This is a genomic window from Shinella sp. CPCC 101442, assembly GCF_024704725.1.
Taxonomy (GTDB): domain Bacteria; phylum Pseudomonadota; class Alphaproteobacteria; order Rhizobiales; family Rhizobiaceae; genus Shinella.
In genome coordinates, this window is the sequence record NZ_JALIQS010000004.1 from 649,106 (window position 1) to 705,612 (window position 56,507).

At 62.5% G+C, this 56,507-nt stretch carries 59 protein-coding genes (2 of these 59 running past the window's edge); 49 read left to right on the forward strand and 10 right to left on the reverse strand.

Going from position 1 to position 56,507, the window contains the following annotated elements:
- From MUO32_RS18480 to visR, 13 genes are all read left to right on the forward strand, one after another.
- A protein-coding gene (locus MUO32_RS18480) for a globin-coupled sensor protein (protein ID WP_257949831.1) crosses the window boundary here: on the forward strand, positions 1–893 show its 3' portion. The gene continues 706 nt to the left of window position 1, outside the view; the window shows 893 of its 1,599 coding nt (coding positions 707–1,599); its start codon lies beyond the left edge, outside the window; the stop codon is at positions 891–893.
- Positions 894–1,052: 159 nt separating this feature from the next.
- Positions 1,053–1,352 carry an STAS domain-containing protein gene (locus MUO32_RS18485; protein ID WP_257949832.1) on the forward strand — a complete coding sequence of 100 codons (300 nt, stop codon included), beginning with the start codon at positions 1,053–1,055 and terminating at the stop codon, positions 1,350–1,352.
- A complete protein-coding gene (gene cheY1, locus MUO32_RS18490; protein ID WP_117368143.1) occupies positions 1,349–1,714 on the forward strand; it encodes a chemotaxis response regulator CheY1 in 366 nt (121 codons plus the stop codon). The genes MUO32_RS18485 and cheY1 overlap by 4 nt, the downstream gene beginning before the upstream one ends.
- A 23-nt stretch (positions 1,715–1,737) precedes the next feature.
- Positions 1,738–4,020 (forward strand): chemotaxis protein CheA, encoded by a 2,283-nt coding sequence (locus MUO32_RS18495; protein WP_257949833.1) that lies wholly within the window; start codon positions 1,738–1,740, stop codon positions 4,018–4,020.
- 6 nt (positions 4,021–4,026) lie between these two features.
- Positions 4,027–4,491, forward strand: a complete 465-nt coding sequence (locus MUO32_RS18500; protein WP_257949834.1) for a chemotaxis protein CheW — start codon at positions 4,027–4,029, stop codon at positions 4,489–4,491.
- Positions 4,488–5,393, forward strand: coding sequence for a protein-glutamate O-methyltransferase CheR (gene cheR / locus MUO32_RS18505; protein ID WP_257949835.1), 906 nt, complete (start codon positions 4,488–4,490; stop codon positions 5,391–5,393). Before MUO32_RS18500 ends, cheR begins: the two co-directional genes overlap by 4 nt.
- Entirely contained in the window at positions 5,390–6,445 is a 1,056-nt protein-coding gene (cheB, locus tag MUO32_RS18510) for a protein-glutamate O-methylesterase CheB (RefSeq protein ID WP_257949836.1), read from the forward strand. Before cheR ends, cheB begins: the two co-directional genes overlap by 4 nt.
- Positions 6,445–6,834 carry a response regulator gene (locus MUO32_RS18515; RefSeq protein WP_069059978.1) on the forward strand — a complete coding sequence of 130 codons (390 nt, stop codon included), beginning with the start codon at positions 6,445–6,447 and terminating at the stop codon, positions 6,832–6,834. The genes cheB and MUO32_RS18515 overlap by 1 nt, the downstream gene beginning before the upstream one ends.
- Positions 6,831–7,385: a chemoreceptor glutamine deamidase CheD gene (gene cheD / locus MUO32_RS18520; RefSeq protein ID WP_257949837.1), complete on the forward strand. Its 555-nt coding sequence runs from the start codon at positions 6,831–6,833 to the stop codon at positions 7,383–7,385. The genes MUO32_RS18515 and cheD overlap by 4 nt, the downstream gene beginning before the upstream one ends.
- 89 nt (positions 7,386–7,474) lie before the next feature.
- A complete protein-coding gene (locus MUO32_RS18525) occupies positions 7,475–7,864 on the forward strand; it encodes a hypothetical protein (RefSeq protein ID WP_257949838.1) in 390 nt (129 codons plus the stop codon).
- 267 nt (positions 7,865–8,131) lie between these two features.
- A complete protein-coding gene (fliF, locus tag MUO32_RS18530) occupies positions 8,132–9,829 on the forward strand; it encodes a flagellar basal-body MS-ring/collar protein FliF (protein WP_257949839.1) in 1,698 nt (565 codons plus the stop codon).
- Between the two features lie 572 nt (positions 9,830–10,401).
- Positions 10,402–11,145, forward strand: a complete 744-nt coding sequence (gene visN, locus MUO32_RS18535) for a transcriptional regulator VisN (protein WP_257949840.1) — start codon at positions 10,402–10,404, stop codon at positions 11,143–11,145.
- Positions 11,146–11,155: 10 nt separating this feature from the next.
- Positions 11,156–11,899, forward strand: coding sequence for a transcriptional regulator VisR (gene visR / locus MUO32_RS18540; RefSeq protein WP_257949841.1), 744 nt, complete (start codon positions 11,156–11,158; stop codon positions 11,897–11,899).
- Positions 11,900–11,955: 56 nt separating this feature from the next.
- Here visR and MUO32_RS18545 read toward each other — a convergent pair whose 3' ends face one another.
- From MUO32_RS18545 to motA, 6 genes are all read right to left on the reverse strand, one after another.
- Positions 11,956–12,402, reverse strand: a complete 447-nt coding sequence (locus MUO32_RS18545) for a hypothetical protein (RefSeq protein ID WP_257949842.1) — start codon at positions 12,400–12,402, stop codon at positions 11,956–11,958.
- Between the two features lie 5 nt (positions 12,403–12,407).
- Positions 12,408–13,487, reverse strand: coding sequence for a flagellar biosynthesis protein FlhB (flhB, locus tag MUO32_RS18550; protein WP_257949843.1), 1,080 nt, complete (start codon positions 13,485–13,487; stop codon positions 12,408–12,410).
- A gap of 112 nt (positions 13,488–13,599) precedes the next feature.
- Entirely contained in the window at positions 13,600–14,637 is a 1,038-nt protein-coding gene (gene fliG, locus MUO32_RS18555) for a flagellar motor switch protein FliG (protein ID WP_257949844.1), read from the reverse strand.
- Positions 14,638–14,667: 30 nt separating this feature from the next.
- Complete coding sequence (gene fliN, locus MUO32_RS18560) at positions 14,668–15,255, reverse strand: flagellar motor switch protein FliN (RefSeq protein WP_257949845.1); 588 nt, start codon at positions 15,253–15,255, stop codon at positions 14,668–14,670.
- A gap of 62 nt (positions 15,256–15,317) precedes the next feature.
- A complete protein-coding gene (locus MUO32_RS18565; RefSeq protein ID WP_257949846.1) occupies positions 15,318–16,262 on the reverse strand; it encodes a FliM/FliN family flagellar motor switch protein in 945 nt (314 codons plus the stop codon).
- Positions 16,263–16,265: 3 nt separating this feature from the next.
- On the reverse strand, positions 16,266–17,144 hold the full coding sequence (motA, locus tag MUO32_RS18570; protein WP_257949847.1) for a flagellar motor stator protein MotA: 879 nt from the start codon (positions 17,142–17,144) through the stop codon (positions 16,266–16,268).
- Between the two features lie 172 nt (positions 17,145–17,316).
- On the opposite strand from motA, the gene MUO32_RS18575 reads away from it, so the two are divergent.
- The 16 genes from MUO32_RS18575 to MUO32_RS18650 all read left to right on the forward strand — a co-directional run bounded on the left by MUO32_RS18575 (position 17,317) and on the right by MUO32_RS18650 (position 29,441).
- Positions 17,317–18,096, forward strand: a complete 780-nt coding sequence (locus MUO32_RS18575; protein ID WP_257949848.1) for a DUF1217 domain-containing protein — start codon at positions 17,317–17,319, stop codon at positions 18,094–18,096.
- A 1-nt stretch (position 18,097) separates the two neighbouring features.
- Positions 18,098–18,823, forward strand: a complete 726-nt coding sequence (gene flgF, locus MUO32_RS18580; RefSeq protein ID WP_257949849.1) for a flagellar basal-body rod protein FlgF — start codon at positions 18,098–18,100, stop codon at positions 18,821–18,823.
- A gap of 54 nt (positions 18,824–18,877) precedes the next feature.
- On the forward strand, positions 18,878–20,233 hold the full coding sequence (fliI, locus tag MUO32_RS18585; RefSeq protein WP_257949976.1) for a flagellar protein export ATPase FliI: 1,356 nt from the start codon (positions 18,878–18,880) through the stop codon (positions 20,231–20,233).
- Positions 20,230–20,793 (forward strand): flagellar protein, encoded by a 564-nt coding sequence (locus MUO32_RS18590; RefSeq protein ID WP_257949850.1) that lies wholly within the window; start codon positions 20,230–20,232, stop codon positions 20,791–20,793. The genes fliI and MUO32_RS18590 overlap by 4 nt, the downstream gene beginning before the upstream one ends.
- A gap of 197 nt (positions 20,794–20,990) precedes the next feature.
- Positions 20,991–21,371, forward strand: coding sequence for a flagellar basal body rod protein FlgB (flgB, locus tag MUO32_RS18595; protein ID WP_244761542.1), 381 nt, complete (start codon positions 20,991–20,993; stop codon positions 21,369–21,371).
- 3 nt (positions 21,372–21,374) lie between these two features.
- Positions 21,375–21,794 (forward strand): flagellar basal body rod protein FlgC, encoded by a 420-nt coding sequence (gene flgC / locus MUO32_RS18600; protein WP_257949851.1) that lies wholly within the window; start codon positions 21,375–21,377, stop codon positions 21,792–21,794.
- On the forward strand, positions 21,791–22,120 hold the full coding sequence (locus MUO32_RS18605; RefSeq protein WP_257949852.1) for a flagellar hook-basal body complex protein FliE: 330 nt from the start codon (positions 21,791–21,793) through the stop codon (positions 22,118–22,120). Before flgC ends, MUO32_RS18605 begins: the two co-directional genes overlap by 4 nt.
- A 9-nt stretch (positions 22,121–22,129) precedes the next feature.
- Positions 22,130–22,918, forward strand: coding sequence for a flagellar basal-body rod protein FlgG (flgG, locus tag MUO32_RS18610; RefSeq protein WP_257949853.1), 789 nt, complete (start codon positions 22,130–22,132; stop codon positions 22,916–22,918).
- A 23-nt stretch (positions 22,919–22,941) separates the two neighbouring features.
- Entirely contained in the window at positions 22,942–23,451 is a 510-nt protein-coding gene (gene flgA, locus MUO32_RS18615) for a flagellar basal body P-ring formation chaperone FlgA (protein WP_257949854.1), read from the forward strand.
- Positions 23,451–24,563, forward strand: a complete 1,113-nt coding sequence (locus MUO32_RS18620; RefSeq protein ID WP_257949977.1) for a flagellar basal body P-ring protein FlgI — start codon at positions 23,451–23,453, stop codon at positions 24,561–24,563. Before flgA ends, MUO32_RS18620 begins: the two co-directional genes overlap by 1 nt.
- Positions 24,560–25,090, forward strand: a complete 531-nt coding sequence (locus tag MUO32_RS18625) for a MotE family protein (RefSeq protein WP_374708679.1) — start codon at positions 24,560–24,562, stop codon at positions 25,088–25,090. The genes MUO32_RS18620 and MUO32_RS18625 overlap by 4 nt, the downstream gene beginning before the upstream one ends.
- A complete protein-coding gene (flgH, locus tag MUO32_RS18630) occupies positions 25,087–25,797 on the forward strand; it encodes a flagellar basal body L-ring protein FlgH (protein WP_257949855.1) in 711 nt (236 codons plus the stop codon). The genes MUO32_RS18625 and flgH overlap by 4 nt, the downstream gene beginning before the upstream one ends.
- A gap of 33 nt (positions 25,798–25,830) precedes the next feature.
- A complete protein-coding gene (locus MUO32_RS18635) occupies positions 25,831–26,355 on the forward strand; it encodes a flagellar basal body-associated FliL family protein (protein ID WP_257949856.1) in 525 nt (174 codons plus the stop codon).
- A complete protein-coding gene (fliP, locus tag MUO32_RS18640; RefSeq protein WP_257949857.1) occupies positions 26,352–27,098 on the forward strand; it encodes a flagellar type III secretion system pore protein FliP in 747 nt (248 codons plus the stop codon). The genes MUO32_RS18635 and fliP overlap by 4 nt, the downstream gene beginning before the upstream one ends.
- 236 nt (positions 27,099–27,334) lie before the next feature.
- Positions 27,335–28,219 carry a flagellin gene (locus MUO32_RS18645; protein WP_257949858.1) on the forward strand — a complete coding sequence of 295 codons (885 nt, stop codon included), beginning with the start codon at positions 27,335–27,337 and terminating at the stop codon, positions 28,217–28,219.
- Between the two features lie 256 nt (positions 28,220–28,475).
- Positions 28,476–29,441: a flagellin gene (locus MUO32_RS18650; RefSeq protein WP_257949859.1), complete on the forward strand. Its 966-nt coding sequence runs from the start codon at positions 28,476–28,478 to the stop codon at positions 29,439–29,441.
- Positions 29,442–29,580: 139 nt separating this feature from the next.
- On the opposite strand, the gene glf is transcribed toward MUO32_RS18650, so the two are convergent.
- The 4 genes from glf to MUO32_RS18670 form a co-directional block, all read right to left on the reverse strand.
- Entirely contained in the window at positions 29,581–30,738 is a 1,158-nt protein-coding gene (gene glf / locus MUO32_RS18655) for a UDP-galactopyranose mutase (protein ID WP_257949860.1), read from the reverse strand.
- A gap of 37 nt (positions 30,739–30,775) precedes the next feature.
- Complete coding sequence (locus tag MUO32_RS18660) at positions 30,776–32,062, reverse strand: hypothetical protein (RefSeq protein WP_257949861.1); 1,287 nt, start codon at positions 32,060–32,062, stop codon at positions 30,776–30,778.
- Positions 32,063–32,116: 54 nt separating this feature from the next.
- Positions 32,117–34,162 (reverse strand): glycosyl transferase, encoded by a 2,046-nt coding sequence (locus tag MUO32_RS18665; protein WP_257949862.1) that lies wholly within the window; start codon positions 34,160–34,162, stop codon positions 32,117–32,119.
- Positions 34,163–34,352: 190 nt separating this feature from the next.
- Positions 34,353–37,784: an S-layer family protein gene (locus tag MUO32_RS18670; RefSeq protein ID WP_257949863.1), complete on the reverse strand. Its 3,432-nt coding sequence runs from the start codon at positions 37,782–37,784 to the stop codon at positions 34,353–34,355.
- Between the two features lie 712 nt (positions 37,785–38,496).
- On the opposite strand from MUO32_RS18670, the gene MUO32_RS18675 reads away from it, so the two are divergent.
- The 20 genes from MUO32_RS18675 to MUO32_RS18770 form a co-directional block, all read left to right on the forward strand.
- Positions 38,497–39,465, forward strand: coding sequence for a flagellin (locus MUO32_RS18675; protein ID WP_257949864.1), 969 nt, complete (start codon positions 38,497–38,499; stop codon positions 39,463–39,465).
- Positions 39,466–39,779: 314 nt separating this feature from the next.
- Positions 39,780–40,436, forward strand: coding sequence for a hypothetical protein (locus tag MUO32_RS18680; protein ID WP_257949865.1), 657 nt, complete (start codon positions 39,780–39,782; stop codon positions 40,434–40,436).
- Positions 40,433–41,635, forward strand: a complete 1,203-nt coding sequence (locus MUO32_RS18685) for a MotB family protein (RefSeq protein WP_257949866.1) — start codon at positions 40,433–40,435, stop codon at positions 41,633–41,635. Before MUO32_RS18680 ends, MUO32_RS18685 begins: the two co-directional genes overlap by 4 nt.
- A 3-nt stretch (positions 41,636–41,638) precedes the next feature.
- A complete protein-coding gene (motC, locus tag MUO32_RS18690) occupies positions 41,639–42,970 on the forward strand; it encodes a chemotaxis protein MotC (protein ID WP_257949867.1) in 1,332 nt (443 codons plus the stop codon).
- Positions 42,967–44,649 (forward strand): flagellar hook-length control protein FliK, encoded by a 1,683-nt coding sequence (locus MUO32_RS18695; protein WP_257949868.1) that lies wholly within the window; start codon positions 42,967–42,969, stop codon positions 44,647–44,649. Before motC ends, MUO32_RS18695 begins: the two co-directional genes overlap by 4 nt.
- The gene (locus tag MUO32_RS18700) at positions 44,573–45,151 is read left to right on the forward strand and encodes a transglycosylase SLT domain-containing protein (RefSeq protein WP_257949869.1); all 579 of its coding nucleotides are present in this window, start codon (positions 44,573–44,575) and stop codon (positions 45,149–45,151) included. The genes MUO32_RS18695 and MUO32_RS18700 overlap by 77 nt, the downstream gene beginning before the upstream one ends.
- 280 nt (positions 45,152–45,431) lie before the next feature.
- A complete protein-coding gene (gene rem / locus MUO32_RS18705; protein WP_257949870.1) occupies positions 45,432–46,106 on the forward strand; it encodes a transcriptional activator Rem in 675 nt (224 codons plus the stop codon).
- 111 nt (positions 46,107–46,217) lie between these two features.
- Positions 46,218–47,417, forward strand: coding sequence for a flagellar hook protein FlgE (locus MUO32_RS18710; RefSeq protein WP_257949871.1), 1,200 nt, complete (start codon positions 46,218–46,220; stop codon positions 47,415–47,417).
- Positions 47,418–47,462: 45 nt separating this feature from the next.
- A complete protein-coding gene (flgK, locus tag MUO32_RS18715) occupies positions 47,463–48,908 on the forward strand; it encodes a flagellar hook-associated protein FlgK (protein WP_257949872.1) in 1,446 nt (481 codons plus the stop codon).
- Positions 48,909–48,911: 3 nt separating this feature from the next.
- Positions 48,912–49,967 carry a flagellar hook-associated family protein gene (locus MUO32_RS18720; protein WP_257949873.1) on the forward strand — a complete coding sequence of 352 codons (1,056 nt, stop codon included), beginning with the start codon at positions 48,912–48,914 and terminating at the stop codon, positions 49,965–49,967.
- Between the two features lie 38 nt (positions 49,968–50,005).
- A complete protein-coding gene (gene flaF / locus MUO32_RS18725) occupies positions 50,006–50,359 on the forward strand; it encodes a flagellar biosynthesis regulator FlaF (protein ID WP_257949874.1) in 354 nt (117 codons plus the stop codon).
- Entirely contained in the window at positions 50,356–50,802 is a 447-nt protein-coding gene (gene flbT / locus MUO32_RS18730) for a flagellar biosynthesis repressor FlbT (RefSeq protein ID WP_257949875.1), read from the forward strand. Before flaF ends, flbT begins: the two co-directional genes overlap by 4 nt.
- Complete coding sequence (gene flgD / locus MUO32_RS18735; RefSeq protein WP_257949876.1) at positions 50,796–51,224, forward strand: flagellar hook assembly protein FlgD; 429 nt, start codon at positions 50,796–50,798, stop codon at positions 51,222–51,224. Before flbT ends, flgD begins: the two co-directional genes overlap by 7 nt.
- Positions 51,221–51,487, forward strand: a complete 267-nt coding sequence (gene fliQ, locus MUO32_RS18740) for a flagellar biosynthesis protein FliQ (protein ID WP_257949877.1) — start codon at positions 51,221–51,223, stop codon at positions 51,485–51,487. Before flgD ends, fliQ begins: the two co-directional genes overlap by 4 nt.
- A gap of 140 nt (positions 51,488–51,627) precedes the next feature.
- Entirely contained in the window at positions 51,628–53,715 is a 2,088-nt protein-coding gene (gene flhA / locus MUO32_RS18745; RefSeq protein ID WP_257949878.1) for a flagellar biosynthesis protein FlhA, read from the forward strand.
- Complete coding sequence (gene fliR / locus MUO32_RS18750) at positions 53,712–54,464, forward strand: flagellar biosynthetic protein FliR (RefSeq protein WP_257949879.1); 753 nt, start codon at positions 53,712–53,714, stop codon at positions 54,462–54,464. The genes flhA and fliR overlap by 4 nt, the downstream gene beginning before the upstream one ends.
- A 3-nt stretch (positions 54,465–54,467) precedes the next feature.
- A complete protein-coding gene (locus MUO32_RS18755; RefSeq protein WP_257949880.1) occupies positions 54,468–54,866 on the forward strand; it encodes a hypothetical protein in 399 nt (132 codons plus the stop codon).
- Between the two features lie 276 nt (positions 54,867–55,142).
- Complete coding sequence (locus MUO32_RS18760; protein WP_257949881.1) at positions 55,143–55,697, forward strand: rod-binding protein; 555 nt, start codon at positions 55,143–55,145, stop codon at positions 55,695–55,697.
- Positions 55,698–55,712: 15 nt separating this feature from the next.
- The gene (locus MUO32_RS18765; RefSeq protein WP_257949882.1) at positions 55,713–56,081 is read left to right on the forward strand and encodes a hypothetical protein; all 369 of its coding nucleotides are present in this window, start codon (positions 55,713–55,715) and stop codon (positions 56,079–56,081) included.
- Positions 56,078–56,507 carry the 5' portion of a hypothetical protein gene (locus MUO32_RS18770; RefSeq protein ID WP_257949883.1) on the forward strand. The gene runs 101 nt beyond the window's last position, so the window shows 430 of its 531 coding nt (coding positions 1–430); its start codon is at positions 56,078–56,080; the stop codon falls past the right edge of the window. Before MUO32_RS18765 ends, MUO32_RS18770 begins: the two co-directional genes overlap by 4 nt.

Genomic DNA, 56,507 nt, shown 5'->3' on the forward strand with positions numbered 1-56,507 from the left:
TCCAGAAGCATCTCGCGTCTGCCGCCGACCGTGCGAACGAAAGCGACCGCCTCGTCGGTACGCTTGCATCGGGTGCAGGTGCGCTTTCTGCCCGCTCCGCCGAGCAGTCGGCAAGCCTCATTGAAACCGCCAATGCTTTGGGCGCCATCGTCGGGCGCGTGCGCCAGACGCTCGACGAGACGCGCAAGGCCCAGACGGCGGCGCTCGCGACGCAGGATTCGGTGACCCGGAGCGGCAACATCGTCGGCGAAGCCATGTCGGCGATGGCCGATATCGAGGCGTCGGCAGAAAAGATCGGCCAGATCATCGGCGTGATCGACGAGATCGCCTTCCAGACCAACCTTCTGGCGCTCAATGCCGGCATCGAGGCGGCGCGTGCCGGCGACAGCGGTCGCGGCTTTGCGGTCGTCGCGCAGGAAGTGCGGGCCCTTGCCCAGCGCTCCGCCGATGCGGCGCGCGAGATCAAGCAGCTCGTCACCAGCACCAAGTCGCAGGTCGAGACCGGCGTCGAGCACGTCCATCGCACGCAGGATGCCATCGGCAACATCGTGCGCCAGGTCGAGGGTATCAACGACGCCATCACCGGCATCGTGCGCGAAAGCGCCGTCGATGCCGAAGGCCTGGATGGCGTCACCGCCGATATCGGCCGCACCGGCCGCGCGCTCGAAGCGGATGCTTCCGATGCGAACCGCATCGGCGCGTCGGGCCAGGACCTCCATACGGTCATCCTGGAACTCGGCCGCACGATCCGGGAATTCCGTGTTTCGGCGCAGCGCGACGTTCGCCCGGTCCGCGCCGCCCCGGTGGCGCCGCGCGCCGCCGGGGAGCCTGTGGCGGCCGACGCCTCTCCCCTCGATTTCCTGACGGCGCGTGCCGCCGGCTTTGGAGGTTGAGATGGAAAAGCAGCAACCCAGACACTGGTTCTCGACGGCGCGCAGCCAGATTTCGGAAGAAGGCCTGCCGCCCGCGCCGAACGGTGGAACGATGACCTCAGACAGACGCAGCCCCAGAAACTGGCTCACGAGTCACTGGCTCACACAAGGAACCCGGTAATGGCGAGCAAGAAAGCCGCTCAGAAAAGTTTAAGCCTTGCCCCCGTCCTCGATCTCAACGAGGCGACGGCGCTGCACAAGCAGCTCATGGGTCTCAAGGGCAATCCGCTCGTCATCGACGCCTCGGCGGTCGAGCGGGTCGGCGCGCTCTGTGCCCAGGTCCTGATGGCCGGCGCCAAGAGCTGGGAGGAGGACAGGCAGTCCTTCACCTTCGGCAAGGTCTCCGATCCTTTCATGAAGACAATGCAACTTATCGGCGTGAACATTGATCACTTGCTGGCACAGGAGATTCGGCAATGAAGAAAAAAGTTTTGACCGTGGATGATTCTCGGACGATCCGGAACATGCTTCTCGTGACCCTCAACAATGCGGGCTTCGAGACCATTCAGGCGGAAGACGGCGTCGAGGGCCTCGAAGTTCTCGAGAACGCCAATCCCGACGTCATCGTCACCGACATCAACATGCCGCGCCTCGACGGCTTCGGCTTCATCGAAGGCGTGCGCCGCAACGAGAAGTTCCGGGCGATCCCGATCCTCGTTCTGACCACCGAGAGCGATGCCGAAAAGAAGAACCGCGCCCGTCAGGCCGGTGCGACGGGCTGGATCGTAAAACCCTTCGACCCGACCAAGCTGATCGACGCAATCGAGCGCGTTACCGCCTAATCCCTCAGCCAGGATTACTCCCGATGGATATGAACGAAATCAAAGAGATCTTTTTCCAGGAATGCGAGGAGCAGCTCGCCGAACTGGAATCCGGTCTCTTGAAGCTGAATGACGGGGATCGCGACCCGGAAACGGTCAACGCCGTGTTTCGTGCCGTCCACTCGATCAAGGGCGGCGCCGGTGCTTTCGGCCTCGACGACCTCGTCTCCTTCGCCCACGTGTTCGAGACGACACTGGATTGCGTTCGATCCAACAAGCTGGAGCCGACCCAGGATGTCCTGAAGGTCATGCTGAAGTCCGCCGACGTTCTGGCGGACCTGACAAATGCGGCCCGCGACGGCGGAAGCGTCGACGAGGCCCGCAGCCGCACCCTGATCCGCGAACTCGAAGCGCTGGCGAACGGCGAAACGCCGGCCGCTGCCGAAGCGCCCGCGGCAAAACCTGCTGCCGCTGCTCCCAAGGCGGCCGCACCCGCGCCGGTCGTGGAAAAGCCCGTGGTCAACGACGAAGGGTTCCAGCCGATCCCCTTCTCCTTCGGCGATTTCGACGACGAGCCGGCCGGCCACTATGTGCCGACCGTTCAGGTCGTCTTCAAGCCGAAGAAAGACCTCTACGCCAAGGGCAACGAAGCGGTTCTCCTGCTGCGCGACGTTTCCCGCCTCGGCGATATGAGCGTCTACTGCGACATGGACAGCCTGCCGACGCTCGACAAGATGAACCCGGAGGAAGCCTATTTCTCCTGGAAGATCTCGGTCACCAGCGAAAAGGGCGAGGACGGCGTTCGCTCCGTCTTCGAATTCGCCGAGTGGGATTGTGATCTCGATATCAATACGATCGAGGAAGACGTCGTCGGTGAGGTGACGGAAGACGAAGAGCAGCCGATGCAGCCGGTGCCTTTCGACCTGTCGATGCTCGACGAGGGTGGTTCTGCCGGCAATGACGAGCCGGCCGTTATGGAAAGCGACGCGGCCGCTGCCGTTGCCGCCGCCGAAACCGCCACCAAGGTCGCGCAGGCGGCAAGCCGGGCTGCCGACAACAAGGCCGCATCCGCTGCCGCGTCGGCCGCGAGCGCCGCCCAGGCCAACCAGGCCGCTGCCGCCGGCCAGACGATCCGCGTCGATCTCGATCGCGTCGACCGCCTCATCAACCTCGTCGGCGAACTCGTGATCAACCAGGCGATGCTCTCGCAGAGTGTCGTGGAGAACGACGCCAACGGCACGTCCTCGATCAATATGGGTCTCGAAGAGCTGCAGCAGCTCACCCGCGAGATCCAGGATTCGGTGATGGCCATCCGCGCGCAGCCGGTCAAGCCGGTGTTCCAGCGCATGGCCCGCACCGTCCGTGAAATCGCCGACATCACCGGCAAATCGGTCCGCCTCATCACCGAGGGCGAGAACACCGAAGTCGACAAGACCGTCATCGACAAGCTCGCCGAGCCGTTGACGCACATGATCCGCAACGCGGTCGATCACGGCCTGGAAATGCCGGAGAAGCGCGAGGCGCTCGGCAAGAACCCGGAAGGCACGGTTCGCCTCACGGCAAAGCACCGTTCGGGCCGCATCGTCATCGAGCTGGCCGACGACGGCGCCGGCATCAACCGCGAGAAGGTGCGCCAGAAGGCCATCGACAACGACCTGATCGCGGCCGATGCCAACCTGTCGGACGAGGAAATCGACAACCTGATCTTCCATGCCGGTTTCTCGACCGCCGACAAGGTCTCGGACTTGTCCGGCCGCGGCGTCGGCATGGATGTCGTCAAGCGCTCGATCCAGGCGCTCGGCGGCCGTATCTCGATCTCTTCCAAGCCCGGCCAGGGCTCCGTCTTCACCATGAGCCTGCCGCTGACGCTCGCCGTGCTCGACGGCATGGTGGTCACGGTCGCCGGCCAGACGCTCGTCGTGCCGCTGACGGCCATCGTCGAGACGCTCCAGCCGGAAGCCTCCGCCATCCATTCCTTCGGCGCGTCGCAGCGGTTGATCTCGATCCGCAACTCGTTCTGCCCGCTGGTGGATGTCGGCCGGATCCTCAACTTCCGCGCCACGCAGGCCAATCCGATGGATGGCGTCGCCCTCCTCGTCGAATCGGAAGGCGGCGGTCAGCGCGCGCTCATGGTCGATGCGATCCAGGGCCAGCGCCAAGTCGTCATCAAGAGCCTCGAGGCGAACTACACCCACGTGCCGGGCATCGCCGCCGCGACTATTCTCGGCGACGGGCGCGTCGCTCTCATCCTGGACGTCGATGCGGTGGTTGCCGCCTCGCGCGGCCAGTCCCTCAGACAAGACATCTCGCTTGCTGCCACCGGTTGATAATCCATGTCGTACGCGGTCAACAATCTCAGTCACGGACGCGAACTGATCGCCTTCAGGGTCGGCGATCAGGAGTTCTGCGTGAACATCATGTCGGTCCGGGAAATCCGTGGCTGGACCCCCGCGACGTCGATGCCGCACGCACCGTCCTACGTGCTCGGCATCATCAATCTGCGCGGTGCCGTGCTGCCGATCGTCGACCTGTCGCTCAGGCTCGGCATGAAGCCGGCCGAACCGACGGTGCGCCACGTCATCATCGTCGCCCAGGTCGGGCCGAAGGTGGTGGGCCTGCTGGTCGACGCCGTGTCCGACATCCTGACCTTGACCGACGACAACATGCAGCCGACGCCCGACATCGCCAATGAGGCGGCAAAGGCTTACGCCCGCGGCATCCTCGCCATCGAGGGCCGCATGATCTGCCTGATCGAACTCGATGCCCTGTTCCCGCATTCGGAAAGCGAAGCTGCATGACCTATTCTTCGGCCATCGATAGCAGACAGTCTCCGGACGAGTGCCTTGCCAGCGGCGAGTACCCGCTGACGCGCAAGGACCTCTCCGAGATTGCGGCCATGATCTATGCGGACGCCGGCATCTATCTCAACGAGACCAAGGCCTCGCTCGTCTATTCACGCCTGTCGAAGCATATCCGCCAGCTCGGCCTGAAGGGCTTTCGCGAATATTGCGCGCTGGTCTCCTCACCGGCAGGCGCCGGTCCGCGCAAGGAGATGTTGTCGCACCTGACGACGAATTTCACGCGCTTCTTCCGAGAGAACCATCACTTCGACCACCTGAAGAGCGATGTCCTGCCGGACCTGCTGGCCCGTGCCCGCAACGGCGGTCGCGTGCGCATCTGGTCGGCCGCCTGTTCGGACGGACAGGAGCCCTATTCGATTGCGCTCACCGTTCTCTCGATGATGCCGAACGCCGCGGACTACGACTTCCGTATCCTGGCGACGGACATCGATCCGAAGATTCTCGCCATCGCCCGCGCGGGCGCCTATGACGCCAACGCGCTCGAAACGGTCAATCCGGCGATGCGCAAGCAGTTCTTCCGCGAAGTCGACGCCGGCGGCCGCCAGAAGTGGCAGGTCGACGACCGGGTGAAGAAGCTCATCACCTACAACGAGCTGAACCTGATGGCCCAGTGGCCGTTCAAGGGGCCGTTCGACGTCATCTTCTGCCGCAACGTCGTCATCTATTTCGACGAGCCGACGCAGATGAAGATCTGGTCGCGCTTCGCCGGGATGCTCGGTGACAACGGCCATCTCTATATCGGCCATTCCGAGCGCGTCTCCGGCGAGGCCAAGAACCAGTTCGATAATATCGGCATCACAACCTACCGCTACACCGGCAAGCACAGGAGGAGCGCATGATGGCACCCGCGCGCGTACTCGTCGTCGACGATTCGCCGACCATGCGTGGCCTGATCACGGCCGTGCTCAACGCCGACCCGGATGTGAACGTCATCGGGCAGGCCGGCGACGCCATGGAAGCCCGCAACGCGATCAAGCAGCTCAATCCTGATGTCGTGACGCTGGATATCGAGATGCCGAACATGAACGGGCTCGAGTTTCTCGACAAGATCATGAAGCTTCGGCCGATGCCGGTCATCATGGTCTCGACGCTGACCCATCGCGGCGCCGAAGCCTCGCTGATGGCGCTGGAAATCGGTGCCTTCGATTGCGTCGGCAAGCCGCAGCCGGGTGACGCCCGCCCCTTCGGCGATCTCGCCGAAAAGGTGAAGGCCGCCGCCCGTTCGCAGCGCCGGTTCCATGCGGAGCCGCCGCCGTTGGCGCCGACCTCCGCAAACGTCAATCCTGCCGCCGTCTACAAGCCCGGCCGCCGGGTCGTGGCCATCGGTTCGTCGACGGGCGGTGTCGAGGCGCTGATCGCGGTGTTGCAGAAATTCCCGGTCAATTGCCCGCCGACGGTCATCACGCAACATATGCCGCCGACCTTCACCAAGAGTTTTGCCGACCGGCTTCACCGGCTCTGCGCGCCGGTGGTTCAGGAGGCGACGGACGGCGCGCGGCTCGAGATCGGCAAGATCTATCTGGCGCCGGGCGGCGACCGCCATCTCCAGATCGCCAATCCGCATGCGCCTTGCTGCCGGTTGGTCGAACGCGATCCGGTCAACGGGCATCGTCCTTCGGTGGATGTGCTCTTCGATTCGGTGGCCGAGCTTGCCGGCCGCAACGCCGTCGGCGTCATCCTGACCGGCATGGGCCGGGACGGGGCGAGCGGCCTTCTGAAAATGCGCCATGCAGGGGCACGGACCATCGGTCAGAACGAAAAAACCTGCGTCGTCTATGGAATGCCGAGAGTGGCTTTCGAATTGGGTGCAGTCGAACACCAGTTTCCGCTTTCCTCCATCGGGGAGGAAATCTTGAAGATCACTGCGGCCCGCAGAGAAGGGAGCGAATAATGTCTATCGCTGAAAAAATTAAAGTCCTCATCGTCGATGATCAGGTGACCAGTCGCCTGCTTTTGGGTGATGCCCTCCAGCAGCTTGGCTTCAAGCAGATCACGGCGGCCGGCGATGGTGCGCAGGGCATGGCTATCATGGCCCAACAGCCCCACCACCTCGTCATCTCCGACTTCAACATGCCCAAGATGGACGGGATCGAATTCCTCCAGGCGGTGCGGTCGAACCCCACCACCAAGAAGGCGGCCTTCATCATTCTGACCGCGCAGGGCGACCGCGCGCTGGTTCAGAAGGCGGCGGCGCTCGGTGCGAACAATGTTCTCGCCAAGCCGTTTACCATCGAAAAGATGAAGGCAGCCATCGAAGCCGTGTTCGGGGCATTGAAATGATAGCAGAAGCCGGGACGCGCCGCGTCCATGTCATTCAGGGCGAATACAAGGTCATCAACGACCCGAATGTGGTGCTTACCACCATTCTCGGTTCGTGCGTGGCCGCCTGCATGCGCGACCCGGTCATTGGCGTCGGCGGCATGAATCACTTCCTGCTGCCGGGTTCGGCGGAGGCCATGGCCTCCGGCGGCGACGCCACGCGCTACGGCGTGCATCTGATGGAGCTTCTGATCAACGGCCTCCTGAAGCAGGGCGCGCGCCGCGACCGGCTGGAGGCCAAGATCTTCGGGGGGGCCAGGACGATCGCGCGCTTCTCGAATGTCGGCGAGCAGAATGCGATGTTTGCCCGTCAGTTTCTGATGGACGAAGGCATCAAGGTCATGGGCGAAAGCACCGGCGGTGAGCATGGGCGAAAGCTGGAATACTGGCCGTCGAGCGGCCGGGCCCGGCAATATGCCCTGACCGGCGTCGAGACGCAGAAGACGGTGGCGCTGGAACAGCGGCCGGTTCCCGTCGCGAAGCCCGTCGAAAGCTCGATCGAATTCTTCTGATCGGCGGTCTGGCCGCCGGGAAGCGACAGTACGAACAGCATTGCGTTGCCGGTCAGGACATCCGCCGGCTCGTCGAAAAAGGGTAAACCATGCAAGCCGAGTATCTGAGTGCAGCGACTGCCATGGAGGAAGCCCTTCCGGATGTCCTGATGCGAATCGTGTCCGAACTGCACGACGTGGCATACCTCATGGAGCGCATCGAGCCGCAGCTCGCCGCCGTTCACGGGGACAGCACCGAGCACGCCGTCGAGCGCATGATGGTTCTGCAGGGGATCGATCTCGCCGTGCAGAAGACGCGCGGGCTTGCCGAGTTCATCGACACCATCACCGCAAGCATTCCCGACAGCTGCATCATCGACGTGACGACGGCGCTGAACCTGGTGAAGCTTGCCGATATGCAGAAGGCTCTGAGCAACGGTATGCGCCACGGCCATTCGCAGCCGCTCGGCAAGGCGGCCGGCGATTTCGAAGCTTTCTGATTGATTTGACATAACAATCCATCGCGGAAGCGGCGCCTTTGCGGCGCCGCTTCTTGTTTGCCCGCTGGCCTGCAGGCCGTGCCCACGCCATGCTCGCGCAAGTTTCGCCGTCTAGTCTCCAAGTCGGATCAGTTAGGTCCGCCTATTGCATGGGGCAGGTCGGCGCGTGCGGAAATGTGCCGGTTCCGTCCCACGAGATTAAAATGCGTCTGATAAGCGCCGGCATGTTAGCCCGGTGGCGAGGCGCCAAGTCCGTGCGGGAACAGAATGAATCTGTTGGAACAGTTGACGAAAGTCTACAAGAACCTGGCTTCGCTGGGGCAGGCGAAGCTTGCGATGCTGGCCGGTGCCGCGATCGTTTCGGTCGGCCTCGTGCTTGCCGCCGGGATCATGGTGAACAAGCCCGCCTACGAGACGCTCTATGTCGGACTGGAAAAGTCCGACGTGAACCAGATCAGCCTGGCACTCGCTGAAGCCAATATCGATTTCAACACCGGAACCGCCGGCGACAGCATCGAAGTGCCTGTCGGCCAGACCGGCAAGGCGCGGCTCTATCTCGCCGAACGCGGCCTGCCGAGCAGCGCGAATGCCGGTTACGAACTCTTCGACAAGGTCGGCTCGCTCGGCCTCACCTCCTTCATGCAGGAAGTGACGCGCGTTCGGGCCCTCGAGGGTGAAATCGCCCGCACCATCCAGCAGATTTCCGGCATCGCCGCCGCCCGCGTCCACATCGTGATGCCGGAGCGCGGCAATTTCCGCAAAGCCGAGCAGGTTCCCACGGCCTCCGTCATGATCCGCGCGAGCGCGCAGGCCGGCCGTGAATCGGCCGCCGCCATCCGCCACCTCGTCGCCGCCTCCGTTCCGGGCCTGGAAGTGGACGGCGTGACCATCCTCGATTCCGCCGGCCAGCTTCTCGCCTCCGGCGACGACGATGAGAACGGCGCGGTGAACCGCTCGCTGACGGCGGTCCAGACCGTCCAGAGCGAAGTGGAGCGCAATATCGAAAAGGCGCTTGCACCCTTCCTCGGCATGGACAATTTCCGCGCCAGCGTCACCGCCGCGCTCAACACCGACTCCCAGCAGATCCAGGAAACGGTCTACGATCCGGAATCGCGCGTCGAACGCTCGGTCCGCGTGACCAGGGAAAGCCAGAAGTCGCAGCAGCAGGCCGACAACAAGGCCGCGACCGTCGAACAGAACATTCCCCAGGGCGGCCCGCAGGGCCAGGCCGACGGCCAGAAGTCCAGCGACGAGGCCGACAAGAAGGAAGAGCAGACCAACTACGAGATCAACAGCAAGACCGTCGCCACCGTGCGCAACGGCTTTGCGGTCGAAAAGCTCTCCGTCGCCGTCGTCGTCAACCGCGCCCGCATTGCCGCCATGGTCGGCGAGCCGGCGGACCAGGCGAAGATCGACGCCTATATTGCCGACATGCAGAAGATCGTTTCCTCGGCGGCCGGCCTGAACATTGATCGCGGCGACGTCGTCACGATCAATGCGATGGAATTCCTCGACCACCAGCTGCTCAACGAAGCGGTGCCGGGCCCGGGCGTCATGGAAACCCTGACGCGCAACCTTGGCGGCATCATCAATGCGCTTGCCTTCCTCGGTGTGGCCGTCGTCGTGGTCTGGTTCGGCCTTCGCCCGGCCGTCCGTTCGATCACCGGCGGTGGCGCTGCCGCAGGCAACGCGCTGGAGAACGATGCGGCCGGCCTCGAGCTGCCGGACTTCTCGCCGGCAACGGGCATGGGCGGACCGGGAGCGACGCTCATGGACGGTTTCGGCGCCGACTTCGGCTTCGACAGCACGGACGACCTGCTCAATGCCGGCGACGACAGCGATGGCACCTTCAATCGCCGCGTCAAGGAAGGCCCGGAACGTCGCCTCGGCCGCATGGTCGAGATCAGCGAGGAACGCGCCGCCAAGATCCTGCGCAAGTGGTCCATCGAGAAGGAAGCCGCCTGACGGCTTCCCCGGAAAGAGACATCAGGGGCGCGGCCGGCAACGGCCGCGCCTTTCGTTTTGTGGTTCGGCAATTCAGAGTTTTGAAGCCGATGTCGCTTTTCGGCAACGCTATGCCGCCTGTTTGACGCAATTTTTTCGCGCTGGGACTGCTGTTGCGGCCTGACGGAAATCGCCGGGGCCTTCCGCGAAAAAAACTTTTCGGCCGAGCCGGTTGTATCGACCGCGCCCGCACGACAATCCTGAATCGAATGAGCAAGGTCTTTTTTCGACAAGCGTCACGGAGCCTTTCAAATATTGCATAGTTAACAATATCTTAAACGGCGATGCTTCGGCAGATCCCCTCCTCGTGCACAAGGCAAATCACCTGGGGCGTGGCGACTCATAGAAGCCGCCAAAAGTAAATCCCGAGAAGAGGGCGGTGGTTTTTAGCGATGGCCGATGTACACTTTAGTTACTGATTCGCTTGGTGATTCTTGCCGATGCGGCCTGATCGGAGGGAGTTCGGACGGTTCCGGATTTCTGATGGGAAGGAGGCGGGAATTGACCGTTCTGAATCGGAACAGGGGGCTGTCATGGAAACGATCCGGTCGGATGTCGCGGCCTGGGAATCCTATGGATTCTCTGCCGAGTCTGGTGAGCGTAAGAGTGCGCGTGAGCTTCTGGTTCAACATCTCGGACGCTGCGCGGATCGCGCCGGCCTCTCCTCGGGATTGAGGGCTCTGACGGATTATGTCAGCGCCTCCCACTACCTTCTGGTTCGTCACGACGTGTCGCCCGAAGCCGGGCTGGAAGCCGTCGTCGCCTCGGACTGGCCCTTCGACATGGTGCGCACCATTGCCGGCGCCATCGTCGCCAGCCAGTCCCGCATGAGCGAACTGGACAAGTGCCTCGGGCTCCTCAAGCCCTGCTTTGCCCAGCTCAGCGATGAAATAGCGATGCCGCAGGGCATCAGCCGGGAATATTGCACCATCGCCTTTCATGTCGGGCGCGTGCGCATGTCGCTTGTGCTGCTCTTCCCCGAGCACTTCATTCTTTCGCAGAGCAAGCTGCGCGATGTCGGCGTCATGACCGGATATTTCGCCAGCGTCTGCTGCCAGGGTGCAAACACTCGGCAGGACCGCGAGATGGACCTGACCGAGCGCGAGATCGAGTGCCTCTACTGGATCGCCGAGGGCAAGACGAGCGACGAGATCGCCGTCATCCTCGGCATATCCCGCAACACGATCAACAACTACATCACCAGCGTGATGCGCAAGACCGCGACGAAGACGCGGTCGGAAGCGATCGCCTGGGCCGTTCGCAACAGCCTGGTCTGAGGAGAACGTCATGGGTATTCAACTTTCCGCCCCCGCCGCCCTGGAGACGGAAATCCGGCTCGCGCGACCGCCCAAGGCGGCGCGGGCATCGGATTTCGTCTCCCGCCTGCAGGTCATGCAGACCATCATAGGCGCGGAACATTTCGCCGTGCTGCGGGTCGCCGGCCACGGCTTGCCCTCGGCGCGCAAGCTGACGCTTTCGCTGCACAACTGGGCAAGCAATGTCGATGGCAATGCGCGCGCGCTGATCGCGGCCTATGGCCCGACGATGCTCGCCCATCTGGAAGCGTCCATGCTGCCGCTGATCTGGGAAGGCGCGGGCGACGACCAGTTCGTCGAAACCGGCGCGGAACCCTTCACGAAGCGCCTTTCCGCACGGCTCCTGCCGTGGTCGGGCATTGCCCTGCCGGTGCGTCTCGGCGCGCATGGCAACGGTTACGTCGTATTCACCGGCGCCTTCATCGCGCCTTCGAGCGACCTCATCGTCGACATGCACATGAAGAGCTGCCAGATCCTGATCGACATGCTGGCCGTTGACGAGAAGAAGCTCGCGCCTTCCGAGGCGCTGAGCGAACGCGAGATCGCCTGCCTCCAGATGGCCGGTGACGGCTGCATCTCCGATGCCATAGCGGAAAAAATGGGTCTCTCCGTGCATACGGTGAACGCCTATCTCGGCACGGCGACGACGAAGCTCGACGCGGTCAACCGCATCCAGGCCATCGCCAAGGCCATCCGCCTCGGCTACATCACCTGAGAAACAAAAACGGCCATGCACAGGCGGCCGTTTCGTTCCCTGCCCGGTCGCAGGCCTCAATGGGCGTGCTGCGATGCCGTGGGGGCGGATTTCACATAGCGTGATTCGGCAAGGCTCTTGCGCAGGAAAGCGGTGTTGTCGTCCGGGTCGGGCGACGGGTCGTTGAAGGCGACATGGGTGACTTCCACGCCGGCCGTGTCCTTCTGCAGCAGCAGCTTGGCATAGACGGTCACGCCCTGCGGGCGGATTTCCATGTCGAGCGTCACTTCCGGTTCCGTATCCCAGTCGAGGCGATAGTCGCCGCCGGCGCCGAAATTGATCGTGCCGGGCAGGAAATACAGCTCCGCAGCCGAAGAGACGAGGTCGGCCAGGTTCCCGTAGCACTCGAAACGCAACAGCGAGACGAGGTCGGCGGCATCGAGCAGTCTGAGCTCGGTGGCGACCGGGCAGATTGCCTCTGCAACAATCTTCTCGCGCTCGGCGGAGTAGGTGCATTTTCTCATCGGATCTAGTTTACCCGTCTGGTCTGGGGCGAAGCTGCGTAAACCCGGTGAATCAGCTCCGCCACGGCTTTGTAGAACACCGGTGGAATGACACTATCCACCGAGACTTGCGCAAACATTGAGCGTGCGAGCGGCGGATCTTCGAAAACGGGAATTCCGTTCTCCTCGGCGATCTCGCGAATCTTCAATGCGACGAGGTCTTGTCCCTTGGCCACCACGACGGGCGCATCGCCCTCCTCGCGCACGTATCGCAACGCAACGGCAAAGTGAGTCGGGTTTGCAATGACGAGCGTGGCGCGCGGCACGGCCGTAATCATGCGGCGGCGGGCGCGGTCGCGCTGGATGGAACGCATGCGGGCCTTGACGATCGGGTCGCCCTGCGACTGCTTCATTTCCTCCTTCACTTCCTGCTTGGTCATCATCAGTTCGCTAAACCAGTGATGACGCGTCCAGGCGAAGTCGATGCCGGCGATGATCGCGGTGGCGAAGAGGACGATGAGCAGGACCTTGTTGATATCGGACGTCATCATGTAGATGAGCGCCGCCGGCTCCGAGAACATCGTGTCGAGCGAGGCGAAATAGTTCGTCCGCATGGCGATCGCCACGACGAGCGATACGAGAAGGATCTTGATCAGCGACTTGCCGAATTCCACCAGGCCCTGCTTGCCGAAGAGACGGCCGAGGCCCTTGACCGGGCTGAGGCGCGACATTTGCGGACGCACCCGCTCGAACACCGGGCTCGGCAGGTTCTGGAGGATCGACGAGGCGACGCCGAAGATCATCATCATGGCGAGGATCGGCAGGAGCAATACGCCGGCCTCCCAGCCGAGATGCCGGAAGATCGCGATGACGTCGGTTCCGGATTTGAGGTTCCAGGCTTCGGGCTGTTCGAAGAAGTCGCGCAACGTTTCGTTCATGCGCGCGATGCCATCCGGCAGGAAGAAGACGAGGAAGAGATAGATCGCCAGCGTCGAGGCGAAAATCGTGATTTCGCGCGAGAAGGGCGTGTTGCCCTTCTCCATCGCGTCCTGAATCTTCTTCTCTGACGGAAGCTCTGTTTTGCTGTCTTTGTCTTCGTCCGACATGGCGTACCCTGCGGCGGCTCGGAGCCACCAAAAGAAAACGGCCCGAATCCCCTGTCTGGAGAGTCGGGCCGCTGGATACGCTCGGCTTGCGGCGGTGTCGTGTCAAGGCGGATCAGGCGGCCTGGGCTTCCTGTTCCTTCTCCTTCAACTGGATTTGTCCTGCGGCGGCCAGGCGAATGGCTTCCTGCGTGATCGAGCGGCGGGCAATCGCCACTTCGCGCGGATTGCCGATATCGCCGGCGGCGAGATCCGATTCGATCATGCGGCGCTGGCGCGCACCGATCGAGGAGAGGATCGATTCGCGCAGTTCCATCGTGGCGCCGCGAAGTGCCGCCGTGATGATATCGCCCGAGACGTCGTTGAACAGCGACACGCGGCTCTTCTGCGGCATGTAGAGCACGTCTTCGAAGAGGAAGATCTTCGGGCGGACCTTCTTGACCGATTCGGTCGAGACCGTTTCGAGCGAGGCCAGCATTTCGTCGACCTGCGACTTCTCCAGCTCGTTCATGAGGTCGGCGACCTTGTTCGAGCCGGCCGAGTTGCGTTCCGAGTTCAGCACATTGATCATCTCGATGACGCGCGCCTCGACGATCGCGGTCGCCTTGGGGCTCGCGTCCTTGAGGTTGACGGTACGGTTGATGATGTCGGCGCGCTGTGCCTCCGGAATTTCCACCAGAACCTTGGCGCCGAAGGCCGAGGGCATCATGGAAAGGATATAGGCGATGGTCTGCGGATGCTCGTTCAGGAGGAACTTCGACACGAAGACCGGGTCGGCGTCCTGCAGGCGGTCCCAGATCGTCGATTCGAACGCCTGGAAGGCGGCGCGGCGGCCGAGCAGGCCGTCCACTTCGTCCGGCGTCAGGCCCTCTTCGAGAATGCCTTCCATCATCTTGGCATTGTCCATCAGGCCTGCGCCCTCCGTGAAGAGGTCCTCGAACTCGTTGACGAGATCGATCAGCTCATGCGGCGGGATGGCGCGCAGGTTCTGCGCGGCGGCGATGATCGCCTGAAGCTCGCTCTGGGTAAAATATTTAAGCAGCTTGCCGGCCACGCCCTTGCCCATGGCGAGAAGAACGGCTGCTGCCTTCTCGACCGGCGATAGCGGCGAACCAAGCGCCGTGGACGTACCGAAATTTTCGAAATCCATCATGGATTATCCCCCTGAACCCTTAACCGGGTGTCAGACCTTGCGTGTACTCTTCACTTCAATGAGCTTCACCCCGAAACGGGTGTCGTCGTTCTCAAGAACCGTAATTTCGCCGCGGCCGATGATACGGCCGTTGACCATGACCTCGACGGGCTCGCCGATGCGGCGATCGAGTGCGATCGTTGCGCCCTCGCTGAGGTTCATGAGGCTGGAAACCTGCATCTGGGACGAGCCGAGCACGATCTGCAGATCGATCGGAATGTCCATGATGAGGTCCATGTTGGACTCCATCGCGCTGCCCGGGCGGGGTGCTTCGCCGAGATCGGCGGAGAAATCATTGCCGCCGCCGAAGTCGTTGCCGCCCCCGAAATCCGAGCCGCCGAAGCTTGCGCCACCGTCAAAATCGGAGGTGGCCGCCGTGCCGCCGAAGTCGGAGCTTCCGAAGTCGCCGCCGAAGGCAGCGAGCGGATCGTCCGTCGCGGCCAGATCTGTGCCGATCGAGCCGGTGGCATCCTTCTGAAGAACGCCGCGCAGATCGTCGATTGCCTGCTCCAGTTCCTGGTCGCCTGCATTGATAGAGGACATGATGTCGTCAGCGATGGGTGTTTTCTTCGGTGCCATATGACCACTATTCCATTCGAAACTTGCCTGAGGCTCGCCGCCCCTTACGCGTCATGCGTAAACTATCCGATGATGTGCTGGAGGAGCTCGTCCTCCGACCCGTAGGTATCCTTGACCCGGACCGTGTAGCGTGCGCCCGACCGGCCGAATTCGCAGACATAGAGATTGCGACCGTTCGCGTTGACCTCGACGCGTACATCGCCTGATTCGTTGAACGGGATGATGTCGCCGGCCTGCAGGCGGCTGATCGTGTCGAGCGTCTGGGCTTCGAGCCGGATGCGCGCCTCGAGCGTCACCTTGGAGCGTCGCACCTGCTCGCCGAGCTGCTCGCTCCATTCGACGCGGGTCTTGAGGGCGTTGGCGGCCTTGGGCGCCGAGATGGTCGACTTCAGGAGAACGCTCTGCGGGATGACGACGTGGAAGGTGGAGAGAACGGGGCCGATGCCGACGGCCATGTTGACCATGGCGACATGGCTGTTTTCCGAACCATCCTCGATTGCCTTGCGGGTTTCCGCATTGTGCGCATGGCCGAGATACGGTTCATAGCCGTTTGCGCCGGAAACGGCGGTCTTGAGCACGCTGGATATGCGGTCGAACATCATCGCGGCCAGGTCGAGCTCGATCTTGGAGAGGGGGCGTGCCTCCGGGTCCTCGATCGAATCGCTGACGGCGCCGAGCATGTTCTCGACGAGCGTGATGATCATCGGGCTGTCGCAGATCAGCGTGAAGCGATCGCACCAGTCGCGCAGCGAAGCGTCGCACATCGCCATGGCGCCGCCGAGGCCTTCGACGAGCGGACCGTACTTGCCTGTCTCGAAGCCGGCATAGGAGACCGCGACCTCGAAGCCGAGCTCGCTTTCCAGCATGTCGGGCAGGAACTCGGAGAAGATGTCACCGAGATTGGCACAGAGCTTCGAGATCGTCGCCGTGTCGCCGAGCTTGCCGGTCAGGCGGGCAAGCACGATCGGATCGAGGGACGGGGCAGTTGTCACGGTCGCTTCACTCATCACTTAGGCCGCCTTCGAGTCGCCGCCGCCGCCGGGATTCATCATTTCCTGCTCGACCGCGTCGATCGACGGGCGCTCGTAGGAAGAGATGGTCTTGCGGCCGTATTCCAGCGCCACCTGCGGCACGGAGCCGTTCATGTAGGCGAGCAGCGTCTGCTTGACGATGATGTAGAGGCGGTTCTGTTTCTCGCGCACCACCTTGATGTTCGTGGCGATCGGGGTGACGATCGAATAGGACAGGAAGATGCCGAGCATGGTGCCGACAAGGGCCGAGCCGATGAGGCCGCCCAGGACTTCCGGCGACTCGTTGATCTTGCCCATCGCCTTGATAACCCCGAGAACGGCGGCGATGATGCCGATGGCCGGAAACGCGTCACCCATGGTGGAGAGCGACTGGTAGGGCTTCATCTTGTCGCGCGTGATCGTCTGGATTTCTTCGTCCATCAGCGCCTCGATCTCGTGGGAGCGGGCGTTGCCGATGATGATGAGGCGGACATAGTCGCAGATGAAGGCCGTCAGTTCCTTGTTGGCAAGAACCGTCGGGGCCGACTGGAAGATCGGCGACTCGTCCGGATTGTCGATATGGGCTTCGATCTCGTTGCGCGACTTGGTGCGCAGATCCCGCATCAGGCTATAGAGCACGCCGAGCGTATCGAGATAGTGGCGCTCCTTGGGAACCTTGTGCTTGAACGCTTCCATAAGCGCCTTGCCGGTTTCCTTGATCACCTTCATCGTGTTCGCCACGATGAAGCCGCCGACGCCCGCGCCGCCGATGATCATGAGCTCGAAAGGCTGGTTGAGCACCTCCAGGTGCCCGCCCATGGCCATGAAGCCGCCCAGGACGCAGCCGATCGTAACGATAAGACCAATGATGATATTCATGAGCGCAGGTGTCCCAACACAATTCTGACCCTTGTGGAAATACGGTTCCAGCCTTGCGTGAGGCTGTACCAGACGGCCGGTTTGCGGATCAGGTTCGCGCAAGGAAAAACCCGCAGGATCATGGCTCATAACGGGCCATCGCGCCCTCTTGCATCTTGATCGGCGGGCTATCGTGACGACCACCTATACGAGCTACCAGTTGATTTCTTCCGACCTCCAGACATCGCTGAAGCGTGTTTCGGAGCAGCCGGACGTCAAGCGCGAGACGGAATACTACCTCGATAAGATCGGCGGCGTGAAATCGGTCGAAGACTTCTTCGCCGACAGCCGCCTCTACAACTACGTGATGAAGGCGCACGGCCTGGAGGACATGGCCTACGCCAAGGCCTTCATGCGCAAGGTGCTGACCGAAGGCGTCGACAACAAGGATGCGTTTGCCAACCAGCTCACCGATACGCGCTACAAGGCGCTGGCGGAGTCGCTGAATTTCGCCCGTCACGGCGAGGTTGCCACGCTGATGGAGAGCGCCCAGAAGGGCATCGTCGACAAATACACCCGCCAGACGCTCGAAGTCAGCGCCGGCGAGGACAATACGGGTGTTCGCCTCGCGCTCTATTTCGAGCGCATGGCGCCCTCCATCACCTCGGGCTATTCGATCATCGCGGACGATGCGATCGCGCAGGTTGTGCGTACCGCCTTGCAGCTTCCGGCGGAGTTCGCCGCCACCGATATCGATCGCCAGGCCGCCTATTACGAAGACGTCCTGAACCTCGAAGAGTTCAAGGACCCTTCGAAGGTCGGCAAGTTTCTCGAACGCTTCACCTCGATGTGGGAGCTCGAAAACCCGACGGGCAGCGCCGATTCGCTCGCCGCCTTCCAGCCGTCCGGCCTCATCGGCATTTCGACGGACCTGCTGCTTTCCATCAACAACCTGAAACTCGGAGGTCGCTGAGATGCAGACCGGGCTCTATGTATCGCTTTCGTCCCAGATTGCACTCGAACGCCGCCTGAACACGCTTGCCGATAACGTCGCGAACTCGACGACCGTCGGTTTCCGCGCGACCGAGGTGAAGTTCAACGAGGTCGTCAGCGACCAGAAGGTGGCCGACGTCGCTTTCGTATCGCAGGGCAACGAATTCATTTCGACCCGCGCCGGCGGCCTTACGGAGACCGGCGGCACGCTGGATTTCGCCATCAAGGGCGACGCCTGGTTCCAGGTCGAAACACCGTCCGGCCCGACGCTGACGCGCGACGGGCGCTTCACGCTGACCGATGCCGGAGAACTGGTGACGCTGAACGGTTATCCGGTGCTGGATGCTGGCGGCGGGCCGATCCAGATCGATGCGACCAACGGCGCAATCCAGCTCAGCGCCGACGGCCAGCTCAACCAGAACGGCCGACCGGTCGCCGCCCTCGGCCTCTTCGAAGCCGATCTGTCGGGCGGCTTCACGCGCGCCGGCAATAGCGGCGTCATCTCGAAAATCCCGCCGGAACCGGTGATCGACCGCATCGATGCAGGCGTGGTGCAGGGCTATGTGGAGGAATCCAACGTCAACGCCATCGGCGAGATGACGCAGCTCATCCAGGTCACGCGCGCCTTCGAAAGCATTGCCTCGCTGATGCGCGACAGCGAGGAATCGATGAACGAAGCGGTGCGCACGCTCGGCGGAAGCAAGTAAACCATGGCGGCGGAAACCAGGACCAACGAGACGCGCCTTCCGGAAGGCGGGCGCATGCTGAATGCGCTTGCGGGGCTGGTGAAGCGCTATTCCTCGCCGGAATTCTCGGTTGTCCATGGCGGGCATGTGCAGACCATCTCGGCCGGCAACTATACGGTCAGCGGCCTGTCGCGCCATGTGCGGCTCGGCGAATTCGTGGCCCACAGGAGCCCGACCGGCATTCATCTCGGCGAGGTCGTGCGTGTCGAACCCGACTCGGTCGTCGTCTGCCCGATCGAACCCGGCGAGCCGATCAGCATTCACGACACGGTCATTCGCAAGGGCGCCTTCCGCGTCGCGCCGACCACCTCCTGGTGCGGCCGCACCATCAACGCGCTGGGCGAACCGATCGACGGGCTCGGACCGCTCGTGCAGGGCGACGATCGCCGCTCCATCTACAATTCCGCCCCGCCCTCGATGACGCGCAAGCGTGTCGAAAAGGGGTTCAGTACGGGCGTACGCGCCATCGATATCTTTGCGCCGCTTTGCCTCGGTCAGCGCCTCGGCATCTTTGCCGGCTCCGGTGTCGGGAAATCCACGCTGCTCTCGATGCTTGCCCGCGCGGACGCTTTCGACAGGGTCGTCATCGCGCTGGTCGGCGAACGCGGCCGCGAAGTGCGCGAATTCATCGAGGACACGCTCGGCGACAACCTCGCGAAGTCCGTCGCCGTCGTCGCGACCAGCGATGAAAGCCCCATGCTGCGCAAGATGGCGCCGCTGACCGCCGTGACGATTGCCGAACACTACCGCGACCAGGGCGACAACGTGCTGCTCATCATCGACAGCGTGACGCGCTTTGCCCATGCGATCCGTGAAGTGGCGACGGCTTCGGGCGAACCGCCGATCGCCCGCGGCTATCCGGCCTCGGTTTTCACGGAGTTGCCGCGCCTCCTGGAGCGCGCGGGCCCCGGAGCGGAAGGCACCGGAAGCATCACGGCGATCATCTCGATCCTCGTCGACGGCGACAACCACAACGATCCGATCGCCGACTCGACGCGCGGCATTCTCGACGGCCATATCGTGATGGAGCGCAGCCTTGCCGAGGAGGGGCGCTATCCGCCGATCAACCCGCTCGCATCCATCTCGCGCCTCGCCCGCAAGGCCTGGACGCCCGACCAGGAAAAGCTGGTCTCGCGCCTGAAGGCGCTGATCCACCGCTTCGAGGAAACGCGCGACCTGCGCCTCATCGGCGGCTACCGCCCCGGCGGCGATCCCGATCTCGACATGGCGATCAAGCAGGTGCCGATCATCTACGAGGTTCTCAAACAGACGCCGGGTGAAAAGCCTGCCGCCGATTCATTCTCCGATCTTGCCATGGCGCTGAAGAACGCGGCCGGGCAGGGCGGTGCACCGGCCACGCGAAGGGGATGACAGTGACGGATTTCGATGCGGACGAGGCAGTGCAGCCACTCAAGCGGGCGGCGCGGCGCGGCTACAGCTTCGGCGACAAGATGCTTGCCGCCACTGGCGTGATGCTTGCGGCGATGGCCGCCTTCTTCCCCTGGTACGTCTTCCTCAATCCGGAAAAGTTTTCGGTGCCGGCGCTGTGGGAAGGCGCGACCCGCGACCTGCCGGAAACGCGCGCCAAGGAGGTGGTCAGCGTTTCGCCGGCCGCGATGGTCGACGACGACAAGGATCCGGCGCTCGAAGGCGTCGATCCGGTCGCGACCGCCAGCGCCACGGACGAGGGCAAGGAAACCAAGCTCGGGGCGCCGATCGATTCCGGCCTTGACCAGCCGCTGCCGGCAAGCAGCGGCTTCCGGTTGATGCATGTGGCGAACGGCCGGGCGCTGATCGAGGATGCGCGTGGCATGTACATCGTGCGCGTCGGCTCGATCCTGCCTGACAACAGCCGTCTTGCGACGCTGGAGCAGCGCGAGGGCGCGTGGGTCATCGTGACCTCCAACGGCGACGTCATCAAGCGCAACTGACGGACGGCGGGACGTCGCGTCCCGCTGCCGATTCGGCGGTGCCGGCTTGTGCAAGCCGCCTGCCCGCTCGCCGCGATGGTTGCGGCTGGAGCATATAAAACCCCGGAAATACAGGGACTTGCAGCTGCGCCGCAGCGGTGCAAGTCTGACGCAAGATTGGCTCCGTAGGTTCGCCTCGAACAAGGATGGAGCTTGTCATGCAACCGATACAACTGTTTGAACTGGCCTCGAAGCAAGCCGATTGGCTTTCGGTCCGCCAGAGTGTGGTTGCAGGCAACCTTGCCAACGCCAACACCCCCGGGTTCAAGGCGAAGGACGTAACTCCCTTTCAGGCGGTGCTCGAGACGACGGGCATCCGCATGGCGGCGACGCAGCCGGGCCATTTCACCGAAACCGAAATGGCCAGCCGTGTCATCGAGACCAAACCCACCGAAGAGATCGGCGTGCAGGAATCCGGCAACACTGTCGGGATTGCCGAGGAGCTCATGAAAGAGGGACAGGTCAAGCGTGACTTTGAGTTGAATGCCGGCCTCGTCAAGGCCTTTCATCGCATGATGCTGATGACAGTCAGAAGGTAAAAAATGGATCCGCTCGTAGCTTCATTGAAAGTCGCGGCCTCGGGACTTGAGGCGCAATCAACCCGCATTCGCATCGTATCGGAAAACCTGGCCAACGCCCGCTCGACGGGTGATGCTCCCGGTGCCGACCCGTTCCGCCGCAAGACGGTGACCTTCGCCTCCGAGCTCGACCGCGCAACCGGCGCATCGCTGGTGCAGGTCGAACGCCTCGGCGAAGACGAGGGCCAGTTCTCGACCGAATACGATCCCGGCAACCCGGCTGCCGACGAACAGGGCATGGTCAAGATGCCGAACGTCAACATGCTGGTCGAAATGGCCGACATGCGGGAAGCCAACCGCTCCTATGAAGCCAACCTGCAGAGCATCAAGCAGTCACGCGACCTGATCTCCGCGACCATCGACCTCCTGAGGGCCTCGCAATGATCGATAGCGTAACGGGCGTCAAATCGCTCTTCTCCACCAACGGTCTCTCGGGCGTCAACGAGACGTCCAGCACCGTTTCCGCCGCCGCCGCGCAGGGAACCGGCACGGGCATGAGCTTCGCCCAGGTGATGGGCGACATGGCCACCGAAATGACCAACTCGGTGAGGCTTGGCGAGACCAAGTCTTTCGAAGCCATACAGGGCAAGGCGACGACCCGTGAAGTGGTCGATGCCGTTATGAACGCCGAGCAGACGCTGCAGACCGCCATCGCCATCCGCGACAAGGTCGTCACCGCCTATCTCGAAGTCGCAAGAATGCAGATCTGAGGACCGGACATGAAAGCCCTTGCCATCGCCGCCACCGGCATGAACGCGCAGCAGACCAACCTTGAAGTCATCGCGAACAACATCGCGAACATCAACACGACCGGCTTCAAGCGCGCCCGCGCCGAATTCTCCGACCTTCTCTACCAGACCGAGCGCGCCGCAGGCGTGCCCAACCGCGCCAACCAGGCCGTGGTGCCGGAAGGCGCCATCGTCGGTCTCGGCGTCAAGACCGCGGCCGTGCGTAACCTGCACCTTCAGGGCGGCCTCGTCTCCACCGGCAACTCCTTCGACATGGCGCTGATCGGTCGCGGCTGGTTCCAGGTCCAGGCGGCGGACGGGACCACGCTCTATACCCGCGCCGGCGCCTTCAACACGAACGCCGACGGCCAGCTGGTCACCCTCGACGGCTATACGGTCGGCAATGGCGCTGCAATCAACATCCCGCAGGAGGCGACCGAAGTCACCGTCAGCAAGTCGGGTCAGGTCTATGCCACGGTCGATGGTCAGCAGCAGCTCGCCGGCGAGATCACGCTGGCGTCCTTCGTCAACGAGGCGGGTCTTGAACCGCTCGGTGAAAACCTTTTCCGCGAAACCGCCGCGTCCGGTCCCGCGACCGAAGGCACGCCGGACGAGGGGGGCTTCGCCTATATCCAGCAGAACTACCTCGAAGCCTCCAACGTCGACCCGGTCAAGGAAATCACCGACCTGATCTCGGCCCAGCGCGCCTACGAGATGAACTCCAAGATCATCCAGGCAGCCGACGAAATGGCAGCCGTGGTCAGCAAGAACCTGAGATAACAACCGGACAGAACGCGGGGAACATGATGTTTCGCCTGATAGCAGCCCTTCGCAGAGCAAAGACCCTCTCGGCCTCGCGCCACGCGGCCCTCGCCGCGTGCGCCGTGCTCGCCGGTCTTTTCGCGGCCGACGCGGCCTTTGCCGATGCGCGCATGGCCGTCGTGCCGAAACGCACGATCTATCCCGGCGAGGAAATCCAGGCGGGCCTGCTCGAAGAGGTCGAGGTGACCAATCCGAACATCGTGAAAGGCTATGCCGAAAACATCGGCCAGGTCGATGGTCTCATCACGAAGCGCACGCTCATTGCGGGCCGCGTCATCCTCGTCTCGGCGCTGCGTGAGCCCTTCGCCGTTTCCCGCGGCACTACCGTCCAGCTCATCTTCGACAACGGTTCGCTGATGCTCCGGGCCGCCGGCACGCCGCTTCAGGATGCCGCGATCGGCGAGCTCATCAAGGTTCGCAACAAGGATTCCGGCGTGGTCGTGTCAGGCACGGTCATGGAAGACGGAACGGTACATGTGGTGGCACGATGATGCAGCTTTTCTTCCGTCGCGTCGTTGCCGCGCTCGCGTGTTTCATGCTCGCCGCCGGCCCGGCATTGCCGGCCGCCCGTATCAAGGACGTCGCCTCTTTGCAGGCTGGCCGTGACAACCAGCTCATCGGCTACGGCCTCGTCGTCGGCCTTCAGGGCACGGGCGACAGCATGCGCGCCTCGCCGTTCACCGAACAGTCCATGCGCGCGATGCTGCAGAATCTCGGCATCTCCATGGTCGGCACGCAGACGCGCGCCAAGAACATCGCAGCCGTGCTCGTCACCGCCAATCTACCGCCTTTCGCAAGCCCGGGCAGCCGCATCGACGTGACGGTCGGCTCGCTGGGCGATGCGGCCTCGCTGCGCGGTGGCACGCTCGTCATGACCTCGCTCTCGGGCGCTGACGGCCAGATCTACGCGGTGGCGCAAGGCTCCATCGTCGTGACCGGCATCAGCGCCGGCGGCGAAGCCGCGACGGTGCAGCAGGGTGTCACAACCGCCGGCCGCGTGCCGAACGGCGCGATCATCGAGCGCGAACTTCCGTCGCGCTTCAAGGATTCGTCCGATCTCGTTCTGCAATTGCGCAATCCGGACTTCTCGACCTCCGTCGGCATGGCCGATGCGATCAACCGGTACGCGGCTGCCCAATATGGCAATCCGATCGCCGAATCGCGGGATTCGCAGTCGGTCTTTATCGCCAAGCCCAAGATGGCCGACCTTGCCCGCCTGATGGCCGATATCGAAAACCTCGTCATCGAGACGGACGTGCCGGCGCGCGTCGTCATCAACGAGCGAACGGGCACGATCGTCATCGGCCAGGATGTGCGCATCTCGCCCGTTGCGGTCAGTTATGGAACGCTCACCGTGCAGGTCAACGAAATGCCCAAGGTCATCCAGCCCGAACCCTTCTCCAGGGGCGAGACGGCGATCGAGCCGAGCACCGACATCCTTGTCCAGCAGGACGGCGGGCAGGTTGCCCTGCTCGACGGCTCCAGCCTCCGCTCTCTCGTTTCGGGGCTGAACAGTATCGGCGTCAAGCCTGACGGTATCATCTCGATCCTGCAGAGCATCAAGACGGCGGGCGCCCTCCAGGCAGAACTGGTGCTGCAATGACGACCATGACCCTTTCCACCCTTGCCCGCAGGTTCGCCTTGCCGCTCGCCGGCTTCGTGATGATGGCGATTCCCGGCGCCTTCGCCGAGGAGCGCCCGGTCATCACGACCACGAATGCCAGTGCCGACGAAATCCGCGCGTTCTGCACCAACATTGCCGACGCGGCGCGCGACCAGCGTTATCTCCTGCAGAAGCAGGAGCTGGAAACCCTCCAGAAGGACGTCGACGAGCGCATCAAGGTACTGGAAGCCCGGCGCGCCGAATACGAGGACTGGCTGAACCGCCGCAATGCTTTCCTGAAGCAGGCCGAAGGCGGGCTCGTCGAGATCTATCGCAAGATGAAGCCCGATGCGGCCGCAGCCCAGCTTGCCGAGCTCAACCCGCAGATTGCTTCGGCGATCGTCATGAAGCTCCCGCCGCGCCAGTCGAGCACCATCCTCGGTGAAATGCCGGCCGACAAGGCCGCGCTGCTCACCCGCATCATCGCCGTCGCGGGCGACCCGAACACGTCAAAGGACCCGTCATGAAGAAGATCGCCTCTGCGCTTGCCGTTGCGCTGGCATTGTCGAGCTGCTCCAGCCAGGCCCTCAAGGAGATCGGCAAGGCGCCGTCGATGAGCCCGATCGGCAGCGGGCTGAACTATGCCGAAACGCCGCAGATGGCGATGTATCCCAAACAGCCGCGCACGGCGGTTGCCGGCTATTCGATCTGGAGCGACCAGCAGTCGGCGCTCTTCAAGGATTCGCGCGCCTTCAAGGTCGGCGACATCATGACGGTCAACATCCGGGTCAACGATCGGGCGAGCTTCGACAACAAGACGGACCGCTCGCGCACCAACAAGAGCGGCATGAATTTCGGCCTCGGCGGTTCCGGCAACAACTTCAAGGTCGATACCGAGGGCGACCTGACCTACGGCTCCTCGACCAGCACCAAGGGTGACGGCTCGACCGAGCGTGCCGAGCGGCTGAACCTGCTCGTCGCCGCCGTCGTGACCGGCGTCATCGAGAACGGCAACCTCCTGATCAGCGGCTCCCAGGAAGTGCGCGTCAACCACGAGCTTCGCATCCTCAACGTCGCCGGCATCGTGCGGCCGCAGGATGTCGATTCGAACAACCAGATCTCCTACGAGAAGATCGCGGAAGCCCGCATCTCCTACGGCGGCCGCGGTCGCCTGACCGAAGTGCAGCAGCCGCCATGGGGCCAGCAGGCCGTCGACCTGTTCTCGCCGCTCTGACGCGGGCAGGCCCAGTAAACCGGGAAGAAAGACATGGCGGAAGAAGAAAAGGTCGTCACGGAAAAGAAGCCGTCGATCGTCATCACCATCGCGATCATCGCCGTCCTGACGCTATTTGCCGGCGGCGGCGGCTGGGTGGTGGGCAACATGCTTGCCCCGCCGCCAGCCGAGAAACCGGCCGAGGAAGCCGCCAAGGCGGAACCTGCCGCGGGCGGTCATGGCGAAGGCGGCAAGGCCGAAGCCGGCGAAGAGGTCCCGCATATTTCGACGGCAGCGAACGGCATCGTGCTGCTCGATCCGATCACCAGCAACCTTGCCTACCCCTCGGAGAACCGCGTCCGGCTCGAAGTGGCGCTGATGTTCAAGGGGGTCGCGGACGTCAAGCTCGCCGAAGAAGTCCACCAGGATATCATGGCCTATATGCGCACGGTCACGCTGCAACAGGTGCAGGGGCCCCGCGGTTTCCAATATCTACGGGACGACCTGCAGGAGCGGGTTGACCTCAGGTCCGAAGGGCGCGTAACCAACGTCATGTTCCGGACCTTTGTGATCGAATGATTCGAGCCCTTCTGACCTTCGTCGCCATGATGGCGATGACCGGCATGGCCTATGCCCAGCAGCAGTTGCAGCTGCCGGGCAACCTTCTCAATGCGCCTGTCGACGGCTCCGTCGCCTCCTGGATCATCCGCACCTTCGGATTGCTCACCATCCTGTCGGTTGCCCCTGGCATCCTGATCATGGTCACGAGTTTTCCGCGCTTCGTCATCGCCTTCTCGATCCTGCGCTCCGGCATGGGGCTGGCGACGACGCCATCCAACATGATTCTCGTGTCGCTGGCGCTGTTCATGACCTTCTACGTCATGGCACCCACCTTCGACCGGGCCTGGCAGAACGGTATCGAACCGCTCATGGCCAACCAGATCGACGAGACCGAGGCCGCCAAGCGGATCGCCGAACCCTTCCGCGAATTCATGGTCGCCAACACCCGCGACAAGGACATCGAGCTTTTCATCTCGCTTGCCGAAGAGCGTGGCCAGACCGTCGTCGAGAACAACATCGCGGATCTGCGCGTCGTCATTCCGGCCTTCATGATCTCGGAAATCCGCCGCGGCTTCGAGATCGGCTTCCTCGTCGTGCTGCCCTTCCTCGTCATCGACATGATCGTTGCCACCATCACCATGGCCATGGGCATGATGATGCTGCCGCCGACCTCGATTTCGCTGCCCTTCAAGATCCTGTTCTTCGTGCTGATCGATGGCTGGAATCTGCTCGTGGGCAGCCTCGTTCGATCCTTCAATTAGACCTTCTTAACTATACATTCTTACCCGTCATTAACCCTGTTTTTCAATGGGTTGAATGCCCCTTGCCGATTTAAGGAGTTGGCAAGGATTGGCTGCGAGTTTTGGCATCACACGACGGGTTTGGTATCCCTCTGGATGTCTGGAGAAACCGAGTTGGCATGATGCCGAACCGCCGTAACCGGTAAGTAGCAGTCCGGTATGTCCCCATCAGTATTTCGTTCAAAGGGACAACTAGAATGTCGAGCATTCTCACCAACACCTCCGCAATGGCAGCTCTCCAGACGCTGCGCACGATCAACAACGACATGGAAACGACGCAGGGCCGCATCTCGTCCGGCGAGCGCGTTGGCGCGGCCAAGGACAACGCTGCCTACTGGTCGATCGCGACCACCATGCGCTCGGACAACGCAGCCCTCTCGGCTGTTCAGGACGCTCTCGGCCTCGGCGCTGCGAAGGTTGACGTCGCTTACGGTGGTGTCGAAGCTGCCATCGACGTCGTCAAGACGATCAAGCAGAAGCTCGTCACTGCGACGGAGCAGGGCGTTGACAAGGTCAAGGTCCAGGAAGAAATCACCCAGCTGCAGGACCAGCTGAAGAGCATCGGCGCTTCCGCCACGTTCAACGGCGAAAACTGGCTCGCTGGCGGCAATGCCGACGGCACGGTCGTTACCGGCTTCGTCCGTGGCGACGACGGCACGGTCAAGGTCACGACGGCAAGCTACGACTCCGCGACCAACGCCCTGTTCGGCGCCTATGACCCGTCCACCGGCGAAGTCGACGACAGCACGGGCTACATGGCCGACACGCTCGCCATCGAGCTGACGGACGCCACCACGGACGCTGAAGTTGCCGGCCACCTCGACACGATCGAAACCGCTCTGACCAACCTCAGCACGGTCGGCTCGAACCTCGGTTCGCTCTCCATGCGCATCGGCCTGCAGGAAGACTTCGCCTCGAAGCTTTCCGACGCGCTCGAGAAGGGCGTAGGCCGACTGGTCGATGCCGACATGAACGAGGAATCGACCCGCCTGAAGGCCCTGCAGACCCAGCAGCAGCTCGCCATCCAGTCGCTGTCGATCGCGAATTCCAACTCGCAGAACATCCTCTCGCTCTTCCGTTAAGAAACGGACGGGAGACGGCGCGAAGGCTGACCGCGCCAGATCCCACAAAAAGGCCGCGTCCGGAAACGGGCGCGGCCTTTTTTCGTTTTTCTTTCGCGTTAAAGAATTCCTTAACCTTATTGCGGTTTTCTAAGCCCATCGAAACGGTGGGTTAACCAAGAAACTTAACCGGTTAGCAGGCATGATGCTGACCACCGTTTACCGGTAACATCCGGAATGCCCTTCCTCAGTCAGCCACTCAAGGGGCACGCATCACATGACCAGCATTCTGACCAACGTCGCGGCAATGTCCGCTCTCAACACCCTGCGTTCGATCGGCAACGATATGGAAACCACGCAGGGCCGTGTTTCCTCCGGCATGCGCGTCGGTGAAGCCGCAGACAACGCTGCCTACTGGTCGATCGCGACCACCATGCGCTCCGACAACATGGCCCTCTCGGCCGTTCAGGACGCTCTCGGCCTTGGCGCCGCAAAGGTGGACACCGCCTATGCCGGTATGGAAGCCGCCATCGACGTCGTAAAGGAAATGAAGAAGAAGGTTACGGCGGCGACCGAACAGGGCGTCGACAAGGCCAAGGTTCAGGAAGAAATCAAGCAGCTCCAGGAGCAGCTGGTTTCGATCGCTTCGGGCGCTGCCTTCAACGGCCAGAACTGGCTCGTCTTCGACAGCACCGCTGCCGACGCCGTCTCTGACAAGACGATCGTTTCGGGCTTCGTCCGCGACGCCTCGGGCACCGTCAAGGTCAACACCACCACCTACACGCTCGACGAACTGACCGCCGACGGCCAGAACGTTCTGTTCGGCACCGTTGACACGGACGACTACACGCAGAGCGCCGGCGGTATCCTCGGCACGGCTGGCGATGACATCGACCCGACCACCAACACCTACACGATCACCGACACGGTCGTCACGCTCGACATCTCGGCCTTCGACGATGCCGAAATGGGCGAAGCGCTGAACCTGACGGAAGCCGCCATCCAGCTGATGACCAAGGCTGCCTCGCAGCTCGGCTCGATCTCCATGCGCATCGACCTGCAGGAAGATTTCGCCAACAAGCTGACGGACGCCATCGACAGCGGCATCGGCCGCCTGGTCGACGCCGACATGAACGAAGAGTCGACCCGCCTGAAGGCCCTTCAGACGCAGCAGCAGCTGGGCATCCAGTCGCTCTCGATCGCCAACTCCTCGGCAGAAGGCATCCTCCAGCTCTTCCGTTAATCGGAAGACGAGCTCCAGATCCTTCGAAGATTTCGCAAGGCCCCGGTTTATCCGGGGCCTTCGTGTTTCAAGCCAGAGCAATTCCAGCAAAAGCGTGACGTGGTCTTGCCTGTGGAATTGCGGCGATGCGCCTTGCCGCTCAGAGAGGCGGATGCAGGAAGGCCGACATGGCGGCGTCCTCGCCCCGACGAGCGAGATAGAGCCGGGCGGTGTCGAGCGCTTCGCGAATGGTCACGTCCATGTCGAGGTAACGATAGGTGCCGAGACGCCCGACGAACGTGACGTCCTTTTCCTGTTCGGCGCGCCCGACATAGTCGGCGAGCTGCGCCTTTTCCTCGACGAGACGGATCGGATAGTAGGGAATATCCTCAGGCCCGCAGGCGCGCGAAAATTCGCGGTAGCAGACCGAACCCTTGTGCTCCTCCCAGGGCGAGAAGTGCTTGTGCTCGGTGATGCGGGTATAGGGCACGGCGACGTCGCCGTAGTTCATCACCGCGCAGCCCTGATAATCGCCGTCATAGGTGAAGCGCTCGAAGTCCAGCGTGCGGTAACCGAGCCGGCCGAGCTCGTAGTCGAAATAGCCGTCGAGCGGGCCGGAATAGAAGACATGAGCATAGCCGGCCACCTGGTCGCGCCGGAAGCTGGTCTCGAGCGAAACATGAATGTTGGGATGGTCGAGAATGCCCTCGATCATCTCGGTGTAGCCGTTTGCCGGCATGCCCTGGAATTTGTGGAAGAAGTAGTTGTCGTCGTAGTTGAAGCGCACGGGCAGGCGCTTCAGGATCGAGGCCGGCAGCTCGGTCGGCGAGCAGCCCCACTGCTTCTGCGTATAGCCCTTGAAGAAGGCTTCGTAGAGATCGTTTCCGACGAAGCGCAGCGCCTGCTCCTCGAAGGTCTGCGGATCCACGATCGTCTTGTCGGCCTGCTCTTCGAGGAAGACGCGGGCCTCGTCGGGCCGGAACGTCTTGCCGAAGAACTGGTTGATCGTGTGCAGGTTGACGGGCAGCGAGAAGACCTGGCCGCCGCTCGTCGTCTTTACCCGGTTCTTGTAGGGCATGAAGGTGGTGAAACCGTTCACATAGTCCCAGACCTCGGCATCGTCGGTATGGAAGATGTGCGGGCCGTAGACATGCACCATCACGCCCGTCGCGTCGTCGCGCACGGTGTGGCAATTGCCGCCGATGTGGTTGCGCGCATCGATGATCTCGACCTTGCAGCCTTCCTGCGCGAGTTCCCGGCCGATGACGGCGCCGGAAAGTCCGGCGCCGACGATGAGAATCTTTTCTTTCACGGTCATGCTATCCCATCCTGCAAAATGTCTGGCCCGCGTGCGCTCAGCCGGCTGCGCGCAACATCGGCTTTTCGGTTTCCGGGAAGAGACGCGAGCGCATCAGGGCCTCATAGGCCTTGATGAGCGGGGTCGGATCCCAGCCGCGTTCCTGCGGACCGAAGCTCAGGTGGCTGACGGTGAAATCGGAATAGATCGCCGAAGGGCGGCCGAGGAAGGTAGGCACGCCGATGGTGAGCGCATGCTCGTCGTCTCCCTGCGGCAGCGCCATGTGCAGAAGGTCGCGGCCGAGCCAGGCGATGAAGTTGATCGACTGCCGCTCGGTCCAGTCGATGGCCGGCTGGGGGAGGGCAAGCGTGCGCCCGTCCTCGCCGAGGAAGTAGCCGTGCAGCTTGGCCGCGCGTTCGGCGCTTTCCCAGAGGGTGCCGCCGAAGCCGCCCGGCGGGCGCTCGAAGTCGCCGACGGATGCCGGGATCGATCCCGCCGCCTGCTGGAGATAGGCGCAGACGCCGTTGTTCACAACATTGGCGGAGACGACGAAATAGTGCGGGTTGGCCCGGCGGAACTGGATGTAGCCATCGAGCTTCTCGATATCGAGATAGACGATATCGTCGTCGCATTTCAGGAAGACCGCGTCTTCGAACTCTTCGAAGCGCGTCGCGTAGTAGTCGTAGGCCTGATAGTAGGGCAGCTGCTCGTTCGGATTGCCGATATAGCGGCGCGTGCGCGCATCGACATCGCAGAGTTCGAGGTCGGCGCCCCAGCCGCCGCGGACATGCACGGTGCCGCCGGCGGAGAGGTCGACCTCCGGCCAGGTGCCGACGGTCACGTCATTGATGCGCAGGATCGGCGCACCGGCCGGATCGATCGAAAGCGTCACGTCATTGGGTCGGCCGGGTGAAAGGATGCCGGGCGTCGGCTGGCTCCAGAGCGTCTGTTCGTTGCTGCGGTCGAAATGCGCGAGCTGCTCGCGGCCGATCTTGCGCAGGACCGAATGGGTGTTCTTCCAGCCGCCGACCGCGATCTCATAGCATTCGTGCGGGCGGTCGTTCGGGACGACGGCGATGTGCAGGTCGTGACGGATGCGGGCGCTGGCGCGGAACGAGACGCCGGGCGAGACGGTTCCGGCGCTCTGGTAGGGCACCTTCGAGCCCATATAGCGGGCGGGACCGAATTCGCGGGTCACCCAGGCATGATCGTCGGCCGAGCGGGTGAAGTCCCAGATGTGCCACTCGTCGATGATCCCGAGGTCCAGCGCGCGGCGAATATATTGCGTGAGGATTTCCATCCTCGTCTGCCGTCCGGCAAAGGTCACCAGGATAACTGGGGTCATGCGATCCTCGTCGTTCAGAGCGGTTCGTGTTGTCGATCGGGGTGCAACCGGAAATCAGCCGGCGGCACCCTTCCAAAGGCGGGCGTCGGGCGTCAGCGGCGCATGTTCGTCCATCAGCTTCAACTGATCGAGGTAACGCTGCCGGTAGGCCTGTTCGCTTTCGAATTCGATGTTGGCGGCGGCAAGCTCGGCGCCGACTTCATAGTAGACGGCGAGATTGCGCAGGTCCGGCACCGGCGTTTCACCGCGCTCGGCCGCACCCTGCATCTGCCAGAACAGCGCTTCGAGCCGGCGGACAAGGCCGTCCATGTCGCGCAGCGCGCAGGTTTCCCGCTGGTCCTGCAAGGACTGGCGGATCGTGGCGAGGCTCGCGGGGTTCTTGGCGAAGGCGATCGCCTTGCTCACATAGTCCTCCGGGCCGTTGCAAATAAGCTCGGGAATGCCCGCGGCCGAGACGATGCTGGCGCAGAAGCGCGAGGCGAAGCTCTTGCCCGGCACGGTCAGCACGGGAAGGCCCTGGGTGATCGCGTCGGCGGCGGTCGAGTGCGCGCCGTAGGGGAAGGTGTCGAGGAAGAGGTCGGCAAGGCCGATGCGGGCCAGGTGATCCGGGTTCTGCACCTTGCCGGCGAAGATCAGCCGATCCGGTGAAACGCCGGCTTGCTGGGCCATCTGCTTGACACGCTCGTTGACGCTGTCGTCACCGACGAGCAGCCAGAGAACGCTGCCTGGCGTGGCGAGCAGGATCGCCATCCAGCGGGAGAAGCACGAGGCCGAGATCTTCTGCATGCCGTTGAAGCTTGCAAAGACGAAGGCATTTTCGGGCAGGCCGACCGAGGCGCGTGTCGGGCGCGCATTGACGGTGCGCTTGCGGTCCACCGGCTGGTTGCAGGGGATGCGCAGGACCTTTTCCGTATAGTACAGCTCGTTTTCCGGCGGCACGATGAAGTCGTCGGCGATCATGTACTGGTGGTACGGGCTCGCCATCGAACCGGGGTAGCCGCAGAAGTTCACGATGACAGGCGCCGGTCGATAGGCGAAAATCTTCGTGCGCGCGTGTTTGGTGTAGCCGTTGACATCAATGAGGATGTCGATTTCGTCGGCGGTGATCTGGCGGGCGGCATCGATGTCGCTGAGCTTGGTGATGTCGCGCCAATGATCGACGGCGTCTTTGATGCGGGCTTGCGTGTGGTCGATCGGGGCCGGTTCGCCACAGTAATAGGCGAAAATCTCGACATTCGACTTGTTGTGCACCTCCAGCACTTCGCTGAGCGCGAAGCCCACGGCGTGCTGGCGCAGGTCCGAGGAGACATAGCCGACGCGCAGGCGTTGGCCGGTTCCGGATTTCTGGCGCACGGGCTTGCGCACGAAACCTCGGGTATCCGGCCGGCCGACGGTGGCGGTGCAGTAGCGATGCGCCTTGGCGAGCTGGAAAAGCGGGTCGTCCGCATAGCAGGCGATCGTCATGGAGGACATGGCGTCCATGAACTGCCGGCTCGTGATGTGGATGTTGGGCGTGATGACCGGCCACTTGACCTGGCGCATGCGCAACGAAATCCAGTGCTGCGCGGCCTCGGTGCGGTGCGGCAGCAGCTCCATGGCCTGCCAGAGCGCGGCTTCCGCCTCCTCGAGCTTGCCCGCCCCTTCAAGCACACGGCCGATATGCTGCAGCACGAGGTGGCGGTGGTTGATCCGGTCGGGCGTCACGTCATTGGTCGTGTCGACATAGCTGCGCCATTGCAGCACGGCCTGGCCGGTCAGTCCGCAGTCTTCAAGCGTGCGGCCGAGATTGACATGGGCCTGGCCGAAATCCGGATTGATCTTGAGCGCCGCGCGGAGCGCATTCAGCGTGCCTGCGATGTCGCCAGCCTTTGACAGCGAAACCCCGTAGTTGAAATAGGCCAGGTGCAGGAGCGGATTGGCATCGTTGAAGGCAATCCACGTCTTGTAGAGCTCGATGGCCTGCGCCGCCTGTCCGGCTGCCGCAAGGCCCTCGGCCATCTGGAAGAGCTCGGCGAGCGAAAGCTGCTGGGTGCGGGCGCGGCCCAGAACGCTGGCAAGCGCTGCGTTCGGATCGGGAACGATGGGGGTGCTGACAGTCATGGCCATCCTGCGGCAAGGCGGCCTTTCGGCCGGGCGGTTGAACGACTCGCAATGAGCTCGTCTGCCTTGCTACCGGAGTTGACTTGCGTCGGGCTGATCGTTTTGCGGGAAAACCGGGTGCTTCGACCCCAAAACGAAAAGGCGGCGCGGTTGGAGCCGCGCCGCCTCGTTTCGGTTTCCGGCGTCCTTATCAGACGTCGTTGTAAGCTGCGATGACCGCTTCGACCTGCGCGCTGTTGAGGGCGGCAATCTGCTGGCTCGTGAAGGCTTGGGCCTGCGTGGAGTCCAGGGCGGCGATGTCGTCCGTGGAGAGACCCGGCAGGGCCTTCACGTTGATCGCTGCGATCTCGTCGGTGGTGAAGGTCGCGATCTCGTCCGAGTCCATCGCATCGAGGGCGGCGGAGGAGAGAGCGGCGATCTGCGTCGAGGTCAGCGCTTCGATCTGGTCGGACGTCAGCGTTGCCACCTGATCGGTGCTGAGGGCAGCGATCTGGGTCGAGGTCAGGGCTGCGATCTGGTCGCTGTCGAAGGATGCGAGTGCATCGGTCGAAAGCGACTTGACCTGGTTGGCCGTCAGGGCGGCGACCTGGCCGCTCGTCAGACCATCGACCTGGGTCGAGGAGAGTACGGCAACCTGCGTCGTCGTCAGCGAGGCGACCTGACCGGTGCTGAGGGCACCGACCTGATCGGTCGAGAGGAAGGACACGATGTCGGTCGACAGGCCGGCCAGAACCTTGGTGCTGATGGCGGCGACTTCATCCGTCGAGAACGTTGCGATCTCGTCGGAAGCCATGGTGTCCAGCGCTGCGGCGCTGAGGGCTGCGATCTGCGTGCTGGTGAGCGCCGCGACCTGATCCGAAGTCAGGGTCTTGACCTGATCGGTGGTGAGCGAAGCGACCTGCTTGGACGTCAGGACCTCGATCTGGGTGCTTTCCAGCGATGCGACCGCATCGGTGGAGAGTGCCGCGACCTGGGTGGCCGTCAGGGCGACAACCTGGTCGGTCGTGAGGCCATCGAGCTGATCGGAGATCAGGCTTGCGACCTGAGTCGTGGTCAGAGCGGCGACCTGAGCCGTGCTGAGGGCAGCGACCTGGTCACTTCCGAAGTTGCCGAGAGCAGCCGTGGAGAGGGCAGCCAGCACCTTGGTGGAGATGGCGGCGATTTCATCCGTGGTGAACTTGGCGATCTCGTCGGACTGCATCACACCCAGCGCTGCTGCACTGAGGGCTGCGATCTGGGCGCTGCCGAGGGCTTCGACCTGATCCGAAGTCAGGATATCGACCTGATCGGTGGTGAGGGCTGCGACCTGCTTGGACGTCAGCGCGGCGATCTGGTCGCTGTCGAGCGATGCGATGGCATCGGTCGTGAGCTTCACGATCTGCGCAGCCGTCAGGGCAACGATGTTGTCGGAGGTCAGGCCATCGACCTGGTCCGAGGTCAGGATGCCGATCTGGGCCGTGGTCAGGGCTGCGACCTGCTTGCTGCTGAGGGCGGCAATCTTGTCGCTGTCGAGGTTGGCGATCGTGTCGGTCGAAAGGGCAGCCAGCACCTTGGTGGAGATGGCGGCAACTTCGTCCGTCGTGAAGGTCGCGATCTCGTCCGACTCCATGGTGTCCATGGCGGCGGCGCTGAGGGCGGCGATCTGGGTGGACGTCAGGGCTGCGACCTGATCCGAGTTCAGGGTCTTGACCTGATCGGTGGTCATGCCGGCGATCTGCTTGGTCGTGAGCGCAGCGACCTGGTCGCTGTCGAACGATACGATGGCATCGGTCGCAATCGCCGCGATCTGCTTGACCGTCAGGGCTGCGACATTGGCCGTCGTCAGGCCGTCGACCTGGTCGGAGGTCAGGACGCCGATCTGGGCCGTGGTCAGGGCTGCGACCTGCTTGCTGCTGAGGGCGGCAATCTTGTCGCTGTCGAGCTTGGCGATCGTGTCGGTCGAAAGGGCAGCCAGGACCTTGGTGGAGATGGCGGCGATTTCATCCGAGGAGAAGGTCGCGATCTCATCCGAGGACATGGTGTCGAGAGCAACGGCGCCGAAGGCGGCGATCTGCGTCGACGTCAGGGCTGCGGCCTGGTCGGAGGTGAGGGCATCGGCCTGATTGGTGGTGAGGGCTGCGATCTGCTTGGCCGACAGGGCTGCGACCTGGTCGGTCGAGAGCGTTGCGACGGCGTCGCTCGAGATCACGGCGACCTGCTTGGCCGTGAGCGCGGTGATGTTGGCGCTGGAAAGACCTGCAAGCTGGTCGGAGGTCAGCTTCGACACCTGATCGGTGGTGAGCGCTGCGAGCTGCTTGGAGTTCAGGGCACCGATCTTGTCGCTGTCGAAGTTGGCGATCGTGTCGGTGGAGAGGCTTGCCAGGACCTTGGTGGAGATGGCGGCGACTTCGTCCGTCGAGAAGGTCGCGATCTCGTCCGATTCCATCAGGTTGAGGGAAGCGGCGCTGAGGGCGGCGATCTGGGTGGACGTCAGGGCAGCGACCTGATCCGAGTTCAGGATTTCGACCTGAGCGGTGGTGAGGGCTGCAACCTGCTTTGCCGAGAGAGCGGCGATCTGATCGCTGTCGAGCGATACGACGGCGTCCGTCGATATGGCGGCGACCTGCTTGGTCGTCAGGGCTGCCACACCCGAAGTCGTCAGGCCGTCGATCTGCGCGGAGGTGAGAACGCCGACCTGGGCGGTGGTGAGCGAAGCGATCTGCTTGGAGGAGAGGGCGCCGATCTGGGCGCTGTCGAAATTGGCGATCGCGTCGGTGGAGAGAGCGGCCAGAACCTTGGTGGTGATGGCGGCGACTTCATCCGTCGTGAAGGTTGCGATTTCGTCGGAAGCCATCGTGCCGAGTGCAGCGGCGCTGAGGGCGGCGATCTGCGTGCTCGAAAGGGCTGCGACCTGGTCGCTGTCCAGGATGGCGACCTGGTCGGTCGAAAGGGCGGCGACCTGCTTGGCCGTGAGGGCCGCGATCTGGTCGCTGTCAAGCGACTTGACGGCATCGGTGGAGAGGGCCGCAACCTGCTTTACGGTGAGGGCCGAAACCTGGCCGCTCGTCAGGCCTGCGACCTGATCGGAGGTCAGGACGGAAACCTGGGCCGAAGTCAGCGAGGCGATCTGCTTGGAGGAGAGAGCGCCAAGCTGGTCGCTGTTGAAGTTGGCGATGGCGTCGGTGGAGATCTGCGCCAGAACCTTGGTGGAGATGGCGGCGACTTCATCCGAGGTGAAGGTCGCGATTTCGTCGGAAGCCATCACGCCCATGGCAGCGGCGCTGAGAGCGGCGATCTGCGTCGACGTCAGCGCATCGACCTGTTCGCTGTTGAGCTGTGCGACCTGCGCCGTGCTGAGCGCGTTCATCTGGGTCGAGTTGAGGCCGACGATGTTGGTCGAGCTCAGCGCGTCCATCTGCGAGAGGGTGAGGCCGGTGATTGCGGCGGCGGTGACGGCGCTGAGCTGCGTCGAAGAGAACGCGGCAACGTCGTCCGTTTCGAAGGCGGCGATCTGCGTCGAGCTCAGCGCCTTGATCTGGGTGCTCGTAAGCGCCGCGATGTCGGTCGTGGTGAGGTTCTGGATCGCAGTCGACGAAAGCGCCTTGATCTGGTTGATCGAGAGAGATGTAACGATTGAAGTCATGAACGCGCCCTTGATGGTTGGCTGTCCACAAACGTCATGTCCCTGCGAGTCGACGTCGCGAAAGGCCCGGCACGGTCCTTCCACGGAAGACTCAGCATGTCCTGCGCTTGCTGCAGCGTTGCACGTCCGTTCGGACCCGTTATTGGCGACGCAATTCGGGTGTCCCGACGGACGATTCAATGTTTACTTGGAACATGACTCGAACGAGCCAGCGCATCGGAAGGGCATCATGCTTCCGGAGCCGTATCTCGGCTCCGATCCCTACGCCAGTGGTTGCAAGCACCCGGAGGGGTATTACTCTTACAACTAATGAAAGTTCTAAGCAGCAAGTTCTAAAAATGCGTTAACGGGATGCAACACATCCTTGCATTTTTTTTCAGCTTTCGACCCGTCTTGATACGCAGGCTTGCCGGTTTGGCACGGCTTTGTGCCACTTCCGGGCATGATCGCATCGAGGGAAAGTCGCCTTATGGTTGAAAACAAGGCTTTGGTGGTGAAAACTGGCCATCGGATGGTAATCCTTTTTTCATGTTCCTTACTGAAGGGTTAACGCCGTTAACCATTTGTTAACCATTCGGCGTTAACTCTTCGTTAAGAACGATGGACTGGCGCCCAGGGCAAACGAGCGGCGCCGGATGCATGAAGCGCTCTCTTCGTTACCGGTCCCCCGCTTACTCCGGCATGTCCCCGACACATTTCCAGGGTAAGTAAAATGACCAGCATTCTGACCAACTCCGCCGCCATGGCGGCGCTGCAGACCCTCCGTTCCATCGACAACAGTCTCGAAACGACGCAGGCACGCGTTTCCTCCGGCCTCCGGGTCGAAACCGCCGCCGATAACGCCGCCTATTGGTCGATCGCCACGACGATGCGTTCGGACAACCGCGCGATCTCGACCGTCGCCGACGCACTCGGCCTCGGTGCCGCGAAGGTCGATACGGCCTATACGTCGCTGGAAAACGTCATCGACGTGATGAGCGAGATCAAGGCCAAACTGGTCGCCGCGCGCGAGCCGGGCGTCGACAAGACCAAGATCAACGATGAAATTTCCGAACTGAAGAACCAGCTTATCTCGGCCGCCCAGTCGGCGTCCTTCTCCGGCGAGAACTGGCTCTACAATACAAATACTGAAGAGCTTGGCATCAAATCCGTGGTCGCGTCCTTCGTGCGCAGCGCCGACGGCAACGTCAAGGTCACCACGCTCGACTTCGATACAGCAAATTCGGTGCTGATCGACATCGAGGACCCGACCCGCGGCTATCTCACTAATCCCATCGATCTTGCCGACGTCATGACGGATCCGCCGGCCTTTGGTCCATACTCCATCATCAATATGGACGACCTTGGCAATCCCCTTGACGATACCGTGGTCGGTCTCAGGGCCGATACGACCTATGAGGAAATCGACGGTATGATCAGCGTCACGGATTTCGTCCTCAAGGGCCTGACAAACGCTGCCTCCACGCTTGGCGCCATTACGCGTCGCATCGAGATGCAGGAAAGCTTCGTCGCGACCCTCGGCGACGTGATCGACAAGGGCATCGGCCGTCTCGTCGATGCCGATATGAACGAGGAATCGACCCGCCTGAAGGCGCTGCAGACCCAGCAGCAGCTCGGCATCCAGTCGCTCTCGATCGCCAATTCGAGCGCCGAGAACATCCTCCAGCTCTTCCGCCAGTAACGGCGGGACAGCTTCGAAATCCACCCGGCCGCTGGTCATCGGCCGGGGCGGGCGGTTGGGCCGCGCGATTTGCCCTGGCGCGGCCCAACACCCTTCATCTTCATCCTCGCACAAGTTTGAACGCCTAGGTTCGGTGCCACGATCAGGAAGATTGTGCGCCTTTCGCCTCCCGGAAGGCGCTGTGTCCGTGGAGATAGGTCAGCGGTGTTGTCAGGTTCCAGTGTTTTCGAGAGCAAGCGTCAAAGCGGCCTGCGGCCCGTCCGCCGGGCTTCGTTTGCGTTTGTCGGGCACGCGGCAAAATCGGGAGAGGGCGCATGAGTGCGCAGCTCGCCCGCTACCTGAAGGATTTCGGCGCGCCGCCGCGGGCGAAGGCGCAAATCTTCCAGCCGCCGAGCTTCGGTTCCGAAGACGACGCAGCGGCTGCCGGCGAGGCTTTCGCCATGCCGCTCGCCTTGCCGCCGATCGATATCGAAGCCGAACGGGCCACCGCTTTTGCGGAAGGCCGGTCGGAGGCGGAATTCGAGCTTCAGGCCAGGCACGATGCTGACATGGCCGCGCTGAAGGAGGCCCACAAGGCCGAACTCGAAACACTGCGCCTGCGCTACGAGCAGGATTATGCCATGGCCCTCGGAGAGCGCTTCTCGATGCTGACGGGCGACGTGGCCGATGTCGTTGCGGCCCAGGCCGCCCAGGTGCTTGCCCCCGTTATGAACGAGGTCCTGACAAAGGGAGCCGTCGCGGATCTCGCGCGCATGATCGCCGAGGGACTGCAGGACGGTGAAGGCGTAACGATCACGGTGAAGGGGCCGGCAAACCTCTTCGAGCAGTTGAAATCGCGTTTTGACGAGCCCGCGCCGGTCTTCCGGCATGTCGAAGCGCAGGATGTCGATCTGACGGTGGAGTTCGGCGAAACCGTTCTGGTAACACGGATGGCAGCCTGGGCTGACACCGTACGCAAGGTGCTTGCATGAGCGAAGGCGAAAATCACCACCACGGCAAGAACGAGATCATCATCGTCAAGCGCCATGGCGACCATGACGGCGACCACCATTCGGCCGCCTGGAAAATCGCCTATGCCGACTTCATGACGGCCATGATGGCGTTCTTCCTCGTGATGTGGCTCGTCAATGCGGCGAACGAGGAGACGAAGGCCTCGGTCGCCTCCTATTTCAACCCGATCAAGCTGACCGACGACAAGCCGGCCGACAAATCGGTGAAGAAGCCCGCCAACAGTGCGGAAGGCGAGGCGACACAAGACAAATCGAAGGAAGCGGGCCAGAAGCAGGCCGCCGGCAACGGCGCCGAAAACGGCAAGGACGAAAGCACCTCGGCGGGCGAGGAGACGCAATATTCCGAGGCGAATTTCTTCGAGAATCCCTATTCGGTTCTCTCCGAGATCGCGCAGGAAGTCGGCCAGCAGGCGAATGTGAGCGCCAAGGGCGACGGCGGCGCGGCCAACTCCGGTCCGGCGACCGGCGCCGATGGCGGCGAAGCCTATCGCGACCCGTTCGATCCGGATTTCTGGACGCAGCAGGTGAATGTATCGCAGGCGACCAGCGCCGGCAGTGAGGGCAAGACCAGCCAGCAAGTCGCCGTCGCAAGCGACGACACCGTGCAGGAGGCGCTGGCCAAGGAAGACGCCGAGAAGGCGCAGGCCGCCAAGGCCGACACTGAAAAGGCGAATGCCGAGGCAAAAGAGACCAGGGAAGCCGACGACGCCAACAAGCTGAAGGCCGAGATCACCAAGGAGATCGGCACGCTGGGCAAGCTGGCGGAAGGCCTGACCGTGACACCCGCCGAGGGCGGCCTGCTCGTCAGCCTCACCGATCAGATGAACACGCCCATGTTCAACGTCGGCTCCGCGCTGCCCAAGCGCGAGATGGTGCTGGCCATGGAGAAGATCGGCAAGATCCTCGAAAGCCGTCCCGGCGCCATCGCCATCCGCGGCCATACCGATGCCCGTCCCTTTGCCGGCGGCAAGAACGATAACTGGCGGCTTTCCATGGATCGCGCACAGAGCGCCTACTACATGCTGGTGCGCGGCGGGCTAGAGGAAAAGCGCGTAAGCCAGGTCACGGGCTTTGCCGACCGGCGCCTGAAGATCCCGGCCGATCCGATGGCCGATGCGAACCGCCGTATCGAAATCCTCATCCAGGCCGAGGGCGGCTGATCGATGGGGCTTCTTCGGCGTCTTCTCCTGACGGGTACGGTTTTCTGCGTGGCGCTCGGCGGCGGTGCACCTGCGCGCGCCGAAGGCCTTGACGATCTCGAGCCATACAAGATGATCCGGTCGCTGCAATATGTGCAGGACACGGTGGCGCTCGGCGATCACTCGGCCATGGAGATGCAGCGCTTCCTGCTGACCACCATCGACGACCGGCTGCGCACGGCTCAATCCTCCGTTTTCGACGATCCGCGCAACGTGGATGCGGCCCTCGTCTATGCCATGAGCGGCGGCAATCCCGAGACGCTGGAACTGCTGATCAAGAACGACGTCGCCGGCCATTTCGATTCCCGTCTGACGGACGCACTGCGCGCCTATCTCTCCGGCCGCGGCACCCAGAGCGTGAAGTCGCTCGCGGAAATCTTCCCGGAATACAAGCGCTCGCGCGTCGGCCCCTACCTCGCGCTCGTGTCGGCCAATTCGGTCATCCGCAAGGATCCGGCGCTGGCGCTCACCTATTTCGACTGGGCCCGGCTCGTGGCGCCCGGCACGATCGTCGAGGAGGCGGCGCTGCGCCGCTCCATTTTCATTACCAGCGAGTCCGGCTGGATCGACAAGAGCATGGTCTACGCGAACCGCTACGCGCGCCGCTACCTGCGTTCGCCCTATGCCAGCCAGTTTGCCGATCTCTTCGTAAAACTCGCCGTCGATCATTTCGATGTGCTGAAGGAAGAGGATATTCTGGAGGTTCTTTCCTTCATGGATGTGCCGCGCCAGCGGGAGGTCTACCTGCGCATGGCGCGCCTTGCGGCGATTACCGGCAAGAACAAGCTGGCCACGCTTGCCGCCACGCGCGCGCAGATGCTGTCCGATGACGGCGAAAGCGTTCCGAAGGTTCTGGCGGATCTCTATTCTGGCCTCGCCTCGGTGCCATCGGGCGATGTCGCCACGGCCATGGAAGCGATAGCGGCCATTCCCGACGACAAGCTTTCGATGAAGGACCAGGCGCTGAAGGCAGCGGCAAAGGCCGTGGCCGAGGAAGTGCTGCGGGCGCCGCAAAGCGCCGCGACGGAAGAAACCCTGCCGGAAGCGCCAGTGGCGCTTCCGGCGGAGGGAGACGATCCTTCCTATGAAGGACTGAGTGAGGCCGAAACGGCCGACCGGGCGATGGACCCGCGCGCAGGCGCGCAGGAAACCCCAATCGCAGCGGTCGAACCCGAGACGGAGAAGAAAGAGCAGCAAGAGAAGGCGGGCGTCGATCCGGCTTTCGACACATTCGTGTCGAGCGGCCGATCCAAGCTCGACGCAATCGATGCGCTCTTGAAAGGAGAAGGCAGTTGAGCACGATCGGCAACGGTATTAACGGGGTCCTGCAGGCGTCCTCCAAGGGCAAGGCCGCCCAGGGAAAGACGGCGGACAGCTCGCACAAGGGTGACTTCGCCCGCACGGTCGCGAACCTGCACGGCAAGAGCGGTGACGGTGACGGCGGCCGCAAGGGCGGGCGTATCTCGATCTCTGAAACGGGCCACACTCGGGTTAAAACCGAGCAGGTCACCGATACGACGCGCAAGGCTGGCCCGGAGGATCTGGCAGCGCTGGCAGATGCGCTGCAAGGCGCGAGTGTTGCTTCCGACGCCAAGCAGGAAAAGACGGGCTTTGAAGAAAAGGCTGTCCCCCAGGCCGACGACAACCGCCAGCCGGTTCTGCTAAAGCAGGTCGATGACAAGCACCAGCCGGTTTTGCAGAAACATGCCGACGGTCAGGGCGCGAACAAGGAAACGGTGCAAGAAGGCCAGCCGGGCGAGACAAGGCGGGACGCCAAGCCGGGTGATGATGTCCGGACCGCCAGCAAATTCAAGGCTACCGACGAACCGCGCACCGTAGAAGACCACGGCAAGGCCGTCGACCCCTCCATCGTGCTGGAAAATGTCAAAGGCGCTAAAAATCTTGATCTGCCCAAAGACATCAAAAGCCTAGAGAATGCCGATGGTGCCAAAGATATCGGGCAAGACGGCAGCTCCTCGACCACGACCGACGTCGGTAATCTTCTCGAAATGCTGGCCGCTCCCGCTCCCGTTTTGCAGGCTGCCGCCAACGGCGCCGTGACTCAGGCCACCGCGGCTCAAGTCGCCGCGTCGGGTGTCATGCAGGATGTGAAGGTTCAGCTCGGCGAAACGGCGTTGCCGAAGGCAGAGATGCAAGATGGCGTAAAGGCTGATGGTCAGGCGAGCAGCAAGACGGATGCTGCGCTGCTGGTTGATCCCGTGGATGGGGGTGATATGCCCGAGTCGAGCACGGACCAGCTCTTCCGGCTGATCCGAGCCGACGGCAAGGGTCGAGACCTCGACATGAGCATTTCGGGCACCGGCGAGCGCACCAGCGTGCGTGACGCCAGCCAGACGACGGCTGCGAAGGTCGAAACCGTGACCGTCCTCGATTCCCGCCGCTATATCGGCCTTGCGCAGACAGGCAATGCCGGTGCTGTAACGACAGCTATCGCGCAGGACCCGAACTGGGCGGCTTCCCTCAGCGCTACCAGCGGCCTCAGCCATTCGGAGGCGGCGGGGACCGGCAAGGTCGTCAATACGCTGAAGATCCAGATGAAACCGATCGATCTCGGCATGGTGACCGCCACGCTGCGGCTGCATGGCGACGCGCTGGTCGTCTCGCTGCAGGTGGAGACGGCCGAAGCCTATCGCCAGCTGAGCGACGACCAGGACGCAATCGTCAAGGCGCTGCGCGGACATGGCTTCGCTGTCGATCAGGTTAGCGTCCAGCTCTCGCCGATCGATCGCAGCACTGGTACGCAACAGCAGCAGGGTGACGGGCAGACCCCGCAGCAACAGCAGTTCTCCAGTCAGCCGCAGGCCCGTGAAGGCGGTAATGGCCGCCAGGGCGGCAATGGAGACGACACGCGCACTTTCGCAGGCGAAGGAACCTCCCATGACGGCAACACGTCGGAAAACGCTTCTGGTCTCGCTGGCGGCCAGCCTGTGCGCTCTGGCGGCGTCTACCTCTGACGCGGCGGCCTCGACCGGCAGCTGCGAACGCGAGATCCTCGCGGCGGCGGCAAAATACGACGTCCCCGCCGGCATTCTCTATTCCGTCGGTCTCACCGAAACCGGCCGGAAGGGATCGCTGCAGCCCTATGCCATGAACATCGAGGGCAAGGCCTATTTCGGCCGGAGCCGCGAGGAGGCCTTGCAGGCCTTCCAGGCGGCGCGGGCACGCGGCGTCAAGCTGATCGACCTCGGCTGCATGCAGATCAACCACCATTTCCACGGCGACCAGTTCGCGTCGCCAGCGGAAATGTTCGACCCGCGCAAGAACGTCGAATATGCGGCGGCATTTCTTGCGCGTCTCCACGCCAGGCATGAGACCTGGACCATGGCCGTCGCCCGCTACCATGCGGGCCCGAACAACGACCCCGCGCAGAAGCGTTATGTCTGCCGGGTGATCGCCAATCTGGTTGCGACGGGCTATGGAAGCTGGACGACGAACGCGAAAACGTTCTGCCAGTAATTCTATTAAAAGTTGATATTTTGAGCCTCTATGGCCTGTGCCGTAATGTGGCAGGAATGCGCCCTGTTTTGGCATGGCAAGGCGCAGCGTTAACCTTTGTTAACTTTTCCACTGCAAAATTGTGGCATAAATTGTCGATAGCCACTATATGTAGACCAAATCGGCACGCAATTCTTAATCAACTGTTAATTCCACCCAGTCACTTTCTCTAGTTGCCGCTGATTCGCCCGATTCGTACCACTGCCTGAACGAGGCACCACACTGATTCGGAGGCGGACGAATGATCGTAGTGGTTGATGAGCGCGAGCTCGTGAAAGACGGCTATACTTCTCTTTTTGGTCGCGAGGGCGTGCCCTCGACGGGGTTCGATCCCCGCGAATTCGGCGAGTGGGTCAATACCGCCGCCGATTCGGACATCGATGCGGTGGAGGCTTTCCTGATCGGTCAGGGCCAGCACGGCATGGAACTCCCGCGGGCGATCCGTGATCGTTCGCAGGCCCCGGTAATCGCGGTCAGCGATACGCCGTCCCTTGAAAACACCCTTGCGCTGTTCGACAGCGGCGTCGACGACGTCGTGCGCAAGCCGGTTCATCCCCGTGAGATCCTGGCCCGTGCGGCGGCCATCCGGCGGCGCCTGAAGGCGCTCACCAATTTCACCGAAATCGGCCCGATCCGTGTGTTTTCCGACGGTCGTGACCCCGAGATCAACGACGAGGTCTTCCCGTTGCCGCGCCGTGAGCGCCGCATCCTGGAGTATTTGGTCGCCAACCGCGGCCGCCGGCTTTCCAAGACCCAGATCTTCAACGCGATCTACGGCATCTTCGACGAGGACGTCGAAGAGAACGTGGTCGAAAGCCACATCAGCAAACTGCGCAAGAAGCTGCGCAAGAAGCTCGGTTTCGATCCGATCGATTCCAAGCGCTTCCTTGGCTACTGCATCGATTGGCAGGGCTGAAAAAGTTTGTGATCTGGCGGGACGGCGGACCCCGGCAGATCACCTTGGCAGCCAGCTTCACGCAAGGCCCGTCCCATAGGGTCGTAGTGACGAGACGAACGGGGAAATGACATGAGCCTTTACGGTACGATGAGAACGGGTGTTTCCGGCATGAACGCCCAGGCCAACCGCCTGAGCACGGTTGCTGACAACATCGCGAATGCCAACACGACGGGCTACAAGAAAGCCTCGACCCAGTTCTCCTCGCTGATTCTGCCCTCCACGGGCGGCGCGTACAATTCGGGCGGCGTGACCACCGACGTGCGCTACTCCATCTCCGCGCAGGGCACCTTCACCTACACGACGTCGTCGACGGATCTTGCCATCAACGGCAAGGGCTTCTTCATCGTCAAGGGCAGCGACGGCCAGGAATACATGACCCGCGCCGGCGCCTTCACCCCGATGGACGATGGCTCGCTGCAGAATTCCGCCGGCTTCACGCTGATGGGTTACGAATATTCGTCGACCGAAGACCCGACGATCGTCGTCAACGGTTTCGACGGCCTGGAGGAAATCAACCTGTCCTCCGGCGAACTCAACGCCAAGGGTTCGGCCGAAGGTGCGCTCGACGTCAACCTGCCGTCGAATGCCGTCGATGGCTATGAGAAGAAGACCTCGCTCAAGGCCTATGACAGCCAGGGCAATTCGCGCCTGATCGAATTCAACTACACCAAGGTGTCGGACAACAACTGGACGGTCGAGGCGACCTACGACGGCACGTCGATCGCCGGCCCGATCGCCATGGTCTTCGATGCGGCCGGCAAGCTGACCAGCCCGTCGCCGGCGACGATCACGACCACTTCGCTGGCCACCGGTGGCGCGGACCTCGCAGCGCTGGAGATCAGCATCGGTGGCTCCACGCAGCTCGCCTCCGACTTCGACGTCTCGAACGGCAAGATCGACGGCAACGCGGCCAGCAAGGTCACCGGCTACGAGATCAGCGACGACGGCGTCCTCTCGCTGAAATACTCGAACGGCGAACTGACCCCGAAGTATCGCATCGCGATGGCCTCGGTGCAGAGCCCCGACAATCTGAAGCCGCTGCCGGGCAACGTCTATTCGCAGAGCAACGAATCGGGCGTCGTCGTCATGGGCTATGCCGGCACCAACGGCTACGGCAGCATCATTTCCGGCGCGCTGGAAGATTCCAACGTCGATATCGCCGAAGAACTGACGAGCATGATCGAATCGCAGCGTAACTACACGGCGAATTCGAAGGTCTTCCAGACCGGTTCGGAACTCATGGAAACCCTCGTCAACCTGAAGAGATAAGGCGGTCTGAAAAATCCGCACGCAGTCGAGAGTTAGGTAAATCCGATGTCGCTTTCCACAGCAATGAAGACCGCTCAGTCGAGCTTCTCCAACGTAGGCCTGCAATCGGCCGTCGCGTCGAAGAACATTGCCAACGCAAGCAACACCGCCTATGCGCGCCGGTCGGCGGTTCTCGCCACGGCCGCAACGGGTGCCTCCGTCGTCGAGACGCAGCGTGCGCAGAACGAGGCGCTGCTGAAGCAGAACCTCATCAGCATGTCCAAGTCTTCGGCGCAGGATACGCTCCTGACGGGGCTGACCAGCATGAAGATGATGCTCGGCGGCGAGGACTACGAACTCGCCCCGTCCACCTATCTCTCCAAGCTGCGCAACAATCTTCAGGCCTTTGCCGACAAGCCGAATGAAGTTTCGCTCGCCGAAACCGTCATCGCCGACGCGACGGATGTCGTCAACTCGTTGAACGGCACCTCGCTTGCGGTCCAGAAGATGCGCGCCGAGGCGGATGCCGATATCGGCACGGCGGTAACGGAACTCAACCGGCTGCTTGCCGAATTCAAGACCTATAACGACCAGGTCAAGCAGGGCACGGCCGCCGGCACCGACGTCAACGATGCGCTCGACCAGCGCGACAAGCTTCTGACGCAGATTTCGCAGATCGTCGGCGTCAGCACGCTCAAGCGCACGAACAACGACCTTGCGCTCTATACGAGCGACGGCACCGTGCTCTTCGAAACCGAGCCGCGCACGGTCACCTTCACGGCGACCCCCACTTACACCGCTGCCGTCACCGGCAACCAGGTCTATATCGATGGCGTCGCCGTCCAGGCGGGCGCGGGCGGCAACACCAGTGCCCAGGGCTCCATCGCAGCCCTTCTGCAGCTGCGCGACGAAGCAGCCCCTGTTTTCCAGAACCAGCTCGATGAAATCTCGCGCGGCCTGATCTCGATGTTCTCCGAGAGCATCGAGACCCCGGCCGGCTCGGGCACTTTCGTCGACACGGATGGCCTCTTCACCTGGAGCGGCATTCCGACGGTCGATTCGCCCGGTCTGGGTGCGGTTATCAAGGTCAATCCGGCCGTCATCACCAGTCAGGGCGGCAACGCCATGTTGCTGCGCGACGGTATCAACGACACGTTCAACATCGGCAGCAATGCCAGCTTCTCGGAGCTTTTGAAGAGCTATACGGCGGCTTTCGAAGTGCCGATGACCTTCGATGCCGACGCGGCGATCGATACGACGGCGACGATCCTTGCCTTCTCGACCGGCTCGGTCGGCTGGTTGGAGCAGTTGCGCAGTGCGGCAACCACGGCAGGCGACGACAAGACGGCGCTGCTCGGCCGCACGCAGGAGGCGCTCCAGAACGTGACGTCCGTGAGCCTCGACGAGGAGCTGGCACTGCTTCTCGATCTCGAGCAGTCCTACAAGGCGTCGGCAAAACTCGTGGCGGCGGTCGATGAGATGATCACCGCGCTTCTCCAGGCGGCAGGTTAAGCTATGAAGGCTTCTTTCGTTTCGAACATGTCCCTCCAGAACGCGATGCGCATCACGGTCGCAAGCGCGCAGAAGGAGATGCTGAAGGTCCAGGAAGAGTCCGTAACGGGCCGTCACGCGGATGTCGGCGCGGAGCTGGGCGCCAAGACCGCCCGCACGCTGAATCTGCACCGCGACCTGCAGCGCATGGAATCGCTGAAGAGCACCAATGCCCTGACGACGCAGCGCCTTGCCGCCTCCCAGGAGGCTCTTGGCCAGATGTCGACGGCGGCGAACGATGCGATGGGCGTGCTTATCGCGCTGTCGGGCATCACCTCGGCCGACCAGCTCCAGCTTGCCCAGAAGAATATCGGCGATGCGCTGTCGACCTTCACGGCCGCCGCCAACACGTCCTTCAGCGGCGAATACCTGTTTGCCGGCATCAATTCCGATGTGATGCCGTTCAACGACTATTCCCAGACATCGCCCGTATCGGACGCCAAGGCCGCCTTCGACGCCGCGTTCCTGGCGCATTTCGGCTTCGACCAGACGGATCTTGCCGTTTCGACGATCGACCCCGCCGACATGCAGTCCTTCATCGGCTCGCTCGAAACGAGCTTCATGGGCGTGGACTGGGAAAACAACTGGTCGAATGCGTCGAACGAGAACATGGAAAGCCGCATCAGCGCCTCCGAAACGGTGCAGAGCTCGACCAACACCAATGTGGACGGCATGCGCCACATGGCGCTTGGCCTTGTGATCGGCAAGGAGCTGCTGGCACTCAATATTTCCGAAGCGTCCCGCAAGACCGTCAGCGATGCGGCGATCGACTATATGGGCCGCGCGGTCTCCGGCATCGACGGCGAGCGCTCGAAGCTCGGCATCTCCGAATCCCGCGTGACCCAGGCCAACACCTCGCTCGACGCGCAGATCACCATCCTGAGCACCAGCATCAAGGATATGGAAGGCATCGATACCTACGAGGCGGCGACACGTGTGACCACGCTCGAATCGCAGCTTTCGCTCGCCTACACGCTCACGTCGCGAATCCAGAATCTGAGCCTGCTGAACTACCTCTGATGAAGCAGAGGATACGGACACACATGAAGGATGTCTGAATGTACCAGTTTTCATATGCCGAGATCATGGAGGAGGGCGTCGCCGTCTCGAAAGATCGGGAACGGCAGGTCCTCGAGCGATCGATCGTGCTCCTGGAAACGGCACGGGCAGCGAGTGGCGGACACTACGGCAAGGAAGCCGTGGAAGCCGTCTACTATACGCGCCGGGTATGGATCCGTTTCATCGAAGATCTCGGGAATCCGGAAAACCAGCTCGATGACGAACTCCGGGCCAATCTGATCTCCATCGCCATTTGGATTCTCAAGGAAATCGAAAAGATCCGCAAACGCGAATCCACGAACTTCCAGGGTATCATCGACATCACAACCATCATCAAGGATGGAATCAAATGAAAAGTACACTGCGTATATCGCTGAAGTCCGGGGAACGCATTTTTGTCAACGGTGCAGTCCTCAGGGTTGATCGCAAGGTCGCGATCGAATTCCTGAACGACGTGACCTTCCTTCTGGAAAACCACGTCCTGCAGCCGGAACAGGCGACCACCCCGCTCCGCCAGCTCTATTTCATCGCGCAGATGGCGCTGATCAATCCGGAAGGCGCCGAGCAGTCGATCGCCATGTTCCGCAAGTCGGTCATCATGCTGCTGTCCTGCTTCAAGAACGAGGAAGTGCTGGCCGAACTGAAGCGCGTCGATGCCCTCGTCACCCAGGGCCGCGCCTTCGAGGCGCTCAAGGCCATCCGCGGGCTCTACCCGATCGAGGATCGCATCCTCAACAATCAGGAAATGGCACCGGCCATGATCGAACAGATCCGCAGGGAGATTGCACCATGGTAACCGCAGTCGGCGCCGCAAACAGCGCCACGTCCACTCCGGTTGCGACTGGAAGCGAAGCCTCGAACGCTGAAAAGTCGGCGACCCTGAACTATGAGAGCTTCCTGAAGCTGCTCGTGGCGCAGATGAAGAATCAGGATCCGACCGAGCCGATGGACTCGGCCCAGCAGATGGCGCAGCTCGCCACCTTCTCGCAGGTCGAGCAGACCATCAAGACGAACAAGAACCTGGAAAGCCTGCTTCAGCGCACCTCGCTGCAGGAGGCCAATTCCGTCATCGGTCGCACCGTCACCAGCGAGGATGGCAAGGTCACTGGTGTCGTCAAGGAAGTGACGCTATACAATGACGGCATCGTGGCGAAGCTCGATTCGGGCGAGAAGCTCGTCATCGGACCGGGCGTGAAGATAAGCGAAACCAAAACGTGAATGAGGCAGACGCCCTCGATATAGCGCAGGCAGCCATCTGGACGGTCATCGTGGCCTCTGGACCGGCTGTTCTTGCCGCCATGATCGTCGGCGTCGCCATCGCCTTCGTGCAGGCCTTGACGCAGGTGCAGGAAATGACCCTGACCTTCGTGCCGAAAATCCTGGCGATCTTCGTGACGATCGCCATCTCGGCCCCCTTCATCGGCGCCCAGATATCCATCTTCACCGATCTCGTCTTCTCCCGCGTCCAGAGCGGTTTCTAGCGCGGTTTTTGCAAACGCGCCTTGCGCACCCGGTGCGTCTTCCCCATCCTCGCGCAAGCTTCGCCCTGTAGGCCATCGGGTGAAATGGGCGACGCGTGTTTCGCGCCGCCGCCTCTCATGACGAGACGGGAATTCTTCAGATGGCGCAAGTACCGGCAATCAACCTTCCGAAGGTGAGCCCCAACGGCCGCGATATCGCGTTCGCAGTGGGCATCCTGACGATCCTGTCGATCCTCTTCCTGCCGATTCCGGCATTCATGATCGACATCGGCCTGGCCTTCTCCATCGCCTTCTCGGTGCTGATCCTGATGGTCTCGCTGTGGATACGGCGGCCGCTCGACTTCTCGTCCTTCCCGACGGTTCTCCTCATCGCCACCATGGTGCGCCTGTCGCTCAACATCGCGACGACGCGCGTCATCCTCTCGCACGGCAACGAAGGCCACGATGCGGCCGGCAGCGTCATCGCCGGCTTCGCCAGCCTCGTCATGTCCGGTGACTTCGTCATCGGTCTCATCGTCTTCATGATCCTCATCGTGGTGAACTTCATCGTCATCACCAAGGGTGCGACGCGTATTGCCGAAGTCGGCGCGCGCTTCACCCTGGATGCCATTCCCGGCAAGCAGATGTCGATCGACGCCGACCTTTCGGCCGGCCTGATCGACGAAAAGCAGGCGCAGCTTCGTCGTCGCGAGCTGGAAGAGGAAAGCTCCTTCTTCGGTTCGATGGACGGTGCGTCGAAGTTCGTGCGCGGTGACGCCATCGCCGGCCTCCTCATCACGGCCATCAACGTCTTCGGCGGCATCATCATCGGCTATTTCCGCCACGGCATGGAACTGGGCGAGGCGGCCGACGTCTTCGTCAAGCTGTCGGTCGGCGACGGTCTCGTCTCCCAGATCCCGGCCCTGATCGTCTCGCTCGCCGCAGGCCTCATCGTTTCGCGCGGCGGCACGGCGGGGTCCACCGACGAGGCGGTCATCAACCAGCTCTCCGGCTATCCGCGCGCACTGCTCGTGGCTTCAGCGCTGATGATGCTTCTCGCCATCATGCCGGGCCTTCCCTTCTTGCCCTTCATGGTGCTGGGCGGCCTGATGGCTTTCGGCGGCTGGATGATCCCGCGTCGCATCGAGGCTGAAAACCAGGCCAAGCGCGCGCAGGAAGCCCAGCAGGTCCAGGCCACGCGCGATCAGGAAAAGGACTCCGTCAAGTCGGTGCTCAAGACCGCCGAGATCGAGCTCCTGCTCGGCAAGCAGGTCTCCACCCGCCTTCTCGGCGCCCATCAGGAACTGGCCTTCCGCGTCGGCAAGATGCGCAAGAAGTTCGCCGGCCAATACGGCTTCGTCGTGCCGGAAATCAAGGTTTCCGACGATATCGCCATTCCCGACAAGTCCTACCAGATCCGCATCCACGGCACGACGATCGCGTCCAACATCGTGCGCGTCGGGGAAGTTCTCGTCGTCACCGGCGGCGGGCGCAAACCCAGCGTGCCGGGCGACGAGATCCGCGAGCCCGCTTTCGGCATGCCTGCCGTGTCGGTTCTCGAAACCTTTGCCGAGGACCTGCGCCGCGAGGGCTTCCATCCGATCGACAACGTTTCGGTGGTGCTGACGCATCTTTCGGAAGTCATCCGCAACAACCTGCCGCAGCTCCTGTCCTACAAGGACGTCAAGGTGCTGATCGAGCGTCTCGATCCCGAGTACCGCAAGCTCGCCGACGAAATCTGCTCGTCGCACATGTCCTATTCCGGCCTTCAGGCCGTGCTGAAGCTGCTGCTTGCCGAGCGCGTCTCCATCCGCAACCTGCACCTGATCCTCGAAGCGGTCGCCGAACTTGCCCCGCATGTGCGCAAGACCGAGCAGATCGTCGAGCATGTCCGCATCCGCATGGCCCAGCAGATCTGCGGCGACCTGACAGACAACGGCGTGCTTCCGGTTCTGCGTCTCGGCAACAAGTGGGACATGGTGTTCCACCAGGCGCTGAAGCGTGACTCGAAGGGTGAGATCGTCGAATTCGACATCGATCCGCGCCAGCTCGAAGAGTTTTCCGAACAGGCGACCCGGGTTATCCGCGAGTTTCTCGACCGTGGCACCCCCTTTGTACTGGTCACGTCGCCCGAATCCCGCTCTTATGTGCGCATGATCATCGAACGCCTTTTTGCAACATTGCCGGTTCTCTCGCATGTCGAGCTCGCCAAGGGCATCGAGATCAAGATCCTCGGCTCCATTTCATGATGACCGACCCGCAGGGCACGGTGCTGGCGTTGTTCGCCGCATTCTGCCGTGTCGGCGGGTGCTTCATGCTGCTGCCGGGCTTCTCGTCCGCCCGCATCTCGATCCAGATCCGCCTTTTCCTGGCCGTCGCGATCTCGATGGGCGTGCTGCCGATCATGTGGGATGTCATCTACCCGCGCGCCACCGGCGATCTCGACGGCTATCTCCGGATGATCGTCTTCGAAACGCTGACGGGTGCGGCGATCGGTCTGATCGCCCGCTACTATGTGCTCGGCCTGCAATTCGCCGGCACGGTGCTGACCATGATGATGGGCTTCAATGCGCCGCCGACGCCGGATGTTTTGGAAGACACCGCGGAAAACCAGCTGACGAACCTGCTCTCGTTTGCCGGCCTGCTCGTTCTGTTCATGCTGGATTTCCACCATGTCGTCATGCGGGCGCTCATCGAATCCTACAACGTCATGCCGATCGGCGCCGGCTTCAACCCGCAGAGCGCGCTGATCACGCTCACCGATACGCTCAGCCAGACCTTCATGATCATGCTGCGGCTGGCGAGCCCCTTCATTCTCTATGGCCTGGTGTTCAACGTCTCCGTCGGCCTCGTCAACAAGCTCGCGCCACAGATTCCGATCTACTTCGTCTCGCTGCCCTTCATCATCATGGGCGGCCTGCTCCTGCTCTATTTCGGCATTTCCTCGCTGCTCGAGATCTTCGCAAGCGGTTTCATACCGGTTTTCAGGGGAGAGTAGACGATGGCGCAGAGCCGGTCGGAAAAGCTGAAGCGCCTCGTCACCGTACAACGGCATCTTGAAAAGATGGCCGAGATCGATCTTGCCAATACCACGCGGCAGCGGCAGGAAGCGGCCGAGACGATGGAGGCGGTCGCCGAAGCGATCAACTCGCTGAACCCGGTGCATCGCGGTTTCTCGCGCCATTATTCCGGCCAGTACAGCCGCCTGCAACAGCAGGACCAGATGCTGGCCAACGTCCAGCAGATGCATGAGATGCGTGTCGTGCGCGAGCGCACCAAGGGCGACCGCATGGAAGACCATATGAAGGAGGCGCGCAGCGCCGAAGACCGCGAGGCGGCCGACGATGCGATCTACGACCTGATCGACCAGCACATCGCCTACAAGAAGGGCGAAGACTGAGCTTTTCCCAAGTGCCGGCAAGGACAGGTGATTTACGTTCGCCTTATCAAGCTTGCTTCAAAATGGATTCCGCATGGCGCGCCGTCACGGCATCGTCATCCGCCACCAGCCTCCCGTAAGGTTGAGCAGCGATAGTCGCATCAGGACGATGACGAGGTTTGCCGAAGCGGCCGCGATAAGCGGCGCGGGTGAACCGATGTCCTGATGGTCATGAGGCCGGCGGACCGCCATGAGGACGGGTCCGGCTCGCAGGATTTACCTGAAAGGCTTTGAGACGTGGCAATTACTCCCCCCAGCGATCTGGTGCTCGATGTCGTGCGCGCTGCCGACCCCACACAGGTTCAGGAAGCGCAAGCCAAGCTGAAATCGAACCGCGCTTCCTTCGAAGCGACGAGCCTTGCCGAAGCAGGCGCCGGATTCCAGGCCGCCGTCGGCACCATTCTCAACCGTGATTCCGCCAGCGCCAGCGCGTCGTCGAACGCCGTATCCGCCGTTGGCAGCAAGGGCGTGCCGGAACATCTGCGCAAGTTCGAGACGATGGTTCTGCAGAACTTCGTGAAATCGATGATGCCGTCCGAAAGCGAGCAGGTCTACGGCGAAGGCACGGCCGGCGAAATGTGGCGCGGCATGATGGCCGATCAGCTGGGCGAGGCGCTCGGCAAAGGCGGCGGCATCGGCATAGCCGAGGCGCTCGCCAAGAAGAGCGGCATCAGCGGCGGCGCCAAGGACAACGATCCCGACCGTATCGCGTCCGGCATGGTTCAGGCTCTGCAGCGGGAGGCCTTCGCCGACCTGACGCCGGGCATCAAAGAACACAAGAAAACGGCATAAGCGGAGAACGACAAAATGGAACAGGCAAGCAACGAAATCCGAATCCGCTCCGTGCTCGGTCGGCTTGAAACCATCATCGACAACGAGAACGTCAATATCGGCCACGATCCCGATTTCGATCTCCCGACGTCGAACGCCCACAAGAGCCGCTGCCTTTATGAACTGGCGATGCTGACGCGCGATGTGCGTCCGGAGGAGGTGCCGCCAAGCTTCTCGCCGCAGCTCGGCCGCGTGCGCGAAAAGCTCGCGACCAACGCCCAGCGCGTCTCCGCCCATCTCGATGCCGTGCGCGAGGTCGTTTCCATCCTGAAGAGCGCCGTGCAGGACCTTGAGGCGGACGGCACCTATTCTCAGGAACAGTTCCGTTTGGGTTACGGTACATGATCAAGCTTATCGGCACCGGCGTCTGGGTCCTCGCGATCACGCTCGCCGCGGTCTATTTCTCGCTGACGATGGCGTCCGCGCCCAAGGTCGATACGGAAGCCGCCGCGCGCGAAGCCGCGATGGAGTTCGTCACCGGCTACACGACGACGGTGCCGGTTCTCGGGAAGGACGGCGTCAACGGCTATCTGCTCACCAAGCTCGCCTACAAGGCGAACAAGGAACTGGCGGCCAAACAGGTCGTGCCGTTGCCGCAGATGATCACCGACGAACTCTACACGCTGCTTGTCGGCAACAAGATGATCGACGTGACATCGACCGGCAATTTCGATCTCGATGCCTTCCGGGGTGTCGTGAAGGAAGGCCTCAACCGTCGTTTCGGCGCGGAGGTCATTGCCGAGGTCTATGTCGAGCAGATCGATTTCATCA

Bases quoted from the DNA above. Each gene is read 5' to 3' on its own strand.
- MUO32_RS18645 (WP_257949858.1), top strand. From the start codon at position 27,335: ATGTCGAGCATTCTCACCAACACCTCCGCAATGGCAGCTCTCCAGACG.
- cheY1 (WP_117368143.1), top strand. From the start codon at position 1,349: ATGAAGAAAAAAGTTTTGACCGTGGATGATTCTCGGACGATCCGGAAC.
- motC (WP_257949867.1), top strand. From the start codon at position 41,639: ATGGGGCTTCTTCGGCGTCTTCTCCTGACGGGTACGGTTTTCTGCGTG.
- flbT (WP_257949875.1), top strand. From the start codon at position 50,356: ATGAAAAGTACACTGCGTATATCGCTGAAGTCCGGGGAACGCATTTTT.
- flaF (WP_257949874.1), top strand. From the start codon at position 50,006: ATGTACCAGTTTTCATATGCCGAGATCATGGAGGAGGGCGTCGCCGTC.
- MUO32_RS18685 (WP_257949866.1), top strand. From the start codon at position 40,433: ATGAGCGAAGGCGAAAATCACCACCACGGCAAGAACGAGATCATCATC.
- flgH (WP_257949855.1), top strand. From the start codon at position 25,087: ATGAAGAAGATCGCCTCTGCGCTTGCCGTTGCGCTGGCATTGTCGAGC.
- fliP (WP_257949857.1), top strand. From the start codon at position 26,352: ATGATTCGAGCCCTTCTGACCTTCGTCGCCATGATGGCGATGACCGGC.
- flgB (WP_244761542.1), top strand. From the start codon at position 20,991: ATGCAACCGATACAACTGTTTGAACTGGCCTCGAAGCAAGCCGATTGG.
- flgC (WP_257949851.1), top strand. From the start codon at position 21,375: ATGGATCCGCTCGTAGCTTCATTGAAAGTCGCGGCCTCGGGACTTGAG.
- MUO32_RS18665 (WP_257949862.1), bottom strand. From the start codon at position 34,162: ATGACTGTCAGCACCCCCATCGTTCCCGATCCGAACGCAGCGCTTGCC.
- fliN (WP_257949845.1), bottom strand. From the start codon at position 15,255: ATGGCACCGAAGAAAACACCCATCGCTGACGACATCATGTCCTCTATC.
- cheR (WP_257949835.1), top strand. From the start codon at position 4,488: ATGACCTATTCTTCGGCCATCGATAGCAGACAGTCTCCGGACGAGTGC.
- MUO32_RS18755 (WP_257949880.1), top strand. From the start codon at position 54,468: ATGGCGCAGAGCCGGTCGGAAAAGCTGAAGCGCCTCGTCACCGTACAA.
- flgD (WP_257949876.1), top strand. From the start codon at position 50,796: ATGGTAACCGCAGTCGGCGCCGCAAACAGCGCCACGTCCACTCCGGTT.
- fliI (WP_257949976.1), top strand. From the start codon at position 18,878: ATGCTGAATGCGCTTGCGGGGCTGGTGAAGCGCTATTCCTCGCCGGAA.
- MUO32_RS18720 (WP_257949873.1), top strand. From the start codon at position 48,912: ATGAAGGCTTCTTTCGTTTCGAACATGTCCCTCCAGAACGCGATGCGC.
- MUO32_RS18515 (WP_069059978.1), top strand. From the start codon at position 6,445: ATGTCTATCGCTGAAAAAATTAAAGTCCTCATCGTCGATGATCAGGTG.
- fliG (WP_257949844.1), bottom strand. From the start codon at position 14,637: ATGATGGATTTCGAAAATTTCGGTACGTCCACGGCGCTTGGTTCGCCG.
- flhB (WP_257949843.1), bottom strand. From the start codon at position 13,487: ATGTCGGACGAAGACAAAGACAGCAAAACAGAGCTTCCGTCAGAGAAG.
- MUO32_RS18710 (WP_257949871.1), top strand. From the start codon at position 46,218: ATGAGCCTTTACGGTACGATGAGAACGGGTGTTTCCGGCATGAACGCC.
- rem (WP_257949870.1), top strand. From the start codon at position 45,432: ATGATCGTAGTGGTTGATGAGCGCGAGCTCGTGAAAGACGGCTATACT.
- MUO32_RS18675 (WP_257949864.1), top strand. From the start codon at position 38,497: ATGACCAGCATTCTGACCAACTCCGCCGCCATGGCGGCGCTGCAGACC.
- MUO32_RS18525 (WP_257949838.1), top strand. From the start codon at position 7,475: ATGCAAGCCGAGTATCTGAGTGCAGCGACTGCCATGGAGGAAGCCCTT.
- MUO32_RS18765 (WP_257949882.1), top strand. From the start codon at position 55,713: ATGGAACAGGCAAGCAACGAAATCCGAATCCGCTCCGTGCTCGGTCGG.
- MUO32_RS18565 (WP_257949846.1), bottom strand. From the start codon at position 16,262: ATGAGTGAAGCGACCGTGACAACTGCCCCGTCCCTCGATCCGATCGTG.
- visR (WP_257949841.1), top strand. From the start codon at position 11,156: ATGGGTATTCAACTTTCCGCCCCCGCCGCCCTGGAGACGGAAATCCGG.
- MUO32_RS18635 (WP_257949856.1), top strand. From the start codon at position 25,831: ATGGCGGAAGAAGAAAAGGTCGTCACGGAAAAGAAGCCGTCGATCGTC.
- MUO32_RS18485 (WP_257949832.1), top strand. From the start codon at position 1,053: ATGGCGAGCAAGAAAGCCGCTCAGAAAAGTTTAAGCCTTGCCCCCGTC.
- MUO32_RS18590 (WP_257949850.1), top strand. From the start codon at position 20,230: ATGACAGTGACGGATTTCGATGCGGACGAGGCAGTGCAGCCACTCAAG.
- flgK (WP_257949872.1), top strand. From the start codon at position 47,463: ATGTCGCTTTCCACAGCAATGAAGACCGCTCAGTCGAGCTTCTCCAAC.
- MUO32_RS18650 (WP_257949859.1), top strand. From the start codon at position 28,476: ATGACCAGCATTCTGACCAACGTCGCGGCAATGTCCGCTCTCAACACC.
- MUO32_RS18670 (WP_257949863.1), bottom strand. From the start codon at position 37,784: ATGACTTCAATCGTTACATCTCTCTCGATCAACCAGATCAAGGCGCTT.
- flgG (WP_257949853.1), top strand. From the start codon at position 22,130: ATGAAAGCCCTTGCCATCGCCGCCACCGGCATGAACGCGCAGCAGACC.
- MUO32_RS18700 (WP_257949869.1), top strand. From the start codon at position 44,573: ATGACGGCAACACGTCGGAAAACGCTTCTGGTCTCGCTGGCGGCCAGC.
- fliF (WP_257949839.1), top strand. From the start codon at position 8,132: ATGAATCTGTTGGAACAGTTGACGAAAGTCTACAAGAACCTGGCTTCG.
- visN (WP_257949840.1), top strand. From the start codon at position 10,402: ATGGAAACGATCCGGTCGGATGTCGCGGCCTGGGAATCCTATGGATTC.
- MUO32_RS18605 (WP_257949852.1), top strand. From the start codon at position 21,791: ATGATCGATAGCGTAACGGGCGTCAAATCGCTCTTCTCCACCAACGGT.
- MUO32_RS18660 (WP_257949861.1), bottom strand. From the start codon at position 32,062: ATGACCCCAGTTATCCTGGTGACCTTTGCCGGACGGCAGACGAGGATG.
- cheD (WP_257949837.1), top strand. From the start codon at position 6,831: ATGATAGCAGAAGCCGGGACGCGCCGCGTCCATGTCATTCAGGGCGAA.
- MUO32_RS18495 (WP_257949833.1), top strand. From the start codon at position 1,738: ATGGATATGAACGAAATCAAAGAGATCTTTTTCCAGGAATGCGAGGAG.
- glf (WP_257949860.1), bottom strand. From the start codon at position 30,738: ATGACCGTGAAAGAAAAGATTCTCATCGTCGGCGCCGGACTTTCCGGC.
- motA (WP_257949847.1), bottom strand. From the start codon at position 17,144: ATGAATATCATCATTGGTCTTATCGTTACGATCGGCTGCGTCCTGGGC.
- flhA (WP_257949878.1), top strand. From the start codon at position 51,628: ATGGCGCAAGTACCGGCAATCAACCTTCCGAAGGTGAGCCCCAACGGC.
- MUO32_RS18620 (WP_257949977.1), top strand. From the start codon at position 23,451: ATGCAGCTTTTCTTCCGTCGCGTCGTTGCCGCGCTCGCGTGTTTCATG.
- MUO32_RS18625 (WP_374708679.1), top strand. From the start codon at position 24,560: ATGACGACCATGACCCTTTCCACCCTTGCCCGCAGGTTCGCCTTGCCG.
- fliR (WP_257949879.1), top strand. From the start codon at position 53,712: ATGATGACCGACCCGCAGGGCACGGTGCTGGCGTTGTTCGCCGCATTC.
- MUO32_RS18680 (WP_257949865.1), top strand. From the start codon at position 39,780: ATGAGTGCGCAGCTCGCCCGCTACCTGAAGGATTTCGGCGCGCCGCCG.
- MUO32_RS18500 (WP_257949834.1), top strand. From the start codon at position 4,027: ATGTCGTACGCGGTCAACAATCTCAGTCACGGACGCGAACTGATCGCC.
- cheB (WP_257949836.1), top strand. From the start codon at position 5,390: ATGATGGCACCCGCGCGCGTACTCGTCGTCGACGATTCGCCGACCATG.
- flgF (WP_257949849.1), top strand. From the start codon at position 18,098: ATGCAGACCGGGCTCTATGTATCGCTTTCGTCCCAGATTGCACTCGAA.
- MUO32_RS18545 (WP_257949842.1), bottom strand. From the start codon at position 12,402: ATGAGAAAATGCACCTACTCCGCCGAGCGCGAGAAGATTGTTGCAGAG.
- flgA (WP_257949854.1), top strand. From the start codon at position 22,942: ATGATGTTTCGCCTGATAGCAGCCCTTCGCAGAGCAAAGACCCTCTCG.